The organism is Streptomyces viridochromogenes (assembly GCF_001270495.1).
In the GTDB taxonomy this organism is placed as follows: Bacteria; Actinomycetota; Actinomycetes; order Streptomycetales; family Streptomycetaceae; genus Streptomyces; species Streptomyces viridochromogenes_A.
This window is the reverse complement of record NZ_LGUR01000240.1, coordinates 1-57,671: the sequence shown is the minus strand read 5'-3', so window position 1 is coordinate 57,671 and position 57,671 is coordinate 1. Positions and strand designations below refer to the sequence as shown.

Here is a 57,671-nt window from a genome sequence, read left to right as displayed (position 1 = left end):
AGGCTGATTCCCTTGAGCTCCTCGTCCGTCAGATCGCTGTCGGTGAGTTCGCTGAGCACGTCGTCGGTGGGGTTCGCCCGCTTGGCGGCCACCAGCTTCGCGAGGTACTCCTGGGTCGCGGTGTAGGCCGCGATCAGCTCCTCGTCGCTCGATGCCCCGCCCATGAACGTGTCGATCTGCTCCTGGAAGGAGCCCCGGTCCTGGTAGGGCACCCCGAGCAGCTCGCAGATCACGATGGTGGGGATGGGCTTGGCGAACGCGGTCACCAGGTCGGCCGGTGGCCCGGTCCGCTCCATGGCGTCCAGGCAGTCGGTGGTGATCTGCTCGATGCGCTCGGTGAGCAGCCGCATCCGCCGTACGGTGAACCTGCCCATCAGCGGTTTCCGGTAGCGCCGGTGCTGTGGGTCGTCCATGAGGAGGAACTCGCCGGGGGGCGCCGGGGGGAGTTCGAAGTCGACCACGTTCATGAGTTCCTTGCGCGAGCTGAACCGCGGGTCGGCCAGGACCGACCTGACCAGGTCGTATCCGGTGATCATCCAGCCGGGTTTTCCGCCGGGGTGGGTGTAGCCGCTGATGGGGCCGTGCTGACGGGCGTCGATCAGCTCGGTCGGCGGGTCGAAGGGGCAGCCGGGCTGACGCTCCGTCGGGAGCGCCGTGACGGTGTGCAGGGATTCCCCCATGATCATGCCTCATCTCGCGATATGACGTGTTTGACGATACCCGAAAGCTACGTTGCGTTCACGACTCCGTCAATCGCAGCAAGACCATCTCCCCAGGTGGGCTGCGGAAAATTGATGCAATGACGCTGGATCGAATGCAACGCTACGTTGCAATGAATGACAGCGAAGGCAATACTGACGACATGCCAGGTGGCCCGCCCGCGGGCAGACCGCCGAGCGGCGCGACGGGAGACGAGTTCACCGAGTCGGCGGCCAGGTCGGGGATGCCGGGCCGACCGCGCGCATGCCTGTCGACCTGTTGCCGTCCGACGACGACAGGCGCTCAAGTCGGCGCAGCGACCGGCCAGGGCAGGTGCGTTCCCGGAAGGGGTCACCCGGGACCCGATGGAGTCGGCCGACCGCCGGCGACCCTTCCTCGCGCCCGACGGAGTCCCAGCGCCAGGCGTGGCGGATCTTCAGTCGCCCGAATCCCATGACCCCGGAGATGCGGATCTTCGGCCCGCCGGGGGGACGCCGCGGGGCCTTGTAGCACAAGTCCTTCCACTCGGTGCGCGACCCCTCGACCTCCACGAACGCGTCGCGAGGCATCGTGATCCCGGCTCCGCCTGTTCCGAGGTGCAGCCTCGATGTCGACGACCGGATGCTCGATGACCGCCCGGGACAGATCCAGGCGCACCCTTCCGTACGCGGACTCGACCTTGAGGATCCGAGGCACCCGCCAGGCGCCTCGCCGCCGGATCCGTCCGTCGGCGGCGGCGATCGTCGACGTGGCGGGCGGGTTCTCCGCCGGGAGCGAGGCCAGAGCCGACGCGAGCCCGCTGTGCGCCTTCGCGGCGAGCACCTGGGCGAGACACGTTCGCCCATCTCCTCGTGCTCCAGTGCCGCGCTGACGACGTCCGCCTGCCGCTGACGGCCTCCGTCCGGCACGTGGACCCGACGACCATCAGGCCCACCAGGAACACCTGGATCACCAGAACTCAGCCCTCCGTTCCGACGGCCCCCCGGTCCCGCACGCCGGAGCGCCTCAGCGCGAGGGCCGCGATGTCGTCGTCGAGCCTTCCGCCACTGTGCTGGAGCAGATCCCGGTGCAGCTGGTCGAGCAGCTGGCGGGGGTGCTCCGGGCCCTGCCGCCGCAGCCAGTCCGACAGCGGGAAGAACTGGCCGGAGCGGTCCCGGGCCTCCGAGACTCCGTCCGTGTAGAGCAGCAGCTGGTCGCCCGGGGCGAAGTCGACCAGGTCAACCCAGTAGCGGTCACCGATGAGCGCTGCGAGGTTGAGGGGCGGGGAGGGGAGGGTGGGCTCCAGGACCCTGACCTTCCCGCAGTGCGCGATCAGTGGCGGGGGATGCCCGCAGTTGAGAAGCCGTATGTGGCCACCGCCGTGCGGGACCTCGGCGAGGAGGGCGGTGGCGAAGTGCTCGGGCTGGTCCTGGGCGGTGAACGCGATGCTGTGGCGCGTGACGGTGGTCTCCAGGCGGTGGATGATTCCCTGGAGGTCGGGCTCGTCGTAGGCGGCCTCCCGGAAGCAGCTGATCACCGCCGAGGCCGCTCCCACCGCGGACAGGCCCTTGCCCCGTACGTCACCTATCAGTAGCCGGACCCCGTGCGGTGTACCGATCGCCTCATAGAAGTCGCCGCCGATCCGGGCCTGTTCCTGGGCCGCCAGATACAGCGACTCGATCTCGACGTCCTCGATGCGGCGTGGCAGCGGGCGCAGCAGCACCTTCTGGGCGGCGTCGGCGACGAGCCGGACATGGAAGAGGATCTCCTCCCGCTGAAGTCGCACATGACTCCCGTATGCGGCCGCCAAGGTCACCGCGATGATCGCGGCCGACGTGTACTGCGTCCCCAGATCGGTGTGAAAGAAGCTGAGGAAGATCATGAACAGCAGGCAGAACGCCCCCAGCAGGACCGTGGGGAGCACGGGCCACATCGCGGCGGCCAGGGCGGGTGCGGCGGGCAGCAGTCGGCTGACGGCGATCTCCCTGGGCGTGGAGAACGCCAGGCCGGCGATGAGGACGGTCAGGACCACGGGTGACAGCCGGGCAGCCTGCCATCGACCGCTGTAAGCGGGGCGACGGCGCCACAGCCGTCCAGACATGATCACAAAATGCATCATATCGACCTAAGCGGACATCGAGCACGGCAAGAATCATGCACGCACGGCCGCACAGACGTGGAGCTCGGCCGAACGGCGACCGGGCGGGCCCTGGCCGCTTGGGATCATCGGTGTTAGAAAGGGTCGCATGGCGAGTCGTTTCGCCCGTTTCCGACACCTACCGGTCAAGCGTCTGATCAGCAGAAGCACGCGGAGCGTCGCCGGTCAGGTGTTGGTTTTCCAGGTGGCTCTGGTAGTGCTGCTCGTGGCCTGCGGCGTCTTCGCTCTCATCCTCCAGTCGGAGCGGGACACCAATGCCGAGGCCAGGCGCCGCTCCACGGCCGTGGCCGAGACCTTCGCGCACTCACCGGGCGTCCTGGCGGCGTTGCGGGCCCCGGATCCGAGCAAGATTCTCCAGCCGCTCACCGAGGCGGCCCGCCGGGCGGCCGGCGTCGACTTCATCGTGGTCATGGACACCGAGGGCATCCGGTACACGCACCCCCTGCCGGACCGCATCGGAAAGCGGTTCGTGGGCGAGATCGGTCCGTCGCTGGCGGGGAAGGTCTACGTGGAGAGCGTCAACGGCCCGCTCGGCCGCGAGGTGCAGGCCACGGTCCCGATCGAGAACGCCGACGACGAGGTGGTGGCCCTCGTGTCGGCCGGGATGAAGGTCAAGAGCGTCGAGAGCCAGCTGGCCCGGCAACTACCGATCATCCTGGGCGCCGGTGCCGGAGCGCTCGTGTTGTCCATCGGTGTGACCGCGCTGGTGGGCAGGCGGCTGCGGCGGCAGACACACAGCCTGGCACCGGACGAGATGACCGTGATGTACGAGCACCACGACACGGTGCTCCACTCCGTTCGGGAAGGCGTGCTGATCGTGGCCGCCGACGGGCGGCTGGCACTGGCGAACGACGAGGCCAGACGACTGCTGGAGCTGCCCCCGGACGTCGAGGGACGGCTCGTCACCGAGCTGCCGGGCCTCGATCCCGAGACGACGGCGCTGCTCGCCTCCGGGCGCGAGGCCACCGACGAGGTGCATCTCGCGGGCGAGCGGCTGCTCGCGGTCAACCAACGGCCCACGGATCGCGAGGGAGGCCCCAAGGGCACGGTGGTGACGCTGCGCGACTCCACCGAGCTACAGGCTCTGACCGGCAGGGCGGAGGTGGCCCGGGAGCGGCTCAGACTGCTGTACGACGCCGGACTCCGCATCGGTACCACCCTGGACGTGCTGCGCACCGCCGACGAGCTGGCGCGCGTCCCCATTCCCCGCTTCGCGGACTTCGTCACCGTGGACCTGGCCGACGCCGTCCTGCACGGCGAGGAGCCGGCCCCCACGGCGACGGACATGCGACGCGCGGCCGTGTCCGGCATCCGGGAGGACCATCCGCTCTCCGCACAGGGCCGGCTCTTCCACTACCTCCCCGCCACACCCCAGGCCCGCGGCTACGGCAGCGGCCGCTCCCAGCTGGTGAGCGATCTGCCGACCGCCACGGGCTGGCGCGTGCAGGACCCGGAGCGCGCCAAGGCGATCATCGACTACGGCATCCGTTCCCTCATCACCGCCCCCATCCGGGCCCGCGGTGTCGTGCTGGGCATGGCCAACTTCTGGCGCACACAACACCATGAGCGCTTCAACGAGGACGACCTGTCGCTGGCGGAGGAGCTGGTGGCCCGGGCCGCGACAAGCATCGACAACGCCCGCCGCTACACCCGCGAGCACACCCTGGCAGTCACCCTCCAGCGCAGCCTGCTGCCGCAGGCCATGCCCGAGCAGAACGCCCTCGACATCGCCTTCCGCTACCTCCCCGCCCAGTCGGGCGTCGGCGGAGACTGGTTCGACGTGATTCCCCTGCCCGGGGGCCGGGTGGCCGTGGCCGTCGGCGACGTGGTCGGCCACGGCCTGCACGCCGCCGCCACGATGGGACGGCTGCGGACCGCGGTGCACAACTTCTCCGCCCTCGATCTGCCACCCGACGAGCTGCTGAGCCATCTGGACGACCTGGTCGGGAGCATCGACCAGCACGAGGCGGCGGAGAGCGCGGCGGGCGTCGTGGGCGCCACCTGCCTGTACGGGATCTACGACCCCGTGACGCGCCGCTACGTCATGGCGCGTGCCGGGCATCTGGCGCCCGCCCTGGTCCAGCCCGACGGAACCGTCACCTTCCCGGACGTGCCGGCCGGTCCGCCCCTGGGCCTCGGCGGCTTGCCGTTCCAGACCGTGGAGCTGTGCCTCGCGGAGGGCACCCAGCTCGTCCTGTACACCGACGGCCTCATCGAGGACCGCAGGCGCGACCTCGACGTGGGAATGGAACTGCTGCGCGCCGCGCTCACCGGCCACCCCGACCGCCCGCCCGAGGAGACCTGCAAGGACGTGCTGGACAGCCTGCTCCCCGAGCGTCCCAAGGACGACGTCGCCCTGCTCGTCGCCCGCACGCGGGAACTGCCGCCCGACCGGATCGCCGACTGGGACGTACCACCGGACCCGGCCGCCGTCGCGGGTATGCGCGACGCCGTGTCCCGAAGGCTCGAAGAGTGGGGCCTGTCGGAGTTCGGCTTCACCATGGAGCTCATCCTGAGCGAGCTCATCACCAACGCCATCCGCTACGGCTCCGGGCCGATCCACGTACGGCTGATCCGCGACCGCAGGCTGATCTGCGAGGTGGCCGACGGCAGCAGCACCTCACCGCATCTGCGGTACGCCGCCACGACGGACGAGGGAGGCCGGGGCCTGTTCCTGGTGTCGCAGCTGGCTGAGCGCTGGGGCACCCGGTACACCCCGCAGGGCAAGGTGATCTGGGCCGAACAGGCCCTGCCGGGCGACATGCCGTCCGGCGATGACGCCCAGCCTCGACCGGCGTAGGAGAACCGTCTCTCAGACGGTGTGATCGGGGCGCCGGAGCAGCGGGCGCAGGGCCTCGACGACGCTCGGGTCGTCCACCGTGGACGGGATGGGTTCGTCGTGGCCGTCGGCGATAGCGCGCATCGTCTTGCGCAGGATCTTCCCCGAGCGCGTCTTGGGCAGGGCGGCCACGACGGCGACCTCCTTGAGGGAGGCGACGGCGCCGATGCGCTCGCGCACGAGCCGGACCAGTTCGGCCTCGACCTCCCCCGGGTCGCGGGCGGTGCCCGCCTTCAGCACGACGAAGCCGCGTGGGACCTGTCCCTTGAGGGCGTCCGCGACCCCGATCACGGCGCACTCGGCGACATCGGGGTGAGCGGCCAGGGCTTCTTCCATGCTGCCGGTGGACAGCCGGTGCCCGGCGACGTTGATGACGTCGTCGGTACGGCCCATGACGTACACGTAGCCGTCCTCGTCGATGTGCCCGCTGTCGCCGGTGAGGTAGTAGCCGTCGTAGGCGGAGAGGTAGGAGGCGACGAAGCGGGCGTCGTCGTTCCAGAGGGTGGGCAGCGAACCGGGCGGCAGCGGGAGCTTCACGACGATCGCGCCGTCGACGCCGGTCGGCACGGGCCGCCCCGAGGGGTCGAGGACGCGGACGTCCCAGCCCGGCAGCGGAAGGGTGGGCGAGCCGGGTTTGACGGGGGCGGCCTCGATGCCGACCGGGTTGGCGACGATCGGCCAGCCGGTCTCCGTCTGCCACCAGTGGTCGATCACCGGGATGTCCAGGAGGGCGCTCGCCCAGTGGTAGGTCTCGGGGTCGAGACGCTCACCGGCGAGGAAGAGATAGCGCAAGCGGGAAAGGTCGTAGTCCGCGGTGAGGACGCCCTTCGGGTCCTCCTTCCTGATGGCGCGGAAGGCGGTGGGCGCCGTGAACATGGTCTTGACGCCGTGCTCGGCGGCGACCCGCCAGAACTGGCCGGCATCCGGGGTGCCGACCGGCTTGCCCTCGTACAGCACGGTCGTGGCACCGGCCAGCAGCGGCCCGTACACGATGTACGAGTGCCCGACGACCCAGCCGACATCTGACCCGGTGAACATCGTCTCGCCCGGGCCGATGTCGTACACGGCGCCCATCGACCAGTGCAGAGCCACGGCACAGCCGCCGCAGTCGCGGACAACTCCCTTGGGTTTTCCGGTCGTTCCGGACGTGTAGAGGATGTAGAGGGGGTCGGTCGCGGTCACGGGCACACAGGCGGCCGACGGCGCGTCGGCGACCAGGTCGGCCCAGTCGAGATCGTCCGGCCCCAACTCGGCCCGCTCCTGCGGTCGTTGCAGGATGACCCGCTTCTGCGGCTTGTGCCCGGCGAGTTCGATCGCACGGTCCAGCAGCGGCTTGTACGGGATGACGCGCTTGCCCTCGATGCCGCAGGAGGCGGAGACGATCACCTTCGGGGTGGCGTCGTCGATGCGGAGCGCGAGTTCGGGTGGGGCGAACCCGCCGAAGACGACCGAGTGGACGGCGCCGAGGCGTGCGCAGGCCAGCATCGCGATGGCGGCCTCGGGGACCATCGGCAGGTAGATGACCACCCGGTCGCCGCGCCCCACACCGAGCCCGGCGAGCGCCCCGGCGAAGGCCGCCACCTCGTCCCTCAGCCGGGCGTAGGTGTAGCCGCGCCGGGTGCCGGTCACCGGGGAGTCGTAGACGAGCGCGAGCTGTTCGCCCCGGCCGGCTTCGACATGCCGGTCCACGGCGTTGAAGCAGACGTTGAGCCGGCCGTCGGGGAACCAGCGGTGGAAGGGTGCGTCCGAGGAGTCCAGGGCACGGGACGGGGCCACCTCCCAGTCGATGCCTTCCGCCGCCCGCAGCCAGAAGCTCTCCGGGTCTTCGAGGCTGGCCCGGAAGACGTCCTCGTACATTCCCATCGCGCTCTCCTTGACCGGGGTCGTGGTGGCCTGCCGACCCCATGATCACATGTTGATCACGAGGTCGGCCAAGCCGTGCGGCGAGGACGGTTGAGAGAGGGCCCGGCGCCGGTCAGCCGTTCGCGAGCAGTTCCAGCGTGTCGATCACACGGTGGGAGAAGCCCCACTCGTTGTCGTACCAGGCGACCACCTTGATGTGACGGCCGTCGACCCGGGTGAGGGCCGAGTCGAAGATCGACGAGGCGGGGTTGCCAGTGATGTCGGACGAGACCAGGGGGTCGTCGGAGTACTCGAGGACGCCGGCCAGCGGACCCTCCGCCGCGGTGCGGTAGGCCGTCAGTACGTCCTCGCGGGTGACGTCCCGCGCGACGGTGGTGTTGAGCTCCACGATCGAGCCCACCGGAACCGGTACGCGGATGGAGTCGCCCGACAGCTTGCCGTCGAGGCCCGGCAGCACGAGGCCGATCGCCTTGGCGGCACCCGTCGTGGTCGGCACGATGTTGACCCCGGCGGCACGGGCCCGGCGGGCGTCGCGGTGCGGGCCGTCCTGGAGGTTCTGCTCCTGTGTGTAGGCGTGCACCGTGGTCATGAATCCGTGCTCGATACCGGCGAGTTCGTCGAGGACGGCGGCCAGCGGTGCGAGCGCGTTGGTCGTGCAGGAGGCGTTCGAGACGATCGTGTGCAGGGCCGGGTCGTAGGCGTCGGTGTTGACCCCGTAGGCAAGCGTGACGTCCGCGCCGTCGGACGGCGCGCTGACCAGGACCTTCCTGGCACCCGCGTCGAGGTGCGCGCGGGCGGCCTTGGCGGAGGTGAAGCGGCCGGTCGACTCCAGTACGACGTCGACGCCGAGTTCGGCCCACGGCAGCCGCGCCGGCTCACGCTCGGCGAGCACCGTGATACGGCGGCCGTCGACGACGAGGGCGTCGCCGTCCACCGTCACCGGACGGCCGAGCCGGCCGGCCGTGGAGTCGAAGGCGAGGAGCCGGGCGAGGGCGGTGGGCTCGGTGAGGTCGTTGACGGCGACGATCTCGAGGTCGCTGTCACGTTCGAGCAGGACGCGCAGCACGTTGCGCCCGATGCGGCCGAATCCGTTGATGGCGATGCGAGTCATGAATGCCTCTTGGTGTGTCTTGGTGTCCCTACGGTTCGTCACCACCAGCCTCCCGTGCGGGATCCGGGCCTGGCCGTGGCGAGAGCGCCATGGTTCGCAAGGATCGCGCCACGGCTCGGACGGCCGGCTACTCGCCGCGGGTGAAGGTGCGGCGGTACTCGCTCGGGGTGGTGCCGAGGATGCGCTGGAAGTGCATGCGCAGATTCGCGCCGGTGCCCAGGCCCACGTCGCCCGCGATCTGCTCGACGCTCCGCTGCGACCGTTCGAGCAACTCGCGGGCCAGGTCGATCCGGGCACGCATGACCCACTGCATCGGCGTGTATCCGGTGTCCTCGGCGAAGCGCCGCGAGAAGGTGCGTGGCGAGACTGCCGCGTGCTGGGCAAGGGCTTCCAGGCTGAGCGGCTCGTCGAGCCGGTGCAGGGCCCACTCCCGGGTGGCGGCGAACCGTTCGCCGAGCGGCTCGGGCACGCTGCGTGGTACGTACTGCGCCTGGCCACCGCTGCGGTAGGGGGCCGCGACCAGGCGCCGGGCCGCGTGGTTGGAGGCGGCCACGCCGAGGTCACCGCGCAGGATGTGCAGACACAGGTCGATGCCCGAGGCGGCGCCGGCCGACGTCAGCACGCTGCCCTCGTCGACGAACAGGACGTTCTCGTCGACCCGGACGAGGGGGTGCCTCTCGGCGAGCGCCCGCGTGTAGTGCCAGTGCGTGGTGGCGCGCTTGCCGTCGAGGAGGCCCGTGGCGGCGAGCGCGAAGGCGCCCGTCGAGATGGCGGCGAGACGTGCGCCCCGGTCGTGGGCGGCGATCAGCGCGTCGACGACGGCACGCGGTGGGTCCTCGCGGTCCGGGAACCGGTAGCCGGGTACGAAGACGATGTCGGCCCAGACGAGCGCGTCGAGGCCGTCGGCGACGTGGTACGCCAGACCGTCCCCGCCGGTCACCGGCCCGGGCGCCGCGCCGCACACCCGTACCTCGTACGGCATGCTCGCGCGCGTCGTGAACACCTGTGCCGGGATGCCGACATCGAGCGGTTTGGCACCTTCGAGGACCAGGACGGCGACACGGTGCAGTCGGGTGGGCGGCACGGGAACAGGGTACGAGGGGGCGGGGCCGCCGCGATCATCCGCACCGCGGCCGCCGGCCTCGCCGGCCTGGGCTGAGCCGCGCCGTGGGCCGTACCCCGGACCGAGCTCCCCCTTGTCCTGAACGACACACCACCCGTACGCTCACTCACCATACCGACCAGCTGGTATGTCACGCGAAGGAGCCGCCGGAGATGAGCAGAACCAACCACCAGGTGCGCCTGGCCGCACGTCCCGTGGGAGAGCCGCGGCCCACCGACTGGGAGCATGTCGAGGAGCAGGCGGGGCAGCCGGGCGACGGGGAATTCCTGGTGCAGGTGCTCTGTCTGTCGATCGACCCGGCGATGCGCGGCTGGATGAACGCGGGCCGGTCCTACATCCGCCCGGTGGAGCTCGGCGAGGTGATGCGGGCCGGCGCGGTGGGACGGGTGATCGCCTCCCGGCACTCGGGATTCGCGGTCGGCGACCATGTGTCGGGCTCGTTCGGCGTGCAGGAGTACTGCGTGTCGGACGGGCGCGACGTGACCAAGGTCGACCCGGCGGCGGCCCCCTTGCCGACGTATCTCGGCACGCTCGGCATGTCGGGCCTGACGGCCTACTTCGGCCTGATCGAGGTCGGGCGTCCCGAGCCCGGGCAGACCGTCGTGGTCTCCGGAGCGGCCGGGGCCGTCGGCAGCGTCGTCGGGCAGATCGCCAGGATCCTGGGCTGCCGGGTCATCGGAATCGCCGGCGGCGAGGCCAAGTGCCGGCTGGTGGTGGACGAGTTCGGGTTCGACGCCGCGATCGACTACCAGACCGAGGACGTCCGCAAGGCGCTGCGCGAGCACGCCCCCGACGGCGTCGACGTGTACTTCGACAACGTCGGCGGCGACATTCTGGACGCCGTGCTGCTGCGCCTGGCGCGCGGTGCCCGCGTGGTCGTCTGCGGCGCGATCTCCCAGTACAACAGCACCAAGCCGCAAGGCCCCGCCAACTACCTGTCGCTTCTGGTGAACCGCGCTTCCATGACGGGCATCGTGGTGTTCGACTACGCCGAACGGTACGCGGAGGGCATCGCGCAGATGGCCACGTGGCGGGCGGAGGGCCGGCTGAAGTCCCTGGAACACGTGGTGTCCGGCTCGGTCGCGGACTTCCCCGAAACCCTGATGCGGCTGTTCCGTGGTGACAACCACGGCAAGCTCGTGCTGAAGATCGCGGACTGACCGGGCCGAAGGGAGGAGGGGCAAAGGGAGGAAGAGATCCGATGAAGGCACTGACCTACCACGGCCGTCACGACATCCGCTACGGGGAGGTCCCCGACCCGGCCGTCACCAGCCCCACCGACGCGGTGGTGCGGGTGACCGCGGCCGGCATCTGCGGCAGCGACCTGCACATCTACGGCGGCAACCCGTTCAGCCCGGAACTCGGCTACACACCGGGACACGAATGCGTCGGCGTGGTCGTCGAAACCGGCGGCCAGGTCACCCGCTTCAAACCCGGCGACCGTGTTCTGGTGCCCGCCTCCGTCGGCTGTGCGCAGTGCCGGTCGTGCGCGTCCGGGTTCACCGCCCGGTGCGAGCGCGCCAAGTCCAGCACGGAGCTCTGCTACGGAGTGAGCCCCCAGCTCCCGGGCAGCCAGGCCCAGGCCCTGGCGGTGCCCCACGCCGACGTCAATCTGGTGCGCCTGCCCGAGGGCATCTCCGACGAGGCCGCCATCGTGCTGACGGACAACGCCCCCACGGCCTGGTACGGCTGCCGCCGCGCCCGCATCCAGCCCGGCGAGACCGTCCTGGTCATCGGCCTCGGCCCGGTCGGCCTCATGGCCGCCCAGTCCGCCTTCGCGATGGGCGCCGCGCGGGTGCTGGGCGCGGACCTGGTCGCGGAGCGCCGCACCTTCGCCGCCGCCCTGGGTGTCGAGCCGGTCGAGGGCGAGGACGTGCGGGCGGCCATACGGGAGATGACCGGCGGACGCGGGCCGGACGCCGTGGTGGAGGCCGTGGGCTCGGACACCACCATCGAACTCGCCCTCAAGGCCGTCCGACAGGCCGGCCGGGTCAGTGTCATCGGGGTCAGCCAGAACAAGGCGTTCCCCTTCCACATGGGACTGGCGCAGATCAAGGAACTGGAGTTCGCCATCGGACTGTGCTCGGTGCACTACGAACTCCCTCCCCTGATCGCCCTCACCCGCGCCGGCCGGATCAAGCCCGAGGTCGTGGTCTCCCACCACTTCGCCCTCTCCGAAGGCCGGCCCCGCGGCGTACGAACTGTTCGCCGGCCGCTCCGACGGCGTCCGCAAGATCCTTCTCGACCCCACACGCTGACACTCCCCCGCGGACCGCCGCATCCGCTCCGCTGCGGCCGGAGGGCCTGGTGGGAGCGGGCGGTGCGCTCGGCGAGCGGTTCCAGGCTGCTGTCGCCGGGGGTGCGGTCGCCTCGGCAACATCCGACTTGGCCTGAACCGCGGCGAGTTCCTCCGGTGAGGCGGAGGCATGGCCGAGGACGGGCGCCTTGCCGGCTCGGTTGGATACGACCAGGTCCTCGATGTCGGCCGGGCGGGCAGGCTTGCCGCTCGTCACTGGTTGCGCTCCTGGTCCCTCGTCAGGATGCGCGGGCACCACCAGTTGGCCCGCCCAGCCAGACGCATCACCGCCGGCACCAGCAGGCCACGCACCACGGTCGCGTCCAGGAGCACGGCGAGTGCCGCACCGACGCACACGACCTTCACGGTGGCGAGACCGGCGGTGGCCGTGGTGGCAAGGACGGCCGCGAAAATGAGAGCGGCCCAGGTGAACAAGTGCGCGGAGGCGTCCAGGCCGCGTGCGACCGCGACCGTCGTGCTTCCGGTGCGGCGGTGCTCCTCGAGGATCCGCGACAGCAGCAGCAGTTCGTAGTCCATGGACAGTCCGAACGTGATGCAGAAGAGCACGACGGGCACGGTGATATCCGTTGTCCCGGTCACTGTGAACTGCCCCAGCAGCCCCGCTCCGTGGCCCTCCTGGAAGACGAACACCAGTGCTCCGAAGGAGGCGCTCAGGCTCAACACGTTCATGACCAGTGCTTTGACGGCCAGCACCGGGCGGCGGGTCAGCAGGAGTACGACAAGCAGCCCGGCAGCCGTGACGATGCCCAGCGCCCAGGGGAGACGTTCGAGCAGGGGCTGCTGGACGTCGCTCAGGCGGGCTCCCGGCCCGCCGAGCAGGACGGTGGACTGCGCGGGTGGGGGGACAGCTCGCAACCGGTCGGCAAGTCCCGCCTGTGCGGGGTCCAGAGGCTCGCCCTGCGCGGTGACGGACAACCACGCGGCGTCCGGCGCTGTTGGATGCCGCGCTGGGACGGGGGCGTCGGTTCGCTGCCCGGCCGCGTACCTACCCGTCGCGGCCTGCACGGTACGGACCCCGGACACGCGGGACAGACGGCGGGCGTAACCGTCAAGCTCCCCGGCACGCTCGTCCGCTGCGAACCGGGGCAGCACCACCGTCATCGCCGAGGACCAGGCGACGGTGCCGAACTCGTCCTCCAGCCTGTGCTGCGCCTGTACCACCGCAGAGGCCGGAGGAAGCGCCCGCGCATCCTGCAGGTCGAACCGGACCTGTGTAAAAGGCGCTGCCAGCAGCACCAATCCGGTGGACACGGCCAGGGCCACCGGCACGGGCCGGTGTGCGGCCCAGAGGGCGACCCTGCCCCACCCGCCCAGGTCGGCCAGGGGGCTCCCGGTGCCGCCGCCCCGTCGGGCCTCCCCGCGGCGGATGCCTCGCCCACGCCGGTACGACGCGAAGACAGCGCCGAACTCCAGTCGTCGCTCCACTGCGCACAGCAGGGCGGGCAGCACGGTCAGCGCCGCCGTCGCGGCCAAGACCACCACCGTGATCCCACCCCAGGCGATGGACTGCAGCACGCGGTGGGGAAACGCGAGCAGGGCGGACAACGACAGGCCAACGCTCGCCGCAGACAAGACGACCACTTTCCCGGCCGTCGCCCATGTCGTGCACAGCGCCTCGTCCCGGCCCGCGCCCCCGGCCCGTTCTTCGCGGAATCGGCTCACCATGAACAGGCTGTAGTCCACCGCCAGCGCGAACCCCAGCCCGGTGTTCACCGTCACCGCGTACACGGACACCTCGGTGAACGCGGACAGGACTCGCATGGCCGCCAAAGTGGCCAGCACCGCCACGGCTCCCACGACCACTGGAAGCAGGGCGGCGATGACCGAACGAAAGACCACCAGGAGCAGCACTGCGACGACCGGGAACGCCAGCAGTTCGCCGCGTGCGCGGTCCCGGTCCACCTGCCGGGCCATCTCAACCCGCGCGGCAGCCTCTCCTGTGGCCGACACCTCCAAACCTCCGTGCCGGCCCACTTCATGGTCCATCAGCCGCTCAGCAGCCCGTGGCTTCTCGTCGGACCCGCCCCTGAGCCGTACAAGCAGCAGGCCGGTACGCCCGTCCTTCGAGCGCAGCGCCGTCGCTCCCGCTGACGCTGGGGCCGCCCAGTACGAGCGCACCCGCACGACGGCGGGATCGGCGGCGACACGCCTGGTCAGCTCCCGTCCGGCGGCAGCCGGTCCCGCCCGGTCCACCGGCTGCCGTGCGCGGGCAAGCAGGACGAGATCCGGCGCACCGAGACGGAAATGCGCCTCCGCCGCCCTGTCCGCCCGCACGGATTCCGCCGTGGGAGACAGGAACCCCGCGGTCGACATGTGATCGTCGACGGAGTACGCCAGACAGGCCGAAGCCACGGTGAACGCACAGGCACACAGGAGGACCGCGCGCCATCGCCGCAGCAGAACCCCACGCCACCCATCAGGCCGGCCCGCACGTCCGCGCAGTCCGGCCGAATCACCGGTCCTCTCGGCGGACTCCTGAGCCCTGCGGGGCGGGGTGACGCGTGGGCGTTGACCGGTCACGTTCGCGGCCGCGGCGCCGTCCGTGCCCCGGGATGCGCGGCGAGTTCGCTCCTTCACCCGCCGGCTCCCCGCCATGGTGCCGTCCGGTGGATCGCCGTCACCGGTGGGTGCTCTCGTCCGTCTTCCGTCCGGGCGTGCGCTCCGGGCGGCGGGGCGAGGGAACCGAACCGTAGGCGGCCCCCCGGGCCACAGCGCGGGCGATCCCCCGCGCCTCGACGCCGGCCTGATACAGCGCTCCGCTCAACGGATTGGTGAAACCGGTGAAGTAGAGATGGGGCGCTGTTGCGCACGTTCGAGGCCCGCGCACGACAGGGTACCCAGCGTCGTCGAGGACGGAGGGAACGGCGAGCAGGCTCTCCAGACGGGGGCGGTAGCCGGTGGCGGCGATCACGACGTCGGGGCTCAGCCGGGTGCCGTCGGCCAGGACGACGTGCGCCTCCTCGAAGCCCTCGACTGCGGCGACCGGCCGCACCCGGCCCGACCGTACGGCCGCGACGAATCCGTGGTCCAGTACCGGGTTGACCCCCTCGGCCTCGTTCCGGCTGTACGCGCCGGTGCGAGGGAGGGGAACGCCAAAGGACGTCAGATCCGGTACAGCACAGCGCTGCGTCAGCAAGGACGAGCGGTCACGCCACGCCATGGGCAGGAATTCCGTCAGCCGCCCGGCCACCTGCCCGCGGCTGAAGCTGCGCGGCAGGATGTTCGGCGGCGTCCGCAGCGAGAGCCACACCCGGCGCGCGCCGTGCTCGCTCAGTACAGCCGCGATCTCGGTGCCGCTGTTCCCCGCACCCACCACCAGCACCGTGCGTCCCTGATAGGGAACAGGATTGCGGTAATCGGCGGCGTGCAGCAGCGCCCCCGAGAACCCCTCACGGCCGGGCCATGGCGGCACGTACGGCGTATGGCACCGCCCCGTGGCCACCACCACGGCACACGCCGTGAGCGTGCCGTCCGAGGTGTGGACCCGCCACGGGGCGTTCCGACCGCCATCGTGGGGTTCGATGAGGTCCACCGTGGTGTTCAGACGCACGTCGAGTCCGTGATGGGCGCGGTAGTGCTCCAAGTAGCGCAGGAAATCGTCGCGCCCCACCCACGCCCCGCACTGCCGGGGCAGACGCAGCCCGGGCAGGTGAGAAGACCTGCGGGTCGTGTGTAACTGCAGATGGTCGTAGCGGCCTGCCCAGCTCGCCCCCACACGCTCGGCGCGTTCCAACACCGTCACGGGCACGGCCGCACGGCGCAACATCGCTGCTGTTGCCAGGCCGTTGGGGCCAGCGCCGATGACAGCGACGGGAGGAAAGGGCGCAGCGACATGAGCTGAATGGTTCATCGCGCGAAGAATAGGTCGCTTCGTGACCCTCGCAGGGCATACGCGAAGACGAAGTAGCTCTCCTGGAGAGGCGAAAACATGCGGTCCGTGCAGGAATTCCCGTCCGCCTCCGGGCATCTGGCCGTTCACCGACCCGCTGCGAGACATACCCGATCAGGTGATAGCACGACCATGCCACTCCTCGACCATGACCAGCCGCTGCGCTACATCGGTCAGACCCGCGCGGGAAAGGGACAGGCTTACGGCTCGACAATCGAGTCTCAACGCGACACCGTCTGCTGGATCACGGAGACACACCACTCGACATGGTTCCGCCGGAACGAGACACGACCTGCGCGGGACACAGTGTCTGCGGAACAAGCCCGGCATCGAAGTGATCGCTCTGCAGGAGCTCTCCTCGGGAATGTCCAAGGCACGGGAGTCTGCCATCCGCTCCACAGGATGCGTCGGGCGGACTGCGCCGGCCAGGGACGTCAAATCAGCGGGGTTCCTGACCGGAGTCGGCTGCGGGCAGGAGCAGGCGGAAGGTGCAGCCCTCGCCCGGCGGGTGTCGAGCTCCAGACGCCCGCCGTTGACCTCCGCGGCGCTGGAGGCGATCGCCAGTTGGCCTTCGCCGGTTCGTCCAGCGTCCGGGACGCACGGCATGAGACCGGCCCGACGGTGTACGTCGGAACCGATCAGGTGTTCCGACTCAACCGGATCCGCTGATCAGGACGGTCAGCGCGGCGGGTGAGGAGGCCTCGCCGAGGGGCGACCCGCGGGCACCGCAGGTCTGTGGTCGGCGAGCAGCGATGAACTCGATCGTGAGCGCAGAGCCGTGCGGTCCACTGCTCGGTTCCCCCCAGGGCACGCACCGGCCGGAGCTCTTCCGGACGTCGTGGGTCCGCCTCCGCACCCACGCCTGCAAAGGGCCCAGAACAGGTCGCCGATGGTGCCGTAATAGGAGACAAGCGCCGGATCGGCGTCCGCGCGGGCGGTGGCCTTGCGGATCGTGACCACGGCGTACCCCTCCTCCGACATCAGCTGCACAGCCCGAGCGGAAAGGCATGGATCGTGCCCGTCACCCTCACGCCGGACTGAAGGCCAATTCCCGCGCGGACTCGCCCCTGCCCGCGTCCGCCGTGGCTTCCGGCACATCCGCTGGAAGACCGCCTACCCGGAACGGTGCCGAGGGCCTACCCTCCCGACCGCCCACGTGCCCTCTCGGCCGGTGACGGGCTGCCGGGCGTTGTGGCTGAGAATGGTGTATGGCGGGTGTGACAGGTGATGCTTGGTGCCGATGCTACGGATGCGGCGCTTGATTGTGCTGGTCCGGGAGCTGAACCTGGTCGGCAGTGCAAATCTGAGAGGGCGGCGGGGCGTGGAGTTGCTGGACCGGTCGGATCCGGAGGCTGTCGGTGGTTATCCACTGCTGGCACGGCTCGGTGAGGGTGGAATGGGGCGGGTGTATCTGTCCCGGACGGTGTCGGGGCGTCCGCTGGCGCTCAAGACCGTGCGTGCCGAGTTCGGACGGGAGCCGGGGTTCGAGGAGCGGTTCGCGCGGGAAATCCGCAACAGCGACCGGGTGCGCTCGCCCTGGACGCCTGCGGTGGTGGACTACAGCCCGATGGGGCAGCGGCCGCAGTGGCTCGCCACCGAGTACGTGGCAGCGCCGACCCTGGCGGAGTGGGTGCGGCAGTACGGCCCGCTGTCCGAGCAGTGCGTCCTGGCACTGGCGGTCGAGCTTTTCGGGGCGTTGGCAGCGGTACACGGGGCGGGGCTGGCCCACCGGGATGTCAAGCCGTCCAATGTGCTGTTGGGCCGCCGTAGTCCTCTGCTCATCGATTTCGGGATCGCGCGCGCGGGGGAGGACTCGCGTCACACGAGGATCGGCGGTGTGATCGGGACTCCCGGCTATCTGGCGCCGGAGCAGGTGAGTGCCGGGGAATCCGGTGCACCGGGTGATGTCTTCTCGCTGGCTGCGGTACTGGCGTACGCGGCGACCGGACGGGGCCCGTTTTCCAACCCGAACGACGAGTTCTCGCCCGCGGTGCTGCTCTACCGCATCGTGCATCAGGAGCCGAACCTCGACGGCGTTCCGGCAGCCCTGGTCCCGCTCCTGCGGTCCTGTCTGACCAAGGACCCCGAGCAGCGGGCCACGCCCGGCACCGTCAGCGTGCTGCTGGAACGTTTGGGCGGCCGGTGCGGTACCTGGCCGCAGGTGCTGCCCGAGGCGCTGGAGAAGGATCTCTCCGCGCGGGAGGACGAGGCGCACGCGTTGATCTCCCCAACAGTGCAACCACCGTCCGTGGCGGCTGTGTCACGTGAGCCCGAGGACGGCCCCCCTTCCGCCGACGCAAAGACCGCCGTCCTGCCGACTGTCGGCGCCGTGCGACGGAGGGTGTCCGGCCGCACCGGCAGGGCGGTCGCCGGGACCACGGCCGCGGCCTTGATGGCCGTGACGGGCACGTTCCTCGTGCGGCATTTCTCCGACGCTGACGCCTCCGACGGGACGCCTTCGCCGTCATCCACTGCCACATCGCTTCCCGATGCCTGGGCAGGTACATGGGTCGGCACCGGGCCGGGCGATCCCACTGCTGACGGCTTCACTGAGCCCCGCACCAACCGGTTCACCGTCACTTTGACTCTCCACCCGGCACAACGAGGTGAGCTGGTGGGCAAGCAGGTCAGCAGCGTGACCGAAGTGAACACCAAGCGTGAGCTGGGATGCACCGAGACCCTGCGACTGCAGGAGATACGCGAGGCGTCGATGGTCCTCAAGGCGATCAGCAGCCACCCCACCGATCAGGGGGCCGAGGTCGGCTGCCCCAACGGCAGTATCTACGTCGTCACGATGACCGGCCGAGACACCCTGGACCTGAGCGTCGAAGGTGACCAGTCCGCCGGGGCGCCGTCCACCCTCACCCGGCGCTGACGGCCGCGCCCGGGGGGGGTTGCGCGAGAGCCGGTAGGTCATCCAGCCGGACGTCCGCGGGCCCGTCCACGGCCGGGCTGCGGGTAAGGTCGGTCGACGGCTGCTCGACGTCGTAGGAGCCTCGACCAGGTCGGCGGCGTGCTGCGCGGCCTCCAGCGTGGTCGCCACCACAACGGCGACCGGGCTGGCCGAAGAACCGGACGGCGTCGTCCTGGAAGACGCGCAGCCGCCGGCCCGGAATGGATCCCGGGTCGTCGCGGTAGGCCAGCGTGGGCTTGTCGAGGTGGCTGATCACGCCGAGGACGCCGTGCTGGGCGGACGCGCGGCGGCGGCGACGTCACCGTGGCCGCCGCGATGAACCCGGCCGTGTCCGCATGGCTCGCTCTCATCCACCGCGCCCTCCTTCAAGGCCTGGCGAAGACGTGCTTGTCCCTTGGTGCCACCGGCTACGCAGGGTAGATGGCCGTCCAGCTCGCCCGCCTACCCGACGTGGGTACCCTCACCGCGGCGGGAGGGCAGGGCCGGAGCGCGGCAGCGTCTTCGCCCTCGCAAGGCCCACCCCATCCTCAACTCGGCGGACTGGAGATCGTGGGCCGCCCTGCCTCCACGGCCTCGGCGACCCGGGCCGTCGTCTCCCGTAGCCACATGTGCGCCGCGTCGTGCATGTGGACCGGATGCCACCACAAGGCCTGCTGGATCGGCACGGCGTCATAGGGCGGGTCCATGATGCGGACGTGTGCGAGTCCGTCCAGCTCGTCGGCGAGGCGCCTCTGAAGGAGAGCTACCCGGCGGGTGCCCGCGACCAGGAGTGGCATCAGCTGGAAACCGTCGACGGAGACCGCCACGCGCGGCTCGATGCCGAGCATGGCGATCTGGCGGGCGGCGGGGGCATCGTAGGCTCGTTGGTACGTCACCCACGGCAGTCGGGCCAGGTCGTCGAGGGTGAGCCGCTCGCCGACCTCCGGGTTGTCGTCCGCGACGAGGAAGACCCAGCTGTCCTGGTAGAGCTCGACCATGGGGAAGCCGCGAATGATGCCGTGGGGCAGCAGTAGCCCGTCCACAGTGCTGAGCAGCGCCCCGGTGTCGTCGATGATTTCGTTCGGTACCTGTTTGAACCTGAGCCGAATGCCCGGCGCCTCGGCTTGGATGGTGCGGGCGAGTTCGGTGCCGAAGACGGCAACCGCGTAGTCCGAGGCGATCAGCGTGAACTCATGTTCCTCGCAGGAGGGGTCGAATTCGGCCTGACTGGCGAAGACGCGCTCCAGCAGGTCGCACGCGGTGGTGGTCCGGTCGAGGAGGGCCCGCCCCAGGGCGGTCAGTTCGTACCCTCCGCCCACCCGGGCGAGCAGGTCGTCGTCGAAGTGGCGGCGCAGCCGGGCCAGGGCCGCGCTCATCGCGGGTTGACTGAGCCCAATGCGCTGGCCGGCCCTGGTGACGTTGCGCTCCTGCAGGAGGGCGCGCAGGGCAACGACGAGGTTGAGGTCCAGGCTGGCCAAGTTCACGAAGCATCCCAATTCCGGAGCCGGCCCCATCGGTATTCACCGGCTGGATTCTCATATACAGGAAATCGATTTCCCTGATTGAAATCTACTGGGCCAGATTAGTGGCACCGCAATCGGGAGGAAATCTCCGTGACATCCGCAGCCACGTCGGCACCCTTCACCCCCTTCTCCGGACCGTTCGCCATCGGCACCCTTTCGGCACCGGGCGAGAGAAGGTTCCCGGGCCTCGTGACGCCGGAGGGCCGAGCGCTCGACCTGCGCACGGCACTGGACGAACCCGCGTTGACCACGCTCACGCTCCTGGAGCGCTGGGACGAGGAGCTGCCGCGGCTGCACACCCTCGCCGAGGCCCCGGCGCGCGACTGGCGACCGCTGGCGGAGATGACGGTGCACGCGCCCGTCGAGCCCCGGCAGATCTTCCAGTCCGGCGCCAACTACCGGCAGCACGTGATCGACCTGGCGGTCGCACACCGTGCCCCGGACGCCCCGGGCACCGTCGAGGAGGCCCGCGCCGAGGTCGCGGCGGTCATGGACAAGCGGGCCGCCGAGGACCTCCCGTACGTCTTCATCGGCCTGCCGACCACGATCAGCGGTCCCTACAACGACGTGGTACTGCCCGCCTGGGCCGAGAAGCCCGACTGGGAGCTGGAGGTGGCCGCGGTGATCTCCCGACCCGCCTACCGGGTCACCGTGGACGAGGCGCTGGAGTACGTCGCGGGCTACACCATCGCCAATGACCTGACCGACCGCGCGAGCGTCTTCCGCCGGGACATGCCCCCGATCGGCACCGACTGGCTGCGCAGCAAGAACGCCCCCGGGTTCACCCCGCTCGGCCCGTGGATCGTCCCGGCCGACTCCATCGCCGACCCCTCCGACCTACAGGTCACCCTGAAACTCAACGGCGAGACCATGCAGGACGAGTCCACCAAGGACATGATCTTCGGCGTCGCACGGTTGGTCTCGTACATCTCCCAGACCGCCCAACTACTTCCCGGCGACCTGGTTCTGACCGGCAGCCCGGCCGGCAACGGCATCCACTGGGGCCGGCTGCTGCGCGACGGTGACGTGATGGACGGCTCGGTCACCGGGCTCGGCGCCCAGCGCACCCGCTGTGTCGCGGAGAAGGCACGATGAGCGCCGACCGTATCGACCGTACGGATCCCGAGGCGGCGATAGCCGAGGCCTCGAAGGCGTACTCGAACTGGGGCCGCTGGGGCGAGGACGACGTGCTCGGCACGCTCAACTTCCTCGACGAGGCCAAGCGTCGCGAGGGCGCAGCCCTGATCCGCGACGGCGTCAGCTTCTCCTTGTCACAGGCCTTCGACATGGACGGCCCGCAGAAAGGCTGGCGGCGGCGCACGAACCCGGTGCACACGATGCTCGCCACCGGCACCGACGCCGCTCTGGGCGGCCAGGGCTTCCCGCACGGTTTCGGTGGCGCCGACGACGTGATCGCCATGCCCTTGCAGTGCTCCACCCAATGGGACGGGCTCGGGCACATCTTCGATCACGGCAAGGCGTGGAACGGCCGCCCGGCGGAGAAGGTCGTCACCTCCGAAGGCGACCTGGTCACCGGCATCGAGCACATGGCACCGCACGTCGCCGGCCGGGGCGTCCTCCTCGACGTGGGCCTGGTCATCGGCCGGGAAGGCGAACTGCCCGACGGCTTCGCCATCACAGAGGAGCACCTGACCCTCACCGCCGCCTCGCACGGCGTGACCGTCGGCCGTGGCGACCTGGTCCTCGTGCGCACCGGGCGGCTGGCCCGCGCCCGTCACGAAGGCTGGGGCGACTACGCGGGCGGACCGGCGCCGGGGCTGAGCTTCAGCACGGCCGACTGGCTCCACCGGAGCGAGATCGCCGGGATCGCCACCGACACCTGGGGCTTCGAGGTGCGGCCCAACGAGTTCGACCACGCCTTCCAGCCGCTGCACCAGGTCGCCATCCCCCACATCGGTCTGCTCATCGGTGAGATGTGGGACCTCGACGCCCTCGCCGCACATTGCGCCGCCGACGGCCGGTACGAGTTCTGGCTCACCGCCGCGCCGCTGCCCATCACCGGGTCCGTCGGCTCACCGGTGAATCCCATCGCCGTCAAGTAACGCCCTGGACTGCCGGGCGGGCCGCGCCCGGACGGCTACGCCACCCTCGACCGCCCGGCCCGCAACACCCCCTTGCCGTTCGAAGTCGCGCGGCACCATCTCAGGGAGACCCCATGAACGACCCCTGTTCCCGCACCGTCCTCGTCATAGGCGGCGGCGCGTCCGGCAATGCCGTGACCGTGCTGCTGCGGCGGGCGGGCATCGCCGTGGAACTGATCGAGGCCGAGCCCGACTGGAACGTGCTCGGCTCCGGCATCACCCTCCAGGGCAACGCGCTGCGCGTGCTGCGCGAAGTCGGCGTATGGGACAAGGTCCGGGAGAGCGGCTACGCCGTCGACGCCGTCGGCATGGCCACGCCCGACGGGACCGTGTTCCACGTCCAGCAGGACTTCCGCACCGGTGGGGACGACCTGCCCTCGATCTTCGGCATGCAGCGGCCCCGGCTCCAGGAGATCCTGTGTGAGGCCGTTCTCGAGAGCGGCGCGGCGGTACGCCTCGGCACCACCGCCGAGGAACTGGTCCAGGACACGTCCGGCGTCACCGCCCGGTTCAGCGACGGCACCGAGGGCCGCTACGACCTTGTCATCGCCGCCGACGGCGTCGGCTCCCACACGCGCGCGATGATCGGCATCAGCGACAAACCCGAACCGACCGGCATGGCCATCTGGCGCGTCCCCGTGCCCCGCCCCGAGGGCGTGAAGCGCAAGGACCTGTCCTACGGCGGACCGTGCTACATCGCCGGCTACTGCCCCACCAGCAAGGACACCATCTACGCCTATCTCGTCGAGGCCAACCGCGACCGCGCCTCCATCGACCCAGCCTCGTACGCGGACGAGATGCGGCGGCTGGCCGCGCCCTACGGGGGTGCGTGGCCGGAGATCGCCGCGAGCATCACCGACCCCGCCAAGGTCAACTACACCTGGTTCGAGCGGCTGCTCGTCGAGGGCTCCTGGCACCGCGGGCGGGTCGTCCTGATCGGTGACGCGGCCCATGTCTGTCCTCCCACGCTCGCCCAGGGCGCGGCCATGTCCCTGGAGGACGCCTCCGTACTGGCCGAGATGCTGACCGCGGAGCAGGACTGGGGTTCCCTCGACGCCCTCCTGACCGGCTTCTACGAACGCCGGATCGGCCGTGTCCGCATGGTGGTCGAGGCATCCGTGCAACTCGGTCAGTGGCAGATGGACGGCGCCCGTGACGCCGACGCACCCGGCCTGATGGGCCGCACGATGGCAGTCCTTCAGGAGACGCCGTGAACTCCGTGAACCCCGTGAGCCCCCAGAACAGCGCACCCACGATCGACGTCCACGCGCACGTCCTGCTCCCTCAGGTCGAGGACGCCGTCGCCGGACACCCCGGGCTGGCCGCGGCCCGCGATCTCGACGCCCGCCGCAACGGCCCCGAGGCCATCGCTGTCAGCGGCCCCATGTTCCGGGACCGTTTCCCGAGGCTGACCGACGTCAAGGCCCGGCTCGCCGCGATGGACGCCTCCGGGGTCGACGTCCAGCTGGTCTCGCCGTCTCCGTCGCACTACCACTACTGGGCCGACGAGGACCTGGCCCGCACGGTGTGGGAACTGGCCAACGAAGGCACCGCCGCGCATGTCGCCCAGGCCCCGCAGCGGCTGCACGGCCTCGGCCTCGTCCCGCTCCAGCACCCCGGCCTCGCCGTCGAAGCCCTCGAACACGCCCTCGGCCTGGGCCTGCGCGGTGTCGAGATCTCCAGCCACGCGCCGGGACGCGAACTGTCCGACCCCGCGTACGAACCGTTCTGGACACGGGCCGAGGAAACCGGCGCGATCCTCTTCCTGCACCCCTTCGGCTGCACGCTCGACGAGCGCCTCAACCGGTGGTACCTGTCCAACACCGTCGGCCAGCCGACCGAGAACGCCGTCGCCCTGTCCCATCTGATCTTCTCTGGCGTCCTGGACAGGCACCCGAGGTTGCGCATCGTCGCCGCCCACGGCGGCGGCTATCTGCCCACCCACATCGGCCGCTCCGACCACGCCTGGCGTGCCCGCACCGACACCCGCGGCTGCGCGCACCCGCCCAGCAGCTACCTCAAGCAGCTGTACTTCGACTCCCTCGTCCACGACCCGGACGTCCTGCGCGAGCTGATCCGGGTGGCCGGCCCCGAGCGGGTGCTGCTCGGCTCGGACTTCCCCTTCGACATGGGCACCGACGACCCGCTCGGTGCTCTGCGCGGCGTCACCGACCTGCCCGACCCCCACTTCCACGCCGTACGCGGCGGCAACGCGGCAGCACTGCTGCATCTCACCTGAGGAACCCGACATGACCAACCGTCTGCTCACCCACCTGCGGCACGTCGACCTCGCCGTGCCCGACTACGACAAGCAGCTCGACTTCTATGCCGGCGTCTGGGGCCTGACCAAGGTCGCCGAGGACTCCGGCATCTCCTTCCTGGCCGCCGAGGGCTCCCCCGAGCAGTACATCGTCCGGCTCCGCAAGGCTGAGGAGAAGCGCCTCGACCTCATCTCCTACGGCGCGGCGAACCCCGCCGACGTGGACACGCTCGCCGAGCAACTCCTCGCCGGTGGAGTGCGGTTGATCTCCCAGCCGGGCAAGGTCGACACCCCCGGCGGCGGCTACGGCTTCCGCTTCTTCGACATCGACGGCCGCACCATCGAGGTCTCGGCCGACGTCGAGGCGCGCCGGCACCGTCGTATCGAGGAGAAGGAGTCCATCCCCGTCCGTCTCTCGCACGTCGTCCTGAACTCCCCCGACATCAACGCCACCCGCGCCTGGTACGAGCAGTACCTCGACTTCCGGCTGTCCGACACGATGACCTTGCCGCACATGGGCGACGTCATGCACTTCATGCGGATCAGCAACCAGCACCACTCCATGGCCATCGCCAGCGGTCCGCACGCCTCCCTACAGCACCTTTCCTTCGAGATGCGCGGCCTCGACGAGTACATGCGCGGCTCCGGCCGCGTGATGCGCTCCGGCGCCCGCAAGATCTGGGGCCCCGGGCGGCACATGGCGGGCGACAACACCTTCACCTATTTCCTCGACCCGCACGGCAACACCGTCGAGTACACCACCGAGCTCGAAAAGCTGGACGAGGACACCTGGCACCCGCACATCTACGACCTGACGAAGCCCGAGAACGCCGACCAGTGGGGCACGTCCAACCCGATGAACGAGATGGTCGCCAAGGAGATGATCAACGACGTCGACCGCGGCGTCTTCGTCGCTCCGCCGGTCTGACCCCTTGACCCCGGGGGCTCGGCGCACTCCCCCGCCTGCCAGGCGCCGGGCCCCCGGCCTGTGTCAACCCACCCAGCTCCCTAGGAATGCCATGCGCTTCGCCACGTACGAACAGCACGGCCGCAGCCGTGTCGCCACCGTCGAGGACGACGGCACCCTCTACCCCTGCCCCGGCACGGGGACGCTTCTCGACTTGATCCAGGCGGGCCCCGAGGCACTGCGCGAGGCAGGCAACGCAAGCCTGGACGTGCCGCGCGGCCCGCACGTCTCCCAGGTGCGACTGCTGCCGCCGCTCCAACCGCCGTCCGTACGCGACTTCATTACGTTCGAGGAGCACGTCGAGGGCGTACGGCGAAACATCGACGGAGTCCCGGGCGCCCCGGACGCCTGGTACGACGCGCCCACCTTCTACTTCACCAACCCCTACGCGGTCGTCGGCGCTCACGACGACGTCCCCGTGCCGCCCGGCAGCCAGGCACTGGACTTCGAACTCGAAGTCGCCGCGGTCATCGGCCGCGAGGGCCGCGACCTCACCCCCGAGCAGGCCCGCGACCACATCATCGGCTACACCATCTACAACGACTGGTCCGCCCGCGACCTCCAGTCCCGCGAGATGCAGGTCGGCCTCGGCCCCTGCAAGGGCAAGGACACCGCCACCACCCTCGGCCCTCACCTCGTCACCGCGGACGAGCTGGAGCCCTACCGCGACGGCGACGGATTCCTGCGCCTGGCGCTGACCGCCGAGATCAACGGCGAGGTGGTCGGCAAGGACCTGCTGTCCAACATGAGCTGGGCCTTCGAGGAGATGACCGCCTACGCCTCCCGTGGCACCTGGGTACGCCCCGGCGACGTACTCGGCTCCGGCACCTGCGGCAACGGCGGCTGCCTCGCCGAACTCTGGGGGGTACGCGGCCGCCAGGACCCACCGCCGCTGAAGCCCGGCGACACCGTCACCCTCACCGTCGAGGGCATCGGCACCGTCTCCAACACCGTGGTACCCGGTGCCGAACCAGTGGCCGTCCCTCGCGCCCGTAGGCGCCCGCGAACGCGCCCGTGAACCGCGCGGCGGAGAGCAGGCCGGCCGACAAGGTCGTCGTCACCGGGACCGCGCGCGGGCAGGGCGCGGTCGCGGCGCCGCCACGTCCCACTCCACTCTGAGAAAGCCCGCATTGCCGCTACCACGGCGTTTCCTCAAGGCACCACCACATCAGGCGGTCCGTCCGTCGCCTTGCCTACCCCCGTGGCTCCAGGAGGCAGGGGGCCTTGGTCAAACTATTCCGTCAGCGTGCCCATCGCGCGGTCGAGCAGTACGGCCAGGGGAACGGCGCCCTCGCAGGCCACCCAGCCCGTCGCGGCCGCATCCAGACAGGCGAGCGCGGCCCCGGACAGCGCGTTCGGCCCGACCTCCTCCGGCTGGTCGGCGCTGACGCCCAGCCGCCGGGCGATCTCCGGCTCCAGCATCGCCTGCCAGCTCAGCTGCTTCTCGAAGTGCCGGGCACGCAGTGACGGAGTCTCCTGGAGCATGCGCAGATAGCTGAGCGCCTGCTCGGGTGCTGCCTCATTCGTCCGCGTGAGCACGTCGAACGCCCTGCGCAGCGCCTCCCAGGGACGCTCGGTGTCGGGGCGGGCGGCGAACGCCTCTGCGATCTGACGGCCGGTCTCCTCCAAGCCCTGCAGGACCATGTCTTCTTTGGTGCCGAAGTACCGGAACAGGCTGGCGCGCGACAGCCCGACCTCACCGGCGATCTGGTCGACGGTCGTCCCGTCGAATCCCTGCTCGATGAAGAGCCGCAGCGCGACCTCGACGACTTCCTTCCGGACCGTCGCGCGCATACGCTCCCGCAGGCCGGGCGGTTTGGTTGCGGACTGGGCGGAGGCGCCGGCGGAGTCGGTCATGAGTAAAGAGTACAACAGCGACTCAATCTGATACTGAGCCTCAGAAACGCGGGCTCCCGGCGGCCACACTTGTCCACGCCGGCCGTTCAAGTCACTCGCACGGAGCGCGTCAGCGGATGCGAGGCGAGGGTCCACTTGACCCGGAGGACCTGCTCGGCCGTACCCGGTCCGTCCTCGGGGACGGCAGCGCTTACGACGAAGCCCCGGGCCGCGAGCAGGGAACGTGACGGTGGCCGCAGGCCCGCTCACCGCTCCCGGCCGGGCGGACCGGCCGCGCCGAGGTCGGCGGCGACGCCGGAACCTGCCCCGAAAAGCTGACCCTCCTCGTACGCACGCACCCCCGTCATGTTTTCCGCGGTCCCACCAGAGGGCCGCTACTCTCCGGGCGCGCTCGAGGGCGGGCGGACCTCACCCATTTCGTACCCATGAGCCCACGGATGGGGCCGGGCTCGACTGGGGTTCCGGTCGATGGTCAGGCGACTGGACGGCCACCGGTGACAGCAGGGGAGGATGACCGCCCCGTGCCCGCCCTACCCTTCCCGTCACCCCGACGGGAAGGGCCGACAGTGCGCCGGGGGCCGCCCGGCATCGCTGCCGCGCGGCGGCTTCAGGCCGCGGCGCCCTCGGCCGCGGCGGAGACCGCCGCCCACTCCTCCCAGATCTTCAGCCGCTCGGCGTAGACCTGGGGGACGAGGTGGAGGGGGGCCGTGCCGAAGAAGACACGCAGCGGAGGGTTGTCCGCGTCGACGATCTCCAGCAGGGCCGGGCCGGTTGCGGCGGGGTCGCCGGACTTGACGTCGCCCCAGGCGGCGGCGACGGCGGCGCGCAGGTCGTCGTAGGCGGGCAGTTGTGCGGCGAAGGTGGCGGAGGAGCCGGCCCAGTCGGTTTCGAAGCCGCCGGGCTCGACGAGGGTGACCTTGATGCCGAATCCGGCGACCTCCTGGGCGAGGGCTTCGGTCATGCCCTCCAGGGCCCACTTGGAGGCGTTGTAACCGCCCAGGTTGGGGAAGGAGACGACGCCGCCGACCGTGGAGATCTGCACGATGTGGCCGCTGCCCTGGGCCCGCAGGAGGGGCAGGGCGGCCTGGGTGACCCACAGGGCGCCGTAGAAGTTGGTCTCCATCTGACCGCGGACCTGCTGTTCCGTCAGCTCCTCGACCGCGCCGAACAGGCCGTGTCCGGCGTTGTTGACGATCACGTCCAGGCGGCCGAAGTGCTCGTGCGCCTGCCTGACGGCCTCGAATGCGGCGGCCTTGTCGGTGACGTCCAGCTTCAGCGGCAGGACCGCCTCGCCGTGGGCGGCCACCAGATCCGCCAGGGAGTCGGTGTTGCGGGCGGTGGCCGCGACCTTGTCACCACGCTCCAGGGCCGCCTGGACGAACTGACGACCGAAGCCGCGCGAGGAACCGGTGACGAACCAGATCTTGCTCATGAGGACACTCCCGTTCGAAACGAACTTGCAATACGAGACTCTAGATTCAGTTGATACTCAGTATCAAGTAGTTCCTCTGTAGATTTTTGAGCATGAGTAACTCCACACACCTTCGACACAGCTCCCGGCCAAGCCGGTGAGCCTGCGTGGCACATGCGAGCGACGGTTCAGCTGAGGTGACCGAAGTAGCGATCCGGCTCTCGACCACCCTGCTGCTGCCCGGCATCGGCACCATGCACGACCGGCGACGCGCTCACTCGCTGGGCCGCTCGCCATGTAAGCCCTGGCGTGCGCTCCCCTCTCACCCGGGAGTGCACGCCTTCCTCGCCACCCTGCGATGGACCTGACAATGACGGGTGTCCATCCGGACCGGGCCGGCGGCCGGGGCTTGGGAAGCATCGCGAGGCTCGGTGCGTTCGTTCTCAACGGCGCGCTACTTGGCTCGTGGGCCCCTCGGGTGCCGGCGCCGGCCGCGCAGATCAGTGCCGGGGCGCCTTCACCTGTGCGCGGAGATCCCGCCTGGTGGAGCAATCGCGGCGGAGCTGCACCCGGCGATTCCACAACCGTTACAGTGATGCCGACCCTGTCCACCGCGCCGGAGCCGACCTTGCCGAACCTGTCCAACCTCGAGGAGATCTTCTCCGACGAGGGTGACAGCGCCGTCGGCCCCGTGCGATCGCCCGGCTGGCAAAGCAACGTATCGCCGCAGGGACTCACGGTGACATTGATCGCCGACTACACGTTCCCCGTCCGGGCGTGGTTGCCGTCGGCGGCGATCGTGGCACTGCTCGGCGAGTTCCAAGTGACCGCGGGCGCCGCCCGTACGACGATCAGCAGGCTGATGCGCCGTGGGGTGCTGGAGGGCAGCCGGCAAGGGAGGTACAGCTCCTACCGGCTGACGTCGCAGGCCGCCGTCGATTTATGGAGCGGCGCCAGCTCGATCGCCACCTTCACCACCCAACCCGACTCATGGGACGGTCGGTGGACACTGATCGCCTTCTCCGTCCCGGAACAGGAGAGCACGCGGCGGCGCGCACTGCGCACCGCGCTGCGGTGGCGCGGATTCGCGCCGCTGTACGACGCGCTCTGGGTGTCGCCGCACCCCCTCACCCCCAAGGGGCGGATCGAGGTGGCCGACCTGGCGCGAGGAGCGGTGACCGTGTTCCGCGCGCGGCAGGAGGAACTGGACACGGAGGTCGACCGCAACCCGGTCGAGTCGTGGGACCTGCCCGGCATCGCCGAGCACTACCGGGCTTTCATCAGCCGCTGGAGCGGCTTGCTTCCGCACATCAGCGCCGACGACGTCTCCGGTGCCGACGCGGTGCGCGCACGGACCGAAATCATGCACGCCTACCGTCACTTCCCCATCCTGGACCCGCTGCTCCCCATCGGGCTGCTGCCGCCCGACTGGCCCCGGTCGCGGGCGCGGGAAGTCTGCGTCGCGGTGTACGACGGACTGCTCCAGCCGGCCCAGGACCATGTCCGCTCCGTAGTGACCCGATTCGCGGAGGGACCGCACCCCGACATCAGGGCCCATACGATCGCCGGCATGAGTGCGGGTATCGGCCACGGCTGACGGCGGACCGCCGCGAGTGTGATCGAGCGGGCCGCGAAAACGCCACACCGTGCCTCCTGCGCCTGCGATCTGTCGAATGCGCGTCGAAGACAACAGAGTTGGGCGCCAATGATTGACAGATCGACACCCGATCGGGAATGTACCTGTTGCAAGACATGTGGGAACGCTCCCAGAGGTGCGGCACACGACGAGTGGAAGGAGAGGCACCCCTGCGCCGCTTCCGCAGAATTACACCTCCCCATCAGATTGGCGGGCAGGTGGGCGCGAAGGGCTGCTCCCTCAATGAGTCACGGTTCGGCCTGTGTTCAGCGGCTCGCCGCGCCTCTGCCAGCAAGGCCACACCACGCCGATGACCACCACGGGCAGGACCGGAACGTCCTCGACCGTGCGCGATTCGCCGACCTGACCACCCCCACGACCACTCCCCCCACCACCCAGGTCAGTCTCACCGCCGCGGCATCACCGACGCCTCTTCCCGGCACCTGACCGAGCAACGCTCCGCACACCCCCCACACCCGGAGTCTTCATGACCATGCAACGGCGTAGTTTCCTGACCCTGAGCACGGCCGGAGCCGCGGGCGTCGGCATGTCCCTGCTCGGCACGGGACAAGCAGGTGCCACCGCGCGGGCCGGCGCTCCGACCCAGCGGTTCGCGGTCGGCGTACGCCAGTACGCCTGGAGTCGCGGCAGCCGCCGGTGGACGACGTACGTCTACTATCCCGCCCCCGGCGCCCCCGGTGGCTCCCCGGTCACCAACGCCCCCGTCGCCCAAGGCGTCTTCCCGGTCTGCGAGTTCATGCACGGCTTCAGCAGCAGCCCGCAGAATTCCCTGGCGATCATCCGCCCCCTGGCCGAGGCCGGCTTCATCGTCCCCGCCCCCCACTTCGCCAACCTCAGTCGCCAAGACGTCTACAACGGCAACCAGTCCAAGGACGTCTCGGAGGTCATCACCCGGACCCTCGCCCTCAACACGGCCGGCGACCCGCTGGCCGGCCACATCAACACAGCGGTCGGAGTCGGCGTCTCCGGCCACTCGATGGGCGGCATGACCACCCACGGCCTGCTCACGGCCTGGCCGGACGCACGGATCACCGCCGCGATCCCCATGTCCTGCGTGCACATGGGCAACCCGAGCCCGTCGGTCCGCGCCAAGGTACTGTTCACGCACGGCGACCGGGACGGAACGTGCCCGATCTCCTCCGCCCGCCAGGCGTACCGGGAACTACCCGCCGCCAAGGCGTTCCTCACCTTCCGCGGCGCCGGCCACAGCAACTACTTCGGCGACTCCCGGACCGTCAACACGTTCGTGGACTGGATGCGGTGGAGTCTGTACGGCGACACCGCGGCCCGCGACCGCCTTCGCGCCGACGCCACCTCCAGCACGACCACCTGGGAATCCGCCCTGAGCTGAGGAGCAAACACGCACGGCCCGGGTGCGCGCGGCTGCCGTGATCGCCGCGCATCCGGGCCGTGCAGGGTGCGTGGCCGCCCACGGACGCCCGCGAGTCAACCGCCGCGCAATCGACTGTGTTCGTTTCCAGGCAGGCGCGCACACCACCGCCCGAACAGCAGGCAGCTCCGGCCGCTCCCACTCGTACAGATAGACCCACTTGGGGGTCCGACACCCTCAAGGACGCAAGAGAGGAAAGCTCATGGTTTCACTAGCAGGGAAGATCAGAGTCATTTTCCTTGCCGTCCTGCTGGCAGTTGCCGCATCTGTGTACGGCGCGGCGCATCAGGCATCGGCCGATACCGTGGCACAGTCGAGCGCTTCACAGATCGTGGCCGACATGGGCGCGGGATGGAATCTGGGGAACCAACTCGAAGCCACCACCAACGGATACCCCAGCGAAACAGCGTGGGGCCAGCCGATGGTGACACAGGCTCTCATCGACAAGGTGAAGGCGGCAGGGTTCAAGACGATCCGGATCCCGGTCTCCTACCTGGGATACATAGGATCCGGCCCGAATTACACGATCAACGCCTCCTGGCTGAACAGAGTCCAAGAAGTCGTCAACTATGCCTACAACAGGGGCCTGCATGTGCTGATCAACATGCACGGCGACGGGTACAAGAGCGTCAACGGCTCCTGGCTGATCTGCGACTCACCCTCCCAGACGACGATCAAGGCCAAGTACGAGAAAGCTTGGCAGCAGATCGCGAACAGGTTCAAGAACTACGACCAGCGCCTGATCCTGGAGTCCATGAACGAAGAGTTCGACGGGCAGTACGGCCGCCCGACCCAACCGTGCTACTCAAACATCAACAGCTACAACCAGATCTTCGTGGACACCGTGCGGAAAACGGGCGGAAACAACAGTTCGAGGTGGCTGCTCGTGGCCGGCTGGAACACGAACATCGATTACACCGCGGGGAATTACGGCTTCGTGCTTCCGTCCGACCAGTACCGCTCCCCCTCCATTCCCGCAAATGAGCGGCGGATCATGATCTCCGTTCATCACTACAGCCCGTGGGACTTCGCCGGAGAGGAAAGCGGCACCATCACGCAATGGGGCCGAGCAGCGACCAACCCGTCGAAGACGTCTACCTGGGGACAGGAGGACTATCTGGACGCGCAGCTCAAGACGATGCGCGACGTGTTCGTCACGAAGGGGTATCCGGTGGTGTTGGGCGAATACGGTGCCATCGACAAATCATCGTTCGATTCGTCGAACAACAGGTATCGCGCGGACTTCGCACGGGCCGTCGCGGCCACCGCCAAGAAGTACGGGGCGGCCAGCATCTACTGGGACAACGGTGCAACCGATCGGTACGGGTTCGGACTGTTCAACCGCCGCTCCCTCACGGTCACCCAGCAGGGCATCATCAACGCCATCATGACCGGCGTCAGCGGCAGTGTTGCCGGCTCCGGCCTTCCGTCCGGCACGTAGCAGGACCCGAGTCTCGGCGACGGGTACATACCTCTCCATACCCTCGTGGGCGCGCAGTTGAGCCGGGTGGCGATGCCACACGGTGTGCGATCTCGTCAACTGCGCGCCGGCCAGCCGGAGAAGCTACGAGGCTGCGCATCTGGGAGCACACCGGCATGCCGAGCTCAAGGAGTTTCTGCGGTCTCTCAGAGCCCGGCTCAATCCCGAGGACATAGGCCCTGCCCTCATGCGAGCGGCGGCGGGTACCCTGCCTGCGGCGCGAGGAGCTGGCGCAGCTGGCGCAGCTGGCGCAGCTGGCGCAGCTGGCGCAGCTGGCGCAGCTGGCGCAGCTGGCGCAGCTGGCGCAGCTGGCGGGAGTGTCATACGCGTACTACGCACGCCTGGAACAGGGCTACGGCGAAACCACGTCGGCCGAGGTGATGGCCGCCGTGGCCCACTCACTGCGCCTGGCCGAGGAGGAACGGGACCATCTGAACCGGCTGGCCCAGCCCGACCGGAACCGCACACCGCGGGTGGCGCCCCCGTCGCAGCGACTTCGGCCCACCGTCCAGCACCTCCTCGACTCGCTCGGCGTGCCTGCCTTCGTCGTCAGCCGGCGCCTGGACATCCTCGGATGGAACCGGCTCGCCACCATTGTCTTCGGGCACTGTGCCCAACTGCCGCCCGGGGAGCGGAACGTGGCCCGGCAGATCTTCCTCTCGCCCGCAGCGCGCGATCGTTCGCCGAACCGGCCCCCGCATGGCTGCGAAGGTCGCCGGCGTTCCGCGGATGAATGCCGGCAAGAGTCCCGACGATGTGCAACTCTCCTCACTGATTCGCGAGTTGTCGCAGAAGAGCGAGGAGTTCCGGCCGTTGTGAGCACGGCATGAGGTGAGCTGCGGCACCGTCGGGGAGGTCGTGCGCATGCGGCACCCGCTGGTGGGAGAGTTCGACCTCGTGCACGAGCCCTTGGCGTCTGCCCGGGGCCCCCGCATGCGGCTGAACACCTACCACGCAGAACCGGGTTCCCGGTCGGAGGAAGTCTTGCGGATGCTGGCCAGTTGGGAGATGGAGCCGCAGCACTGATACGTGGTTACGGCCAGGGTGACGACGCTCCGCGCCGCCCCGCTCCTCGTCGGCGTCCTCAGCGCCTTTCGATTTCTCGCGGCTCGTCAGTGAGCGGGCGGCCGCTGGGGGGGGGCCGTCATGGGCCCCCCGCCGCAGCCGGTGACATCGGGGCCACCGGGACGGAGCCGTGGATCGGGCCGGGGACGCGAGACAAGGGCAGGCCGGTGCCTCTGTTGAGGTGGGCGATGATCCCGGCGGAAATAGAGATCGCTGTCTCTTCGGGGGTGTGGGCGCCGAGGTCGAGCGGCGAGTGCAGGAATGCGAGGTGTTCTTCAGGCACGTCGGCCTCACGCAGACGTGCCAGGCGGTGTTCGTGGGTTCGGCGGGAGCCCATCGCACCGCGAGCCGATGGGGAGGCCGAGGGCCAGCGGAGCAGGGAGATGTCGAACTCGGCGTCGTGGGTGAGGACGCAGACGACGGTGCGGGCATCCACCTCGGTGTGTTCCAGGTAGCGGTGGGACCAGTCGGCGACGACCTCGTCGGCGTGCGGCAAGCCGGCTTCGGTTGCGAAGGCGGGGCGGGCGTCGCAGACGGTGACGTGGTAGCCGAGGAACCGTCCGGCCTGGCTGAGGGCGGCGGCGAAGTCGACGGCGCCGAAGATCGGCATGCGGGGCGCGGACCTGGGTGGCCACCGCCCGGTCCGTGCGACCGCCTCCGACAGGTCCCGTACCCCAAGAACACCCTCAGCGGGCCGCGTGCACCACTGCCAGTGCTCCCTTACCCAGGCCGGGTTCCACTCGTTCGACGAACACCCCTTCCCTGATGCTCGAACTCGCTCAAGCATCAGGGAAGTCGACTGTCCGGCTCAGAGGCCGCTCGGCGGCGCGACGGTGGGGCGGGGTGGCGTAGGCATGTTGCCGCCGATGAAGAAGCTGGGGTGCGGGGGCTGGTTGTAGGCGGTGTTCTGCCAGGCCAGGGCCGTGCGGTACTGGGTGTCGTGGAGGAGGGTCGTGATCCGCGTATTGGTCTGGTACGGCGTGGCGTAGATCCGCAGGGCCGTGTTGTTGGACGTCGGCCAGATGACCTCCTCGCGCCAGTCGCCGAGGATGTCGCCGGACAAGGACGGCGTCGACTTGGTGCCGTTGTTGGAGTGGACTCCGGAGCCGGTGAGCAGGCGGGTGTCGCCGGAGGTGCCGTACTTGTCGATGTGGGTGCCGTCGAGGAGTTCGCGCGTGGTGTCGCCGTCCCACCACGCCAGGAAGTTGCTGGACCCGGGCTTACGGCTGGCGACCACCGCGCCCTTGGGGTTGCGGACGCCGCTCACGAGCGACGACCACGACTCGGCGCCCGCGCTGCCGGACCAGATGTCACCGGACACGCCCCGACCGTTGTCACCGCCGGCCGGGGTGGACCAGAGGATCTGGCCGGTCCTCGCGTCCGCCATCCAGGAGGACGGCTTGGAGCTGTCCTCGTCGACCTTGAACTCCTCCAGACCCGGCCGGGACGGGTCGAGGTCGCCCACGTGCATCGCGTCCCCGTGGCCGTTCCGCGTCGTCCACAGGCCGTTGCCGTTGTCGTCGACGGCCATCGCGCCGTAGACGACCTCGTCCTTGCCGTCCCCGTCCACGTCCGCGACCGACAACTGGTGGTTGCCCTGGCCGGCGTAGCCGCTGTTGGCGTTGGAGTCGAAGGTCCACCGGCGGGTGAACTGCCCGTTCCGCCAGTCCCAGGCCGCGATCACCGAGCGGGTGTAGTAGCCACGAGCCATGATCACCGAGGGGCGGGAACCGTCCAGATAGGCCGTGCCCGCCAGGAACCGGTCCACGCGGTTGCCGTAGGAGTCCCCCCAGGACGACACCGTGCCTCGGCCTGGGACGTAGTCGACGGACTGCATCGCCTTGCCCGTCTGCCCGTTGAACATCGTCAGGTACTCGGGGCCGGACAGCACGTAGCCCGAGGAGTTGCGGTGATCGGCCGAGGAACTGCCTATGACCGCGCCGGTTCCGTCCTTCGTGCCGTCGGCGGTCTTCATGGCGACCTCGGCCTTGCCGTCGCCGTCGTAGTCGTACACCTGGAACTGTGTGTAGTGGGCACCGGACCGGATATTGCGGCCCAGGTCGATACGCCACAAGCGAGTGCCGTCGAGCTTGATGCCGTCGACGATCGTGTTGCCCGTGTAGCCGGACTGGGAGTTGTCCTTGGCGTTCGTCGGCTGCCACTTCAGAACGATGTCCATGGCACCGTCGCCGTCGAGGTCACCGACGGAGGCGTCGTTGGCCTCGTAGGTGTACGGCGAGTTGCCCGGTGAAGTGCCCCCGGGCGGCGGGGAGATCGGCACGTCCTTGTACCCGGTGCGGAACTGGAGCGCGCGCTCGGACGGCGCCTGCTCGATGCCGTTCACCACCGCGCGCACCGTGTAGTCGGCCGAGTCCGGGGCGCCGGCGTCCAAGTAGTTCGTCGAGGTGGTCAGGGGCGAGGAGTTGAGCCTGGTGCCGCCACGGTAGACGTTGAAGGCCACGTCGTTCGGGTCAGTGGCCAGCCACCGCCACGACACCAGGTTCCCGCTGCCGGTGTGGACGCTGGTCAGGCCCCGATCGAGGCGTTCCACCTGCCGCGCGGTCGCGGCGTGCGCGGTCTGCGGCAGTCCGGTGAGTGCGGAGAGGGCCAGTGTGGTGGCGGCCGTCAGGCCGGCGAACAGCAGATTGCTGGGCCGGCGTTGGAACCGCCATGGGCGCGATGCGGCGCGTGGATGCCGGTGCGGGTCGGTCACTATGACCTCCGGTGTGGGGGTGGTATGAAGATCGCGAAGACGGCGGTCTGACCACAGGTGTGGGAACGCTCCCATTCGCTGCGAGGGTAGAAATTCACTGATAGCCCGTCAAGCATTCTGTTGGCATTTTCTGTTCGAGCGTGTTCGGATGCGAGCCGACGAGATGTCCCGTGAGCACCCTCGCCCCGTCGCTGCATTCCGTGCAGAAGGCCACTTGAACTGGGCTGACTCACGTCGCTTCAGACTGCTCACGGCCGAGGCGCGGCGAGTCCCCCTCCACAGGATCACACTGCTTCTACCAAGGATTGGTGAGCAATGGTTGACAGCTTCGTGCCCGATCGAGAAGCTGCGTGATGCACCTCAAGTTCGTTGTGATGCGATTGCGCACTTCCGTCGCAACATCCCTGTGATCGCTCACAGTTCCGCCCTGGAGGAGCGTCCCTGGCACGCCCAGGCCGCCCCTTCGACACGTGCCACTCGTAAGCACTCCTGCCGTAGTTGTTGCCGCACCGAGGGAGGCGCATCGGCTGGATCGGACGCGGCCACACCAACTCCGCGAATCCGAGAGTCAGTTGCTCCACCCATCCGCCTCGCTCCTCGCGATCTCCTTCTCACCGCCCCCCTCTCCGCCGACCGCGACCGCTCACTCGCGGCCGACGGAAGGAAAGGACCGACCATGTCCCCGCAACCCCCCACACCAGTTGCCGGGCGCATCAGCCGGCGAACCCTGCTCAAGGCCACCACCGCGACCGCCGGAGCGCTCGCCACCGCCGTCGCGTTCGCCGAACTCGAGACGCCTGCCGAGGCCGCGGCGAGCTTCGTCAAGGGCGTCGACATCAGCTGGGCACCTCAGATGGAGGCGCGCGGCTACTCCTGGAAGAACGCCGGCGGGCAGACCCAGGACCTGCTGACCATCCTCAAGGGATATGGGATCACCGCCGTACGCCTACGCACGTTCGTCAACCCTTCCAACGACCCGGCCAACGGACACTGCGGCATCAACGAGGTGGCCGCCTTCGCCAAGCGGGTCAAGGCCGCCGGCATGTCGATCATGCTCGACTACATGTTCGGCGACACCTGGAACTCCGTCGGCGTGCAGAACCCGCCCGCGGCTTGGCGGAACATGAGCTACAGCCAGATGCGCACCGCGATCGGCACCTACGTCAACCAGACCATGACGGTCATGAGGAACAACGACGTGCTCCCCACCTGGGTGCAGATCGGCAACGAGATCAACAGCGGGATCTGCCGCCCCATCGGCAGCGTCTCCAGCCCGGCGCAGCTCACCGGACTGCTCAACGCCGCATACGACCAGGTCAAGGCGGTGTCACCGAGCTCGACCGTGTGTATCCACCTGGCCCAGCCGCAGAAGTACGACGTGATGACGACGTTCTTCAGTCGCTTCGCCGCGAACGGCGGCAAGTGGGACATGTCGGTGTTCTCCTCCTACGGCAGCGCCGACGTCGCGGCCGGGATCGTGGGGAACATGAAGAGGATCTCCGACGCCTACGGCAAACCGTTCCTGCAGAGCGAGTTCGGCGGTCGGGTGGACCGCGCCTCCTCCACCCAGGCCGCGCTGGTCGCCTACATCAAGGCCCTCAAGGCCAACGGCGGGCAGGGCATCTTCTACTGGGAGCCGGAGTGCATGTCCCCGTTCACCGGTTACAACATGGGCGCCTGGGACTCCGCCACCAAGCGGCCCTCCATCATCATGAACGGCTTCACCCAGGCCTGAGCGACGGGCCGTGGACCTCAACCCGGGCAACTCTCCGGTCATGGATTGGGATTGGTGATTGTAATGGGCATGACATGTGGCATGACGTCGAGTCTCGAAGGGCACGGGGTCAGGCTGGGAGCAGTGGGTCTGCTGACCCTTGCGACGCTGGTCGGCACCGGTGCGGCGCATGCCGATGCCGCCACGCGGGCACTGCCGGCCGGTTGTTCCGGCACCGCGCCGATCAAGTGTCACTACGCGGTCTCCCCCGGCAACTACGACGTGACGGTCTCCATCGGTGGTGCCACTGCCGCCGAGACCGACATGTGGGTGGAGGCCCGTCGCCTGATGCTTCCGGCGACGAAGACGGCGGCCGGTGCCGCCGCCACGTACTCGTTCACGGTCAACGTGCGGCAGCCGGAGGGGCAGCCGACCGGCCAGGGCGGCACCGGAAACCCCGGTCTGGACATCCGGTTCGCGGGGACCAACCCGCAGGTGTCGGCCGTCTCCGTGAAACCGGCGACCCAGCCGCTGGTCGCCTACCTGGCCGGTGACTCGACCGTGTGCGACCAGCCCGTGGCCCCGTACACGGGATGGGGCCAGATGATCACGCCGGCGGTGGGCCCCGGAGCGTCCGTCGCCAACTACGCGGACTCCGGGGAGAGTTCGGGCAGCTTCCTGAGGAACTCGGCGCTCTTCCCGGCGCTGCTACCGAAGGTCAGGGCAAACGACGCGGTCTTCATCCAGTTCGGCCACAACGACAAGCAGACCAGCGCGTCGGCCTTCCGGAGCAACCTCACCTCCATGATCACGCAGGTCCGTGCGAAGGGCGGCGTCCCCGTTCTGGTGACCCCGCCGGTCCGTCGGCAGTTCAACGGCAGCCGGCTCACGCCCACGGCACTGCACGTCAACGGCGTCGGAGTGAACCTGCCCGCCGAGATGCGCTCGGTCGGCACGGCGCAGAACGTGCCAGTGATCGATCTGACCACCAAGAGCAAGACGCTGGTCGAGTCCCTCGGCCCGTCCGCCTCCGCACAGCTCTTCCTGCGCTCATCCGTCGACGGTGTCACGGACAACACCCACTTCTCGCAGTACGGCGCGAGCCAGATGGGCGGGCTGGTGCTCCAGAGCATCCGCGAGCAGCGCCTGCCCCTGGCCGCGTACCTGCGCTGACCGACGCCCGGCGCCAGTCCCAAGGAGGGACCCGTTGAGGAACTTACGGATTCTCATCACGACCGCGCTCGTGATCGCCTTGTCGAGCCTCGGTGTCAGCGCCGCATCCGCGGCGGACCGCGTCACCACGAACTGCACCAGTGCCTCCCGCGCCCAGGCCCCGGCCGCACGGGCGTTCGCCGCGCCGGTCACCGTGTGGCTGGCCGGCGACTCCACCATGGCCAACCCGAGCTCCGGCCGGTGCCCGGTCGGCTGGGGCAGCCAGTTCGACGCCCTGTTCAACAGCGACGTGACCGTCAAGAACCAGGCCGTCGGAGGCCGCAGCATCCAGACCTGGCTGTACGAGGGGAACGTGAGCAGCACCAAGGGCTCGGACGGTGAGTGCCGCCTCACGTCCAACACGTACTCGTCACGCTGGCAGGCGATGCTGAACTCGACCACCGGAATGAAGGCCGGTGACTACCTGTTCATCCAGTTCGGCATCAACGACTCCTCCTCGACCTGCCCCCGGCACGTCGGCCCGGCCCGGTACCAACAGCTGATGACCATGATGGCGCAGGCCGCCCTGGCCCGGGGCGCGCACCCGGTGCTGCTCACCCCGGTGGCCGCCATCACCTGCTCCGGCGGCACAGCGACCAAGAACCGCGGCTTCGTGGGCGAGACCTTCGCCGCCGGATCCGCCACCAGGGCCCCCGTCATCGACCTGCAGACGCTCAGTGTCTCGCTCTACAACAGTCTGCGCTTCTGCCCGAACAACGGCGACTACGGAGGCAGCGGTCCCCTGGGCACCTTCTTCTGCAACGACCACACCCACTTCGACACCTACGGCGCCCAGCGGGTCGCAGGACTCGTCGCCGGTGACGTACGCCGCCAGAACCTCCCGCTCGCCGCGTATCTCAGGTAGCAGGCGGCGGTGGGCGCGAACCGAGGCCGGTCGGTTCGCGGGTGGCCTCAATTCGGTGGTGACAGGAGGTCTCCCCATGGGTGAGTCACAGCTGGTCGGCTCGACAGTTGCGGTGGTTCCGGACCGGCGTGCGAGTGGGAGCCCTCCGCGGCCAACTGCACAGCGAGGAACTGGAGTCCGGCATCTGCGCGGTGCCGGTGGGCTCGACGTGCGCGCCGTACTCCACCGCCCAACCGACTGCCGACGCAGCCCGGGCACGCACAGGACGTCCGCCAGTTCGCCGCTTCGGGCCCGGGCTGCCTCAAGTACGACTGGTGCTGGCCCAAGGACATCATCGGCGACCGGGTGGCCGCGTTCGCGTGGATCACCGAAATCAACGGCCGCGGCATGCCGGAGGTCGGCCGCCCGGCCTCACGGACACGGAGCTGCGCGGCCACTTCGTCCTGCGGGCCATGAGGTCCGCACCGGCGCTCGTGGGCAGCGATGTGTGCAGCGTGTCGGCGGCGGTGCCGAGCCTCCTCAAGCACGCCGCCCCCCGTTCAACCAGAGCAGCCGTTCGCGATGTCTGTTCGGCCACCGCCCGAGCGATCAGGGGGTGAGCCGCTCGCTCGGAAGGTGGTACACGCGTCCATGGCAGTGTCACGAAGACGGTTTCTGGCGCTGGGCGCCGGAGCGGCCGCCGGAGGGTTCGGGCCGGCCGGCTGCGGGTCGCAGCGCTCGCTCGGCGACCCGGATGAGATCACGCTGTGGACCTGGGACCGGTCGGTGAGCGACGAGCTGGTCGCCCAGGCAGAGACGAAGGGCATTCCCGGGGCCCAGGGCTTCAGACTCAGCCGCACCAACATCGGGGGCCACTTCAACACCAAGGTGCGTACCGCGCTCGCCGGCAAGTCCCTGGTGCCGGACATCATCGGCATCAACTCCGACGTGGCCACCTACTTCCCCAACCAGGACGTGTTCGTCGACCTCAACGACTTCGGCGCGGCCGATCTGAAGAGCCGGTACCTGGACTGGAAGTGGAACGAGTGCATCACGCCCGAGGGCCGGATGATCGCGTTCCCCATGGACACCGGCCCCACCGGACTGTTCTACCGCGCCGACCTGCTTCAGGAAGCCGGGATCACCACCGACCCGAAGGAGCTCGCCGCCCGGGCCCCGGACTGGGACGGCTTCATCGCCCTGGGCAAGGAACTGCGGAAGTCGCAGCAGCGCGCGGTGATCTGCCCCAACATCCGCCACGTCTGGAGCATCCGGCTGGGCCAGCTGGGCAGCAAGTTCATGACCCAGGACGGCCGGTACATCGGCGACAGAGACGAACTGCGCGAGGCATTCGAACTGGCCTACCGGATCGGCAGGGACGGCCTTTCGGCCGGCGCCCCGGAGGGCTCCCCCGACTTGTACGGAGTGATCACCAGCGGCCGCCAGCCGGTCGGTATCGGCGCGGTGTGGTGGGGCCTCGCCTTCCCGGAGTCGGCCGCGCCGAAGACCGAGGGCAAGTGGCGGGTGGCCGACCCGCCCGGCGGCTCCGGCAACGTCGGCGGGTCCTTCCTGGCGATCACCAAGTACTCCAAGAACCCCGAAGCGGCCTACAAGTTCATCACCTGGCTGCAGTCTCCTGAGAACCAGGTCAAGGCGTTCACGGAGATGTCGCTGTTCCCGTCCTCCCCGCGCTCCTTCACGAGGCCGGAGATGCGTGAGCCCCGGCCCTTCTACGGCGGACAGCGCACCATCGAGGTGTTCGGACCGTCGGCACTGCAGGTCAGGACCGTCTACAGGAGCCCGTACGACCGGGTGATGGACCCCGTCTTCGCCGCCGAGCTCGCCAACGTGGAGTCCGGCAAGAGAGTCGACACGGCATGGAGGGACGCCCAGAACACCATCGAGCGTGAACTCACCCGCGAGGGGGCGATCTGAATGGGCCTCGCCGATGCGCCGCGCGGGAAGACCGTCGAGCGGCGCGGGAGGACCGCCAAGCCGCCGCCGGACGGGTCCAGGCCGCTGCCCGGCTGGCGCCGCTACTGGCCGATGTACACGGCGGTCTCCCCGTTCTTCATCCTCTTCGCCGTATTCGGCGTTTTCCCGGTCGGCTTCTCCATCTACCTGTCGTTCATGTCGTGGGACGGCATCGGAGAGACGCGGTCGATCGGCTGGGAGAACTACGCGTACCTGGTGACCGACTCCGACTTCTGGCAGTCGATCGGCAACACCCTGGTCATCTGGATCCTGTCCACCGTCCCGATGGTCTTCCTGGCCTTGGTCATCGCCTACGCGCTGCACACCGCGGTGCGGTTCAAGGCGTTCTACCGGGTGGCCTACTTCGCCCCGAACATCACCTCGATCGTGGCGATGACGCTGGTGCTCGGCTCGGTCTTCAGCGACAGCTCCGGGCTGCTCAACAGCGCGCTGCGGGCGATCGACTCCGGCGAGGTCGGCTGGCTGTCCGACCCGTGGGCGATGAAGGTCTCCGTGGCGGCGATCACCATCTGGCGGTGGGTCGGCTACAACGCCATCATCTGCCTGGCCGGCCTGCAGGCCATCTCCAGCGACGTGTTCGAGGCGGCCAAGGTGGACGGCGCCGACAACCGCCAGACCTTCTTCCGGATCACCATCCCGATGCTCCGCCCGGTGATCCTGTTCGTCGCCGTCACCTCCACCATCGGCGGGCTGCAACTGTTCACCGAGCCGCAGGTGCTGTTCCCGGTGGACGACAACGGGAACGTCGGCGGGCCCGGCGGCGAGGCCACCACCATCGTGCTCTACCTGTACCAGCAGGCGTTCGTCTTCAACCGGTTCGGTTACGGCGCGGCCGTCGGCTGGGCGCTGTTCCTCCTGATCGCGGTGTTCTCCGTCATCAACTGGCGGCTGATCGGCGGCCGGGACGAGGACGCGATCGGCACCGGCAAGCGGAAGGGGAAGTCCCGTGCGCGCTGAGACCGCCGCCCGGTCGCGGACCGTCGTGGGCCATGCCGTGCTCCTGCTGGGCGTGCTGATCACGATCTTCCCGTTCTACTGGATGTTCGTGATGGCCTCCAACACCACCGGGGACATCTTCGCCTACCCGCCCAAGCTGCTCCCGGGCTCCCACCTGTGGGAGAACATGAACAAGGTGTTCGACGGGATCGACTTCTGGGGGTCGATGGGCATCACCGTCGTGGCCGCCACAACCGTGACGTTCCTGGTGCTGCTCTTCGACTCGCTGGCCGCCTTCGCCTTCGCCAAATACGACTTCCCCGGGCGGAGGGTGCTGTTCTGGATCGTGCTGGCCACCTTCATGATTCCGATGCAGCTGGCGCTGGTACCGCAGTTCGTCACCCTGGCCTGGCTCGGCTGGGTCGGCTCGCTCAAGGCGCTGATCATTCCCGGTGCGGCCAACGCCTTCGGGATCTTCTGGATGCGCCAGTACGCACAGGGGGCGATCGCCGACGAGCTGATCCAGGCGTCGAGGGTCGACGGGGCCGGGTTCTTCCGCCAGTGGTGGACCGTGGGGCTGCCGGTGCTGCGGCCGGGGCTGGCGTTCCTGGGGATCTTCACCTTCTTCCACATCTGGAACGACTACCTGTGGCCACTGATCGTGATGACCGACCCGGGCAAGGTGACACTGCAAGTGGCCGTGCAGCAGCTGAACGGCGTCTACACCACCGACCAGTCGATGGTCATCGCCGGAGCGCTCATGTCGGTGATCCCGCTGATCGGGGTCTTCCTGATCGGCTCGCGCCACTTCATCGCCAACCTGGCCGCCGGCGCCATGAAGTTCTGAAGAAGCACGCGCGTGGTCCCGCCCTTAGAAAAGCAGCTTTCGCACCTGCGCTGAGTTCTTCAGGCAGGCACGAGCCCTACCGCCGCACGGGAAATCACCTGACTCGGGAGATGACGCTGTGAGAACCGCGAAGTTCGGCACCCCCGCCCTCCTGCTCTCGGTGGTCACGGCGAGTTCCGTCGCCATGGCCCCCGGCTCGGCGTCCGCGAGCGCCGCGGCGGCCGGAAACACCTACTACGTCGCCCCGAACGGGAACGACGGAGCAGCAGGTACGCAGGCCGCTCCGTGGGCATCGGTCGCCCGTGCACAGGCCGTCGCCAAGGCGGGCGACACGGTCTACTTCCGGGGCGGCACCTACGCCTACACCCGTGCGAACAGCGCCTGTTCGAGCCAGACCGCCAAGGTCGACGCGATCACCCTCAACAAGAGCGGCAGCTCGGGCAACCCGATCCGGTACTGGGCCCAGCCGGGCGAGAAACCGGTCTTCGACTTCTCGCGGATGACGGACAACTGCCGCATCAAGGGCTTCAACGTCACCGGAAGCTGGATCCACCTCAAAGGACTGGAAGTCAAGGGTGTTCCCCAGAACAACAACCGCAACGCCGAGTCCTGGGGGATCTGGGTCTCCGGCAGCAACGACGTCTTCGAGCAGATCAACACCCACCACCACATGGGTACCGGCCTGTTCATCAGCGGCGGGGGCGGCAACCTCGTCCTCAACTCGGACGCTCATGACAACTACGACCTGCGCAGCAACGACGGGCCCGGCGAGAACGCCGACGGGTTCGGTGCGCACTACACGCCTTCCGGCCGCGCGGCGAATGTGTTCCGGGGGTGCCGCGCATGGTGGAACGCCGATGACGGGTTCGACCTCATCTCCACCTACTCGCCCGTGACCATCGAGAACTCGTGGGCCTGGCGCAACGGATACGTGCCGGGGACGACGACGCCCTCAGGCAACGGAGCCGGCTTCAAGTCCGGCGGCTACGGGGGTGACTACGAGGCCAACGCGCCGAAGCACACCGTCCGCTCCTCGGTGGCGTTCCTCAACAAGGCGGCCGGCTTCTACGCCAACCACCACCCGGTGGCCAACGACTTCTTCAACAACACCGGCTACGGAAACCACCCCAACTTCAACATGCTGGGAATCGACTCGCGCGGCGCCGCCGTCGGCCGGGGCAACCTGCGCAACAACATCGCCTACACCGGAACGGCGACGTCGAACATGAGCGGCACGAACGCCGCGTACAACTCCTGGAACCTCGGCGTCCCCCTGTCGAACTCCCAGTTCCAGAGTGTGTCGACGTCCGGCTGGGACGCGCCCCGCCAGACCGACGGGAGCCTGCCCGTGCTGCCCCACCTCCGTCTCGCGGCGAACAGTGCCCTGATCGACAAGGGCACCGACGTGGGACTGCCCTTCAGCGGAAGTGCGCCGGATCTCGGCGCCTTCGAGAATGATGGAAGGTGACATCTTGAGATACCGAATGCGTGTCGTCTCGAAGCACTGGAAGTTGGCCGCGACCGCCTTGTTGTCCGTGTCCTTGGCAGCGCCGGTCTGGGCGGGCACCGCGTCGGCGCAGGCACCGGCACAACAGACATCGACGGCGCAGACATCGACAACGGAACTCCAAGCCGAGGGTGCCGCTGCCGGACCGGTGGCGGATCGCGGTCTGAAGTACCTGGTGTCCGAGTACGAGACCCGCACTCCGTCGAAGTACACGGCCGGCTCCTGGAAACCCTTCGCCAAGGCGTTGCGTTCCGCGGACGCCGTGGCCGACGACACATCGGCCACCAAGCCGGAGGTCGCCGAGGCGAAGACGGCCCTGATGGACGCCGCCGCCGATCTGAAGGCCGCCGACGAGGGCACGTTCCAGACCATCACGAACAACACCTTCTGGAACGACACCAGCGGCAACCCCATCTATTCGCAGGGCGGTGGGGTCTTCAAGTTCGGCGACACCTACTACTGGTACGGCGTGCACTACACCGGCGCCGAGCTCTACCGGGCCAATCCGACGAGGAAGTACGACGGGAACGTCAGCTTCGTCTCGATCCCCGTGTACTCGTCCAAGGACCTGGTGAACTGGAAGTTCGAGAACCGGGTCGCGACGCGCTCCACCGGCGTGGGCAGCGGCGCCAACCTGGGTGGTGCGGGCTGGGTCGGGCGGCTCGGCGTCTCGTACAACGAGAACACCGGCAAGTACGTGCTCGCCGTGCAGATGTGGCACACGGGCAGGGGCGGGCACGGCGTTCTGCTGTTGCAGGGCGACTCACCCACCGACACCTTCGACTACGGCTACTTCCAGACCCAGATCACCAACTCGCCCACGACCGGCACCGGGGATCAGACCGTCTTCACCGACGACGACGGCAAGGACTACCTGATCTTCTCCAACCGCGAAGGACGCTCGCGCGGCTTCGTGGCCAAGTTCCGGGAGTCCGACTCGCTGCGGATCGAGCCGGGCGTGGAGATCCGCCGCGGCGCCGGTCGCGAGGGCAACGCCATGTTCAAGCTCGACGGCAAGTACTACCACGCGGCGTCGGACCTGCACGGCTGGAACACCTCGGTCAACTACGTCAATGAGTCGACCAGCAGCAACGTCCAGGGCTCGTACAGCAGCGAGTACGTCCTTGCCGGCACCGAGATGGACTACAGCCACGTGACCCAGACCGGGTTCTTCGTGACGGTCAAGGGCACCAAGCAGAACACGGTGATCTACGCCGGCGACCGCTGGGCCGACTTCGCCTGGAACGGCATCGGGTACAACCAGTGGGTGCCGATCACCAAGTCCGGCGCGAGGCCGCAGTTCCACTCGGTGAGCCAGTGGCAGTTCAACGTCACGACCGGAGAGTGGCGTGTCGGGCCGGCGAACAACTACATCCTCAACCCCGACATCCAGGCCGACCGCATCATCGTCTCCAGCGTACGGGGATGGCGGAACCTCGGCGGTTCGGTGACCAACGTCAACGGTGGTGTGAACGGGTCTCGCTTCGCCCTCCAGGTGAGCAACAGCGGCGGCGTCGAGCAGCGGATCGCGTCGGTGCCCGCAGGCACCTACACCCTCTCCCTGCACGCTCGGGGTAGCGCCGGACAGGTCGTGATCACCGGCGCCAACGGCAGCCAACGCACCCTCGGCATCCCGTCGTCGAGCGGCTGGGCCAAGCGCGAGCTCACCGGCGTCGAGCTGCCCGGCGGGGCCGCCACCGTCACCGTGCGGGCGTCGGGTTCGGGCGGCGTCACCGTCGACCAGCTCTCACTCGTCAAGACCTCTGCCGACACACCACCGCCTCCGGGGCGTCACGAGGCAGAGACCGCTCCGGCGCAGTGCCGGGGCACGATCGACTCGAATCAAGCCGGCTATTCCGGCAGCGGGTTCTGCAACGGCGACCCCGCTGTGGGGGCCTTCGCGGAGTTCACCGTGAACTCCGAGACCGCCCGTACGGCGACGCTGGGGATCCGGTTCGCCAATGGCGCCACCACCGGTGCGAGGCCGGCGAGCCTCGTCGTCAACGGAGCCACGGCAGGGTCGCTTTCGTTCGAGTCCACCGGTGCGTGGACGACGTGGACGACCAAGACCGTGACCGTCTCGCTGAACGCCGGCAGCAACACCATCCGGTTGGATCCGACCACGGCAGCCGGACTACCCAACGTCGACTACCTCGATGTCGGAGCCGCGGCCGGCTGACATCCCGTGCTCTGCCGGTCTTCTCGACCGGCAGAGCGTACGGAACAGCCCATGCCGCACGTACATCACATCGTCAGGAGAAGGACATGAGCAGCAAGCGTCTGCCCCGCGCCATCGCGGTCACGACGACGTTGGTCGCCATGGTGTCCGCGAATCTACTCATGGTGCCCAAGCCGGCCCACGCGACTTTCGGAACCGCGGACATCAAGCCGATCGAAAGCAATATCGCTGCCAAGCCCTGGGCCTCGGCGACGGCCGCCACCGGCTCGTCGAACGCCCGTCTGGCCATCGACGGCGACCCGACGACATCCTGGCAACCCGGTAGTGCCGGCGCCCGTCAGTGGCTCACCGTCGACCTCGGTGGAACGTACGACAACCTGCGCAAGGTCAAGGTGCTCTTCCCGGACCGTGGCGTGGCCCACCGGTACGTCGTCGAGGCCTCGTCCGACGGTCGCCGGTGGAAGACCATCGCCGACAGATCCCACAACCGAGCCGTGTCGCGAGGGGAAGTGCACCTGTTCACCCGGCCGGGAACGCGCTTCGTCCGGCTGACGTTCACAGGCGGGCCGGGCCGGGCCCGGGCAGGTGTCAGCGAGCTCCAGGTCTTCAACTACCTGCGCGACGACCTCACCCTCGGCGCCGATCTGTCCTGGATGGACGACGTCCAGGACCAGCAGTACTGGGTCGACCCCCTGGCCGAAGACCGCGGCGCCGGCCCACACCTGCTCGACGTGGCCAAGGATCGTGGCATGCAGCACACCCGGCTGCGGATATGGAACGAGCCGCGCAGCGAGAGCACCGGTCAACCGACGCCGATACCGCGCCAGGGCCCGGAGCGCTCACTGGTCTCAGCCAAGTGGATCAAGCAGCGGGGCATGGGCCTGGGGATCGACTTCCACTACGCGGACTCGTGGGCGGACCCGAGCAAGCAACCAAAACCACGCGCCTGGGCCGAGCTGGAGTTCGCGGACCTGTCCCAGGCCGTGTACGACTTCACCGCCGACTATCTGAAGCGGTTGATCCGGCAGGGCACCACGCCGGGAAAGGTGGCCGTCGGCAACGAGATCATCAATGGCTTCATGTACGGCAGCGAGGCGGCCCACATCGGCACGACGAGTCCGCCGTATTTCGTCGACCAGGCCGATATCTACCAGTCCAAGCCCGGCGGTGGCCTGCTGTGGAAGTACTGGCGGTCGACCGACCCGGTGGAGCAGCAGCTCTACGACCAGTCGTGGGACCGGTTCACCACCCTGGCCGCGGCCGGGATCAAGGCCGTCCGAGACGCGTCACCGACATCCAAGGTCGAGATACACGTGATCGTCGACAAGGACAAGCTCGCCAAAACCATGGAGTTCTGGAATCAGTTCCTCACCCGGGTGAAGGCAAAGGGCCAGAACCCCGATGTGCTGGCCATCTCGTACTACCCGGAATGGCACGGTACGCCCGAGGCACTGGATCTCAACCTGAACACCATGGCCACCACCTACCCCGGCTACGAAATCGACATCGCCGAAACCGCCTACCCCGCCTCGGGCGGCGACGGCTCGCCGTTGCCCAACTCACCCTTCCCGCGAACGATTCAGGGGCAGGCGGACGCGATCCGGAGGGTGTTCCAGGCCGCCAACGACGTGGTCGACAACCGAGGTTCAGGTGTCCTGGTGTGGGAGCCGGCCGGCTACCAGCCCATGTTCCGGGCCGTGCCCGGACTGGCGAACACGTGGGAGCCGCACGCGTCCGTCAACGTCTTCAACGCCAGCCGCGCCAAGCACATCCTCCAGGACACCATCTACACCGGCACCACGGTGAGGGCCGCCCCGAAGCTGCCCTCCTCCATCCGCATGCTCACCACCGCCAACAACAAGATCACCACTGTCCCCGTCCGCTGGCAGCCGTTGCCACCTGGCGCGACCGACAGGCCGGGTGAGGTGACAGTCACCGGGACGACCGGCACAGGACCGGTCACGGCGGTCATCGACGTCATGCCCAGCCACGGCGAACACGACGTGACCACCTCATAGCCTGCCTGGGCGAACCAGGCCGTGTTGGACCGGAACGGGCCACACTCCCCCCGACATCCGGTGCGCCCGACCAACCGCACGCCGCTCCTGCCGCCCCTCGCGGCTGGCAGGAGCACCCACACCCACTGTTGCGCCGTGCGCTCCGTCGACCTGTTGGCCCTCTGTCACCGACGGGACGCACCCGGCAACGGGACCAGCCGAACGCCAAACCCTCCATCCATCCCCGCACCCAAGGAGTCACCATGACCCTGCGACGACGGACCTTCCTCAGCATGAGCGCGGCCGGAGCGACGGGCGTGGGCCTGTCCCTGCTAGGGGCAGGCCAGGCACGGGCCGCAGCCGGGCCACTGGACACCGCGCCGACCACGCCGTTCGCGGTCGGTGTGCGCCGGTACAACTGGACCCGCGGCACCCGCCCGTGCACCACCTACGTCTACTACCCGGCGACCGGCACCGCCGGCGGCAACCCGGTGACGGACGCCCCGGTCGCGGGCGGGGTCTTCCCCGTCTACAACATGACCCACGGCTACGGAAGCAGCCCGCAGAACTCGCTGTTCATCATCCGGGCCCTGGCCTCTGCGGGCTTCATCGTCCCTGCCCCGCACTTCAACCACAACTTCACCGACGTCAACAACGGCAACACCTCCAAGGACGTCTCGCAGATCCTCACCAACACCCTCGCGCTCAACGCGAGCGGACCGCTGGCCGGGCACATCAACACCGGCATCGGCGTCGGCGTCTCGGGCCACTCCCTGGGCGGCATGGTCACCCACGGTCTGCTGACCTCCTGGCCCGACAGCCGGATCATCTCCGCCAACCCCCAGTCCTGCGTGGACATGGGCAACCCGTCCAGCTCGGTCTCGGCCAAGGTCCTGTTCGTCCACGGCGACCGGGACTCGACCACGCAGTACTCCTCGGCCCGGCAGGCGTACTCGGAGATCACCTGGCCCAAGGCGTTCCTCACCTTCGTCGGCGGCAGCCACACCAGCTTCTGGAGCGACCAGCGCTTCCCGAGGACCGTCGTCGACTGGGCCCGCTGGACCATGTACGGCGACACCGCAGCCCGGGACCGCCTCCCGGCTGACGCGTCCGGGTCCAACACCAGGTGGGAAGCCCAACTGGGCGACTCGCCCGGCGGTCCGGGCCTTTACACCCTGCTGGCCCAGCACAGCGGCAAGGCCGCCGAGGTCAACGGGGCTTCCACCGCCGCCGGCGCACAACTCGTCCAGCGGACCACCAGCAGTCGCCCCAACCAGCAGTTCGAGTTCGTCGACGCCGGTAACGGCCACGTCCGCGTCAAGGCACCGCACAGTGGCCTGTTCCTCCAGCCCACCGGCACCGCGACCGGAGCGGACGTCGTCCAACAGGCCGGCACCAGCGCCACCAGCCAGCAGTGGCGCGTGGTCGATCACGGTGGTGGCGTGATCAGCCTCGTCAACCGGGAGTCCGGCCTGGCGATGGATGTCTGGGAGTACTCGACCGCCGACGGCGCCCGCATCGCCCAGTACACCTACAGCGGCAACCCCAACCAGCGCTTCACCCGCCGCCGCGTCTGACCGGAACGTGTCGGGGCACCGCTCGGGCAGCAGGGCGGGCGGTGTCCCGACATGGCGCCGACAGTCTTCTGGCTTCGTCTGCGTCTATGGGCCGCTGTTGAAGGGTGGCCACGAGACGGGGCAGATGGGCGTCGCCGGTGTGGCTCAGTAGCGGGCGGAGGAGACGTCTGGGCAGCGGCAGTGTCATCTCAGGCCGACGACGGGCGATGGTGTCGGTGAGCGAGCGCAAGGCTCTCTCTCTTCCTCCGCCGGCGCGTCCGTGAACAGGTCGATGCATTCGCCCAATGCGCTGACGGCAGCCGTCAAGGCGTTGTCCAAGTCTTGTCCGGGGCGTGCCGCGTTGAGCGCTGCCGCAGCGGCGTCCGGCACGCGGGCTCGGCTTTTCGTGTCCGTCAACCTTTGTGCAAAAGCGGCACCTTCACGGCCGATGAGGGCCTGTCACCAGCACCGTAGTGAGGGAGGTGACCTTCTTAGAGGCGCTGTCCGGGGAGCTGCGCTCCGCCTACGGCGACCACCTGGCCTCCCTGAAGCTGACGGCGCAGGGATTCGGCCGCCTCACCGCGCGCAACCTCGACGAGTACCTGGTGCGGACCCCCTGGGCCGTCGGCGACCAAGTACCTCGCGGCCCTCTCGGACACGGACCGGAGACCTACCTGGCCGAGAACACCTCCCTCGCGTGGTCCGACGGCAAGGCGTCCTTCACCTGGGCCGGCTTCCTCACCCACCGGGGGACACGTTCGAAGGACGTGCCCGTGTTCGACGCCTTCGACCTGTCCACGCCCGAGACGAACCTCTTCGGCACGGGCACCACCGCGGCCCGGCACTTCACGCTGTTCAGCCTGCAGCACGGGGAGGGCAGCAGCGCCCGCCTCGACGAGGACATCCCCGCCGAGCTGCACATGATGAACCCGATGTACCACCTCGTCGAGGACGTCAACGAGAAGCGGTCCAAGCACTGATGGATCCGCAACGGCGCCCTGGACTCCGCCACCTCGCTCTCGGTCGTCGGCAACCTGCACGCCCGCCTGAAGAACCTGGGTGACGACGTCAGCACGTCCTACTACTGGGACGCCGGCCACGGCGCGGACGAGGACCCGGGCGACTTCATCACCTGGATCGCCCAGGTGTCGGGCTACAAGGGCTCGATCGCGAGGTAACCCGTCGGCGGCTCGCTCGTCCCGTCCCACCGGTTCGAGGAAGCGGTCCGGGACACCGGCATCGACGACAGGGGCCGGCCACCGGACCGCCGAACCGATCGCCGAGCACGTGACCGATCGAGAAGCCGGCCGGGCGGCCGGTGGGGCGGTGTCACCGACGGTGCAGGCGCAGGGATGCCGGTCGGTTCGAAGTCGGCCTTCTCGTCGATACCGGCCATCGAGCCGTGCGCTCGCTCCGACAAACAGTTACCGGAGCGTAACTTACGCGAGTGTTACCGAGGTTAACTAACAGTGCTAGTTTTTCGCGCACCCTGCAACGAAGCAACGCGAGGAGTGAGCTGTGAGCCGCGACAGAATCCGTCCGCGTTCCGCGCGCCACCGCCTGACCGCCGCCGCAATCGCCACCGTGGCGTGCGCCGGCGTCAGCGTGCCCCAGGCCGACGCCACCGGGACCGACACCGAACCCGTCGTGTCCCGGGGAGTCACCATCCCGGCCTTCTACACCCCGCCCGCCCAACTGCCCGCCGCCAACGGCACCTTGATCCGGCAAGAGCACCTCCCCCTGGGGCTCTCGCTGCCCGGCCTCGACGGCCGCCCTCTGCCGGGCACCGCCACCCGCCTGATGTACAAGTCCACCGACTCCAGCGGCCACCCCGTCGCGGTGACCGGCGCCTACATCGAGCCGTCGGCGCAGTGGAAGGGCGACGGGCCCCGCCCCCTGGTGGCGGTGGCCTCGGGGACCATGGGCCAGGGCGACCAGTGCGCGCCCTCGTACGCCCTGGAACACCCGCTCACCGTCAGCGGGGAGACCTTGTCCATCGGCTACGACAACCTGGCGATCTACCGTCTCCTGGCCACCGGGGCGGCCGTCGTCGTCACCGACTACGTCGGCCTGGGCGCCACCGACCGGCTGCACACCTACGTCAACCGCGTGGACGAGGGGCACGCGGTGCTGGACGCCGTCCGTGCGGCGCGCGCTCTCCCCGGTACGTCCCTCACCGCCGCCTCCCGCGTCGGCCTGTACGGATACAGCGAGGGCGGCGGTGCCACCGCCTCGGCCGCCGAACTCCAGCCCACCTACGCGCCCGACGTCCAACTGGCCGGCACCTACGCGGGCGCGCCGCCCGCCGACCTGACCGCCGTCATGAAGGGGATCGACGGGAGCGCTCTGGTCAGCGCCCTGGGCTGGGCGATCAACGGCTTCGCCCAGACCTACCCCGAAATGCGCAGCGTCGCCGAGGCGAACCTCAACGACGCCGGGCGCAAGGCCCTCGCCGACACGTCGACCATGTGCGTCGGCGACGCGGTCATCCGCTACGGCTTCACCCGGAGCACCGCCTGGACGACCAGCGGCAAGTCCGTCGCCGACATCATCGCCACCGAACCCCGCGCCCAGGCCGTCCTCGACGAGCAGCGCATCGGGACGCTCAAGCCGGCCGGCCCGGTCCGTGTAGCCACCGGCGTCCAGGACGACATCGTGCCGCACCGTCAGGCCCGCCAACTGGCCGTGGACTGGTGCCGCAAGGACGGCAACGTCACCTACGAGGCCGTCGACCTGCCCAACCTCGGCGACAGGATCCTCACCAACCACCTCGCCCCGCTCATCACCGACCAAGGATCAGCGATCTCCTGGCTCACCGACCGCCTGGAGGGCAAACCGAGCGCGTCCAACTGCTGGACGATGCCCGTCCAGCGCTGAGCGATCCATCCGGCGACCCGCCCACCCGATCCCCGGAGCGAGGCCGCAGCACAGGGCGCGATACGGGGAATCCGGAGCGGGAGGAGTCCACCTGATGCGCTCCTCCCGGTTCGCCGTTGGGCACACGCCCTGCGAGGGCGGCCGGCCCCTCCGGCTGCACAAACCACGGCTCTTCTCGCGACGCTCCCTGCCCCCCACCCTGACCCCGGTCGGCTCCCGACCAAGATCCGGACCATACGCGCGCGGCACCGGCAGGGCAGAGTCGATGGACTCCTCGATGCCGCGATCGAAGCCGATTGCGTACACAACCGGTTCGGCACGAGAGCGGAGCCGCTACATCAGGGGAACGTAGCCATCGGCGTCGAAGGTGTCCCAGGCGCCCTTGCGGTCGTGGCGCCCTGTACGCGGAGCACTGCGTTGGACAGATGGAAGCCGTCCATCGGGAGGAGAGCGGCGGTCTTCGGCCCCAGCGCCTCGACCGCCGGCCGCGGCCGGCGCGCCGCCACCGGATACAGGTCGGCGGGCCGAGGCCACGGGCCCTGGCGGGACGGAATCGTCGGCGGCGTGGACATGCCCCTCAGCCCTCGACCGGCAGCCACCCCGCCCGATCCGAGCTGAACCGCACCGGCCGGATTCACATCTTCCAGGGCGGGCTGAACCGCCGTACCCGAACAAAACAGCCCTCTCTCCCGCGTCACCAACTACCCCATACCCCCCACAAAAGCGTGAAAGCGGACCGTCACTATCGCGTCACAGCCTTACTTCATGTCCGTACATCACTACAGCTGCAACCACCAAGGACATACCTTGCCCCACATGCACCAGCGCACCACGGCCACCACTGCCACCTCCCTCGCCCTGGCCGGCGTACTCGCCCTGACCACGGGCTGCTCCTCCGGCACCGACTCGTCCCCCACCGCGGGGTCAGGCGCCGACAAGGCGGCGGCCGCCACCAGTTCCGCCTCATCCGGCGGCACGGCCAAGGGCGGTGTCGACCCGTCGCGGATCAAGGGTCTGCAGATCGTCAACGACAGCAGCGAGGACAGCTCCTGCCCTTGGGCCACCAGCTACCCGGCCGTCCCCGGTGCCGACGCGATGACCGCCGCCATGAAGCGCGAGGTGGACCGCAACCGCCAGAGTTTCCTCGGCGAGGACGGCAGCGGCACGGCCGAGTGCGGCGGCACATCGCAGGACCAGGACCTCGACCAGCACCTCCAGCTGAACATCAGCCACGACTTCCTGGTCGCCTCCGGCGACGTCCTGGGCGTACGGCTGAACACCCTCCGGATAGGCGAAGCCGGCGACGGCCTGATGACCACGACGTACTGGTTCGACGGGAAGGCCAAGCAGCGCCGCCAGGCCCTCGACCTGGTGGCGGAGGGCTCCCGGGCCCAGTTCGTCGCCGCGGTGAAGAAGGCACTGAAGAACCGCGAGGGCATCGACCCCTCGATGCTCGACGGGGCCTTCGCCGACAGCGAGTCGCAGTACGGCGCGATGGACGACCTCGCCTTCACCTCCGACGGTGGTCTGCGGATCGAGTTCGACAGCGGCATGGTCGGCGTCCCGGCCGGAGGCCGCTACAAGGTCACGCTGCCGAAGGCCACGGTCACGCCGTGGCTGTCCGACTTCGGCCGCCGCGTGCAGCAGCAGACCACCGACCCCGCCGGCACCCTCGACCTCGGCGCGGCTTCCACCCCCACCGAACCCGCGGCCCCCACCATCAAGCACCCCGGCGAGGACGACACCGACTGCTCGAAGGTCAAGTGCATCGCCCTGACGTTCGACGACGGGCCCGCCGCCACGGAGACCTCGCAGCTGCTGACGTACCTGGCCAAGTACAAGGCCCGCGCCACCTTCTTCACGGTCGGCCAGAACGTCGCCGCCCACCCCGACCTCGTACGCGCCGAGGCCGCCGCCGGCCACGAGGTCGGCAACCACTCCTGGAGCCACCCGGACCTGACCGGGCTCAGCACCGCCCAGATCCAGTCCCAGCTCAGCCGTACGAGTGCCGCCATCAAGGCCGCCACCGGCGAGGAGCCCAAGCTCTTCCGGCCGCCCTACGGCGCGATCAACAGCACGGTCCGCGCGGCGACCACGCTCTCTCCCGTGCTGTGGGACGTGGACACCGAGGACTGGAAGTACCGCGACAGCGGCAAGGTCGCCCAGACCGTCATCACCAAGGCCGGCCGCAACGAGGTCGTCCTCATGCACGACATCCACCCCACCTCGGTCGGCGCCGTCCCGGAGATCCTGCGCACGCTCACGGCGCGTGGTTACCACTTCGTCACGGTCAGCCAACTGCGAGCCACACTCTGAGCGTCCGACTCCGGCTCATCGCGCTGTGCCTCCGCCTTCCCGATGCACGAGGTCAAACGCGATGTCCGTCACCCTGTCGGACTGCCCGCGACCGCCCCGGCAGAACCAAATGGCGGTCCGGACGAACCGACCAACCGTTCAAAGGTCAGGGCCGATTGTTGCGGGTGTTGATCTCCTCGGTCAGGGCCGGGACGACGTCGAAGAGGTCGCCGACCATGCCGTAGTCGACCAGGTCGAAGATCGGGGCCTCGGCGTCCTTGTTGATCGCCACGATCGTCTTCGAGGTCTGCATACCGGCGCGGTGCTGGATCGCGCCGGAGATGCCGGAGGCGATGTACAGCTGCGGCGAGACGCTCTTGCCGGTCTGGCCGACCTGGTTGGTGTGCGGGTACCAG

Annotated in this window: 40 protein-coding genes and 4 pseudogenes (1 of these 44 running past the window's edge); 29 read left to right on the top strand and 15 right to left on the bottom strand. The window is 69.2% G+C overall.

The features are described from left to right. The 3 genes and pseudogenes from ADK36_RS37325 to ADK36_RS37315 form a co-directional block, all read right to left on the bottom strand. On the bottom strand, positions 1-680 hold the 5' portion of the coding sequence (locus tag ADK36_RS37325) for a cytochrome P450 (protein WP_053200789.1). The gene continues 520 nt to the left of window position 1, outside the view; 680 of the gene's 1,200 nt are visible here — the first part of the coding sequence; it begins with the start codon at positions 678-680; its stop codon lies beyond the left edge, outside the window. Positions 681-1,115: 435 nt separating this feature from the next. Then, positions 1,116-1,544: pseudogene (locus ADK36_RS37320) on the bottom strand (hypothetical protein); the annotation flags it as partial. Between the two features lie 113 nt (positions 1,545-1,657). After that, complete coding sequence (locus ADK36_RS37315) at positions 1,658-2,779, bottom strand: PP2C family protein-serine/threonine phosphatase (protein WP_234330027.1); 1,122 nt, start codon at positions 2,777-2,779, stop codon at positions 1,658-1,660. A 145-nt stretch (positions 2,780-2,924) separates the two neighbouring features. On the opposite strand from ADK36_RS37315, the gene ADK36_RS37310 reads away from it, so the two are divergent. Beyond that, positions 2,925-5,636 (top strand): SpoIIE family protein phosphatase, encoded by a 2,712-nt coding sequence (locus tag ADK36_RS37310; protein WP_199830333.1) that lies wholly within the window; start codon positions 2,925-2,927, stop codon positions 5,634-5,636. A gap of 12 nt (positions 5,637-5,648) precedes the next feature. Here ADK36_RS37310 and ADK36_RS37305 read toward each other — a convergent pair whose 3' ends face one another. The 3 genes from ADK36_RS37305 to ADK36_RS37295 all read right to left on the bottom strand — a co-directional run bounded on the left by ADK36_RS37305 (position 5,649) and on the right by ADK36_RS37295 (position 9,733). Beyond that, positions 5,649-7,538 carry a propionyl-CoA synthetase gene (locus tag ADK36_RS37305; RefSeq protein WP_053200763.1) on the bottom strand — a complete coding sequence of 630 codons (1,890 nt, stop codon included), beginning with the start codon at positions 7,536-7,538 and terminating at the stop codon, positions 5,649-5,651. A 112-nt stretch (positions 7,539-7,650) separates the two neighbouring features. After that, a complete protein-coding gene (gene gap, locus ADK36_RS37300) occupies positions 7,651-8,649 on the bottom strand; it encodes a type I glyceraldehyde-3-phosphate dehydrogenase (protein WP_053200761.1) in 999 nt (332 codons plus the stop codon). A 127-nt stretch (positions 8,650-8,776) separates the two neighbouring features. Then, entirely contained in the window at positions 8,777-9,733 is a 957-nt protein-coding gene (locus tag ADK36_RS37295; protein WP_053200759.1) for a GlxA family transcriptional regulator, read from the bottom strand. Positions 9,734-9,924: 191 nt separating this feature from the next. On the opposite strand from ADK36_RS37295, the gene ADK36_RS37290 reads away from it, so the two are divergent. Together ADK36_RS37290 and ADK36_RS47190 are read left to right on the top strand one after the other, a co-directional pair. Next, positions 9,925-10,932, top strand: coding sequence for an NADP-dependent oxidoreductase (locus ADK36_RS37290; protein WP_199830332.1), 1,008 nt, complete (start codon positions 9,925-9,927; stop codon positions 10,930-10,932). 41 nt (positions 10,933-10,973) lie between these two features. Further along, a pseudogene (locus tag ADK36_RS47190) lies at positions 10,974-11,780 on the top strand (alcohol dehydrogenase catalytic domain-containing protein); the annotation flags it as partial. A 501-nt stretch (positions 11,781-12,281) separates the two neighbouring features. Here the strand turns inward: ADK36_RS47190 and ADK36_RS37280 are convergent. Together ADK36_RS37280 and ADK36_RS37275 are read right to left on the bottom strand one after the other, a co-directional pair. Continuing rightward, positions 12,282-14,441 carry an MMPL family transporter gene (locus ADK36_RS37280; RefSeq protein ID WP_053200755.1) on the bottom strand — a complete coding sequence of 720 codons (2,160 nt, stop codon included), beginning with the start codon at positions 14,439-14,441 and terminating at the stop codon, positions 12,282-12,284. A 265-nt stretch (positions 14,442-14,706) separates the two neighbouring features. Further along, complete coding sequence (locus ADK36_RS37275; RefSeq protein WP_048583950.1) at positions 14,707-15,939, bottom strand: flavin-containing monooxygenase; 1,233 nt, start codon at positions 15,937-15,939, stop codon at positions 14,707-14,709. 1,288 nt (positions 15,940-17,227) lie between these two features. Between ADK36_RS37275 and ADK36_RS37270 the strand changes: the two genes are divergently transcribed. Further along, positions 17,228-18,853 carry a serine/threonine-protein kinase gene (locus ADK36_RS37270; protein ID WP_159029226.1) on the top strand — a complete coding sequence of 542 codons (1,626 nt, stop codon included), beginning with the start codon at positions 17,228-17,230 and terminating at the stop codon, positions 18,851-18,853. Here ADK36_RS37270 and ADK36_RS47185 read toward each other — a convergent pair. Both ADK36_RS47185 and ADK36_RS37265 read right to left on the bottom strand, forming a co-directional pair. Beyond that, positions 18,840-19,148: a hypothetical protein gene (locus ADK36_RS47185; protein WP_425315486.1), complete on the bottom strand. Its 309-nt coding sequence runs from the start codon at positions 19,146-19,148 to the stop codon at positions 18,840-18,842. The genes ADK36_RS37270 and ADK36_RS47185 overlap by 14 nt on opposite strands. Positions 19,149-19,419: 271 nt before the next feature. Then, the gene (locus ADK36_RS37265; protein ID WP_048583952.1) at positions 19,420-20,355 is read right to left on the bottom strand and encodes a LysR family transcriptional regulator; all 936 of its coding nucleotides are present in this window, start codon (positions 20,353-20,355) and stop codon (positions 19,420-19,422) included. Between the two features lie 129 nt (positions 20,356-20,484). Between ADK36_RS37265 and ADK36_RS37260 the strand changes: the two genes are divergently transcribed. From ADK36_RS37260 to ADK36_RS37235, 6 genes are all read left to right on the top strand, one after another. Further along, entirely contained in the window at positions 20,485-21,489 is a 1,005-nt protein-coding gene (locus ADK36_RS37260) for a fumarylacetoacetate hydrolase family protein (protein ID WP_107086949.1), read from the top strand. Beyond that, a complete protein-coding gene (locus ADK36_RS37255) occupies positions 21,486-22,457 on the top strand; it encodes a cyclase family protein (protein ID WP_048583954.1) in 972 nt (323 codons plus the stop codon). The genes ADK36_RS37260 and ADK36_RS37255 overlap by 4 nt, the downstream gene beginning before the upstream one ends. 113 nt (positions 22,458-22,570) lie before the next feature. Further along, positions 22,571-23,710 (top strand): FAD-dependent oxidoreductase, encoded by a 1,140-nt coding sequence (locus ADK36_RS37250; RefSeq protein WP_048583955.1) that lies wholly within the window; start codon positions 22,571-22,573, stop codon positions 23,708-23,710. Continuing rightward, positions 23,707-24,735, top strand: coding sequence for an amidohydrolase family protein (locus ADK36_RS37245; RefSeq protein ID WP_053200750.1), 1,029 nt, complete (start codon positions 23,707-23,709; stop codon positions 24,733-24,735). The genes ADK36_RS37250 and ADK36_RS37245 overlap by 4 nt, the downstream gene beginning before the upstream one ends. Before the next feature lie 10 nt (positions 24,736-24,745). After that, entirely contained in the window at positions 24,746-25,684 is a 939-nt protein-coding gene (locus ADK36_RS37240) for a VOC family protein (RefSeq protein ID WP_053200749.1), read from the top strand. Positions 25,685-25,775: 91 nt separating this feature from the next. Continuing rightward, entirely contained in the window at positions 25,776-26,741 is a 966-nt protein-coding gene (locus ADK36_RS37235; RefSeq protein ID WP_048583958.1) for a fumarylacetoacetate hydrolase family protein, read from the top strand. Positions 26,742-26,956: 215 nt separating this feature from the next. Here ADK36_RS37235 and ADK36_RS37230 read toward each other — a convergent pair whose 3' ends face one another. Together ADK36_RS37230 and ADK36_RS37225 are read right to left on the bottom strand one after the other, a co-directional pair. Continuing rightward, positions 26,957-27,580, bottom strand: a complete 624-nt coding sequence (locus ADK36_RS37230; protein WP_048583959.1) for a TetR/AcrR family transcriptional regulator — start codon at positions 27,578-27,580, stop codon at positions 26,957-26,959. 607 nt (positions 27,581-28,187) lie between these two features. Continuing rightward, complete coding sequence (locus tag ADK36_RS37225; protein ID WP_048583960.1) at positions 28,188-29,012, bottom strand: SDR family oxidoreductase; 825 nt, start codon at positions 29,010-29,012, stop codon at positions 28,188-28,190. A 176-nt stretch (positions 29,013-29,188) separates the two neighbouring features. Between ADK36_RS37225 and ADK36_RS48410 the strand changes: the two genes are divergently transcribed. The 6 genes and pseudogenes from ADK36_RS48410 to ADK36_RS50735 all read left to right on the top strand — a co-directional run bounded on the left by ADK36_RS48410 (position 29,189) and on the right by ADK36_RS50735 (position 34,544). Further along, entirely contained in the window at positions 29,189-29,359 is a 171-nt protein-coding gene (locus ADK36_RS48410) for a hypothetical protein (RefSeq protein WP_199830338.1), read from the top strand. Between the two features lie 227 nt (positions 29,360-29,586). Beyond that, on the top strand, positions 29,587-30,588 hold the full coding sequence (locus ADK36_RS37220) for a PaaX family transcriptional regulator (protein ID WP_078942791.1): 1,002 nt from the start codon (positions 29,587-29,589) through the stop codon (positions 30,586-30,588). Positions 30,589-31,114: 526 nt separating this feature from the next. Beyond that, the gene (locus ADK36_RS37215; RefSeq protein WP_053084709.1) at positions 31,115-31,999 is read left to right on the top strand and encodes an alpha/beta hydrolase family protein; all 885 of its coding nucleotides are present in this window, start codon (positions 31,115-31,117) and stop codon (positions 31,997-31,999) included. A gap of 241 nt (positions 32,000-32,240) precedes the next feature. Beyond that, positions 32,241-33,479, top strand: coding sequence for a glycoside hydrolase family 5 protein (locus ADK36_RS37210; protein WP_048583961.1), 1,239 nt, complete (start codon positions 32,241-32,243; stop codon positions 33,477-33,479). A gap of 419 nt (positions 33,480-33,898) precedes the next feature. Then, positions 33,899-34,153 (top strand): annotated as a pseudogene (locus ADK36_RS50740) (transcriptional regulator); the annotation flags it as partial. Positions 34,154-34,382: 229 nt separating this feature from the next. Then, positions 34,383-34,544, top strand: a complete 162-nt coding sequence (locus ADK36_RS50735; protein WP_234330030.1) for a hypothetical protein — start codon at positions 34,383-34,385, stop codon at positions 34,542-34,544. A 118-nt stretch (positions 34,545-34,662) separates the two neighbouring features. Here ADK36_RS50735 and ADK36_RS37200 read toward each other — a convergent pair. Further along, positions 34,663-35,199, bottom strand: a pseudogene (locus ADK36_RS37200) (XdhC family protein); the annotation flags it as partial. A gap of 192 nt (positions 35,200-35,391) precedes the next feature. Continuing rightward, on the bottom strand, positions 35,392-37,296 hold the full coding sequence (locus ADK36_RS37195; RefSeq protein WP_199830331.1) for a rhamnogalacturonan lyase: 1,905 nt from the start codon (positions 37,294-37,296) through the stop codon (positions 35,392-35,394). Positions 37,297-37,972: 676 nt separating this feature from the next. On the opposite strand from ADK36_RS37195, the gene ADK36_RS37190 reads away from it, so the two are divergent. The 13 genes from ADK36_RS37190 (at position 37,973) to ADK36_RS45535 (ending at position 57,276) form a co-directional block, all read left to right on the top strand. After that, positions 37,973-39,031 (top strand): glycosyl hydrolase 53 family protein, encoded by a 1,059-nt coding sequence (locus ADK36_RS37190; RefSeq protein WP_048583962.1) that lies wholly within the window; start codon positions 37,973-37,975, stop codon positions 39,029-39,031. 81 nt (positions 39,032-39,112) lie between these two features. After that, positions 39,113-40,183 (top strand): rhamnogalacturonan acetylesterase, encoded by a 1,071-nt coding sequence (locus tag ADK36_RS37185; RefSeq protein WP_234330025.1) that lies wholly within the window; start codon positions 39,113-39,115, stop codon positions 40,181-40,183. A gap of 34 nt (positions 40,184-40,217) precedes the next feature. Beyond that, positions 40,218-41,087: an SGNH/GDSL hydrolase family protein gene (locus tag ADK36_RS37180; protein WP_048583964.1), complete on the top strand. Its 870-nt coding sequence runs from the start codon at positions 40,218-40,220 to the stop codon at positions 41,085-41,087. 630 nt (positions 41,088-41,717) lie between these two features. After that, the gene (locus ADK36_RS37175; RefSeq protein WP_053200746.1) at positions 41,718-43,001 is read left to right on the top strand and encodes an ABC transporter substrate-binding protein; all 1,284 of its coding nucleotides are present in this window, start codon (positions 41,718-41,720) and stop codon (positions 42,999-43,001) included. Beyond that, complete coding sequence (locus ADK36_RS37170; RefSeq protein ID WP_048583966.1) at positions 43,002-44,018, top strand: carbohydrate ABC transporter permease; 1,017 nt, start codon at positions 43,002-43,004, stop codon at positions 44,016-44,018. It abuts the gene before it with no gap. Continuing rightward, positions 44,008-44,844 carry a carbohydrate ABC transporter permease gene (locus tag ADK36_RS37165; protein WP_048583967.1) on the top strand — a complete coding sequence of 279 codons (837 nt, stop codon included), beginning with the start codon at positions 44,008-44,010 and terminating at the stop codon, positions 44,842-44,844. Before ADK36_RS37170 ends, ADK36_RS37165 begins: the two co-directional genes overlap by 11 nt. A gap of 118 nt (positions 44,845-44,962) precedes the next feature. After that, complete coding sequence (locus ADK36_RS37160; protein WP_107083825.1) at positions 44,963-46,312, top strand: right-handed parallel beta-helix repeat-containing protein; 1,350 nt, start codon at positions 44,963-44,965, stop codon at positions 46,310-46,312. Positions 46,313-46,328: 16 nt separating this feature from the next. Beyond that, complete coding sequence (locus ADK36_RS51685; protein ID WP_425315488.1) at positions 46,329-48,530, top strand: family 43 glycosylhydrolase; 2,202 nt, start codon at positions 46,329-46,331, stop codon at positions 48,528-48,530. Between the two features lie 86 nt (positions 48,531-48,616). After that, entirely contained in the window at positions 48,617-50,548 is a 1,932-nt protein-coding gene (locus ADK36_RS37150; RefSeq protein ID WP_053200744.1) for a glycosyl hydrolase 53 family protein, read from the top strand. A 242-nt stretch (positions 50,549-50,790) separates the two neighbouring features. Further along, positions 50,791-52,104, top strand: a complete 1,314-nt coding sequence (locus ADK36_RS37145; protein WP_053200742.1) for an RICIN domain-containing protein — start codon at positions 50,791-50,793, stop codon at positions 52,102-52,104. Between the two features lie 461 nt (positions 52,105-52,565). Further along, a complete protein-coding gene (locus tag ADK36_RS37140) occupies positions 52,566-53,063 on the top strand; it encodes a hypothetical protein (RefSeq protein WP_053200741.1) in 498 nt (165 codons plus the stop codon). A 580-nt stretch (positions 53,064-53,643) separates the two neighbouring features. Beyond that, positions 53,644-54,960, top strand: coding sequence for a lipase family protein (locus ADK36_RS37135; protein WP_425315487.1), 1,317 nt, complete (start codon positions 53,644-53,646; stop codon positions 54,958-54,960). Between the two features lie 816 nt (positions 54,961-55,776). Further along, complete coding sequence (locus ADK36_RS45535; protein WP_063784550.1) at positions 55,777-57,276, top strand: polysaccharide deacetylase family protein; 1,500 nt, start codon at positions 55,777-55,779, stop codon at positions 57,274-57,276. 145 nt (positions 57,277-57,421) lie between these two features. Here ADK36_RS45535 and ADK36_RS37125 read toward each other — a convergent pair. Continuing rightward, positions 57,422-57,671: electron transfer flavoprotein subunit alpha/FixB family protein (locus ADK36_RS37125; protein WP_048583971.1), on the bottom strand; the 250-nt coding region annotated here is incomplete at its 5' end.

Bases quoted from the DNA above. Each gene is read 5' to 3' on its own strand.
- ADK36_RS37145 (WP_053200742.1), top strand. From the start codon at position 50,791: ATGACCCTGCGACGACGGACCTTCCTCAGCATGAGCGCGGCCGGAGCG.
- ADK36_RS50735 (WP_234330030.1), top strand. From the start codon at position 34,383: ATGCGGCACCCGCTGGTGGGAGAGTTCGACCTCGTGCACGAGCCCTTG.
- ADK36_RS37235 (WP_048583958.1), top strand. From the start codon at position 25,776: ATGCGCTTCGCCACGTACGAACAGCACGGCCGCAGCCGTGTCGCCACC.
- ADK36_RS37305 (WP_053200763.1), bottom strand. From the start codon at position 7,538: ATGGGAATGTACGAGGACGTCTTCCGGGCCAGCCTCGAAGACCCGGAG.
- ADK36_RS37255 (WP_048583954.1), top strand. From the start codon at position 21,486: ATGAGCGCCGACCGTATCGACCGTACGGATCCCGAGGCGGCGATAGCC.
- ADK36_RS37210 (WP_048583961.1), top strand. From the start codon at position 32,241: ATGGTTTCACTAGCAGGGAAGATCAGAGTCATTTTCCTTGCCGTCCTG.
- ADK36_RS37250 (WP_048583955.1), top strand. From the start codon at position 22,571: ATGAACGACCCCTGTTCCCGCACCGTCCTCGTCATAGGCGGCGGCGCG.
- ADK36_RS45535 (WP_063784550.1), top strand. From the start codon at position 55,777: ATGCACCAGCGCACCACGGCCACCACTGCCACCTCCCTCGCCCTGGCC.
- ADK36_RS37170 (WP_048583966.1), top strand. From the start codon at position 43,002: ATGGGCCTCGCCGATGCGCCGCGCGGGAAGACCGTCGAGCGGCGCGGG.
- ADK36_RS37315 (WP_234330027.1), bottom strand. From the start codon at position 2,779: ATGTCTGGACGGCTGTGGCGCCGTCGCCCCGCTTACAGCGGTCGATGG.
- ADK36_RS37290 (WP_199830332.1), top strand. From the start codon at position 9,925: ATGAGCAGAACCAACCACCAGGTGCGCCTGGCCGCACGTCCCGTGGGA.
- ADK36_RS37275 (WP_048583950.1), bottom strand. From the start codon at position 15,939: ATGAACCATTCAGCTCATGTCGCTGCGCCCTTTCCTCCCGTCGCTGTC.
- ADK36_RS37310 (WP_199830333.1), top strand. From the start codon at position 2,925: ATGGCGAGTCGTTTCGCCCGTTTCCGACACCTACCGGTCAAGCGTCTG.
- ADK36_RS37190 (WP_048583962.1), top strand. From the start codon at position 37,973: ATGTCCCCGCAACCCCCCACACCAGTTGCCGGGCGCATCAGCCGGCGA.
- ADK36_RS37220 (WP_078942791.1), top strand. From the start codon at position 29,587: ATGCCGACCCTGTCCACCGCGCCGGAGCCGACCTTGCCGAACCTGTCC.
- ADK36_RS37185 (WP_234330025.1), top strand. From the start codon at position 39,113: ATGACGTCGAGTCTCGAAGGGCACGGGGTCAGGCTGGGAGCAGTGGGT.
- ADK36_RS37225 (WP_048583960.1), bottom strand. From the start codon at position 29,012: ATGAGCAAGATCTGGTTCGTCACCGGTTCCTCGCGCGGCTTCGGTCGT.
- ADK36_RS37175 (WP_053200746.1), top strand. From the start codon at position 41,718: ATGGCAGTGTCACGAAGACGGTTTCTGGCGCTGGGCGCCGGAGCGGCC.
- ADK36_RS37270 (WP_159029226.1), top strand. From the start codon at position 17,228: ATGCGGCGCTTGATTGTGCTGGTCCGGGAGCTGAACCTGGTCGGCAGT.
- ADK36_RS37150 (WP_053200744.1), top strand. From the start codon at position 48,617: ATGAGCAGCAAGCGTCTGCCCCGCGCCATCGCGGTCACGACGACGTTG.
- ADK36_RS51685 (WP_425315488.1), top strand. From the start codon at position 46,329: ATGCGTGTCGTCTCGAAGCACTGGAAGTTGGCCGCGACCGCCTTGTTG.
- ADK36_RS37240 (WP_053200749.1), top strand. From the start codon at position 24,746: ATGACCAACCGTCTGCTCACCCACCTGCGGCACGTCGACCTCGCCGTG.
- gap (WP_053200761.1), bottom strand. From the start codon at position 8,649: ATGACTCGCATCGCCATCAACGGATTCGGCCGCATCGGGCGCAACGTG.
- ADK36_RS37230 (WP_048583959.1), bottom strand. From the start codon at position 27,580: ATGACCGACTCCGCCGGCGCCTCCGCCCAGTCCGCAACCAAACCGCCC.
- ADK36_RS37215 (WP_053084709.1), top strand. From the start codon at position 31,115: ATGACCATGCAACGGCGTAGTTTCCTGACCCTGAGCACGGCCGGAGCC.